44 protein-coding genes (1 of these 44 only partly in view) are annotated in these 55,947 nt (G+C 45.5%); 16 read left to right on the top strand and 28 right to left on the bottom strand.

Translation table 11 applies throughout. The features are described from left to right. The 6 genes in view from L3C95_RS14420 to L3C95_RS14445 are tightly spaced (at most 19 nt apart) and all read right to left on the bottom strand, a layout consistent with a single transcriptional unit that may run on beyond the window. Nucleotides 1-1,107 carry the 5' portion of a PKD domain-containing protein gene (locus L3C95_RS14420; RefSeq protein WP_236388653.1) on the bottom strand. The gene continues 579 nt to the left of window position 1, outside the view, so the window shows 1,107 of its 1,686 coding nt (coding positions 1-1,107); it begins with the start codon at nucleotides 1,105-1,107; its stop codon lies beyond the left edge, outside the window. 10 nt (nucleotides 1,108-1,117) lie between these two features. Further along, on the bottom strand, nucleotides 1,118-2,938 hold the full coding sequence (locus L3C95_RS35120; RefSeq protein WP_317207686.1) for a PKD domain-containing protein: 1,821 nt from the start codon (nucleotides 2,936-2,938) through the stop codon (nucleotides 1,118-1,120). Then, entirely contained in the window at nucleotides 2,841-4,709 is a 1,869-nt protein-coding gene (locus L3C95_RS14430; RefSeq protein ID WP_236388654.1) for a hypothetical protein, read from the bottom strand. Before L3C95_RS14430 ends, L3C95_RS35120 begins: the two co-directional genes overlap by 98 nt. 10 nt (nucleotides 4,710-4,719) lie before the next feature. Further along, a complete protein-coding gene (locus L3C95_RS14435) occupies nucleotides 4,720-11,247 on the bottom strand; it encodes a hypothetical protein (RefSeq protein ID WP_236388655.1) in 6,528 nt (2,175 codons plus the stop codon). Nucleotides 11,248-11,266: 19 nt separating this feature from the next. Beyond that, nucleotides 11,267-14,584 carry a hypothetical protein gene (locus L3C95_RS14440; RefSeq protein ID WP_236388656.1) on the bottom strand — a complete coding sequence of 1,106 codons (3,318 nt, stop codon included), beginning with the start codon at nucleotides 14,582-14,584 and terminating at the stop codon, nucleotides 11,267-11,269. Between the two features lie 5 nt (nucleotides 14,585-14,589). Then, nucleotides 14,590-17,991 (bottom strand): DUF6603 domain-containing protein, encoded by a 3,402-nt coding sequence (locus tag L3C95_RS14445; protein WP_236388658.1) that lies wholly within the window; start codon nucleotides 17,989-17,991, stop codon nucleotides 14,590-14,592. A gap of 923 nt (nucleotides 17,992-18,914) precedes the next feature. On the opposite strand from L3C95_RS14445, the gene L3C95_RS14450 reads away from it, so the two are divergent. Both L3C95_RS14450 and L3C95_RS14455 read left to right on the top strand, forming a co-directional pair. After that, nucleotides 18,915-19,358: a nuclear transport factor 2 family protein gene (locus L3C95_RS14450; protein WP_236388660.1), complete on the top strand. Its 444-nt coding sequence runs from the start codon at nucleotides 18,915-18,917 to the stop codon at nucleotides 19,356-19,358. A 191-nt stretch (nucleotides 19,359-19,549) separates the two neighbouring features. Continuing rightward, nucleotides 19,550-19,921 carry a hypothetical protein gene (locus L3C95_RS14455; RefSeq protein WP_236388661.1) on the top strand — a complete coding sequence of 124 codons (372 nt, stop codon included), beginning with the start codon at nucleotides 19,550-19,552 and terminating at the stop codon, nucleotides 19,919-19,921. A gap of 160 nt (nucleotides 19,922-20,081) precedes the next feature. Here the strand turns inward: L3C95_RS14455 and L3C95_RS14460 are convergent, their stop codons facing one another. Further along, nucleotides 20,082-20,990, bottom strand: a complete 909-nt coding sequence (locus L3C95_RS14460; RefSeq protein WP_236388662.1) for a helix-turn-helix domain-containing protein — start codon at nucleotides 20,988-20,990, stop codon at nucleotides 20,082-20,084. Between the two features lie 196 nt (nucleotides 20,991-21,186). Between L3C95_RS14460 and L3C95_RS14465 the strand changes: the two genes are divergently transcribed. Continuing rightward, nucleotides 21,187-22,008, top strand: coding sequence for an SDR family NAD(P)-dependent oxidoreductase (locus L3C95_RS14465; protein ID WP_236388663.1), 822 nt, complete (start codon nucleotides 21,187-21,189; stop codon nucleotides 22,006-22,008). Nucleotides 22,009-22,098: 90 nt separating this feature from the next. Here the strand turns inward: L3C95_RS14465 and L3C95_RS14470 are convergent, their stop codons facing one another. The 3 genes from L3C95_RS14470 to L3C95_RS14480 form a co-directional block, all read right to left on the bottom strand. After that, on the bottom strand, nucleotides 22,099-23,928 hold the full coding sequence (locus L3C95_RS14470) for a T9SS type A sorting domain-containing protein (protein ID WP_236388664.1): 1,830 nt from the start codon (nucleotides 23,926-23,928) through the stop codon (nucleotides 22,099-22,101). 421 nt (nucleotides 23,929-24,349) lie between these two features. Then, on the bottom strand, nucleotides 24,350-25,903 hold the full coding sequence (locus L3C95_RS14475; RefSeq protein ID WP_236388665.1) for a vanadium-dependent haloperoxidase: 1,554 nt from the start codon (nucleotides 25,901-25,903) through the stop codon (nucleotides 24,350-24,352). A gap of 1 nt (nucleotide 25,904) precedes the next feature. Beyond that, a complete protein-coding gene (locus L3C95_RS14480; RefSeq protein ID WP_236388666.1) occupies nucleotides 25,905-26,864 on the bottom strand; it encodes a transporter in 960 nt (319 codons plus the stop codon). A gap of 459 nt (nucleotides 26,865-27,323) precedes the next feature. Between L3C95_RS14480 and L3C95_RS34950 the strand changes: the two genes are divergently transcribed. After that, a complete protein-coding gene (locus L3C95_RS34950) occupies nucleotides 27,324-27,458 on the top strand; it encodes a hypothetical protein (RefSeq protein WP_262915866.1) in 135 nt (44 codons plus the stop codon). 52 nt (nucleotides 27,459-27,510) lie between these two features. Here the strand turns inward: L3C95_RS34950 and L3C95_RS14485 are convergent, their stop codons facing one another. Then, a complete protein-coding gene (locus L3C95_RS14485; protein ID WP_236388667.1) occupies nucleotides 27,511-28,221 on the bottom strand; it encodes a hypothetical protein in 711 nt (236 codons plus the stop codon). Between the two features lie 103 nt (nucleotides 28,222-28,324). On the opposite strand from L3C95_RS14485, the gene L3C95_RS14490 reads away from it, so the two are divergent. Continuing rightward, nucleotides 28,325-28,672 carry a winged helix-turn-helix transcriptional regulator gene (locus L3C95_RS14490; RefSeq protein WP_236388668.1) on the top strand — a complete coding sequence of 116 codons (348 nt, stop codon included), beginning with the start codon at nucleotides 28,325-28,327 and terminating at the stop codon, nucleotides 28,670-28,672. 38 nt (nucleotides 28,673-28,710) lie between these two features. Here L3C95_RS14490 and L3C95_RS14495 read toward each other — a convergent pair whose 3' ends face one another. Then, on the bottom strand, nucleotides 28,711-29,541 hold the full coding sequence (locus L3C95_RS14495; RefSeq protein WP_236388669.1) for a hypothetical protein: 831 nt from the start codon (nucleotides 29,539-29,541) through the stop codon (nucleotides 28,711-28,713). Nucleotides 29,542-29,768: 227 nt separating this feature from the next. On the opposite strand from L3C95_RS14495, the gene L3C95_RS14500 reads away from it, so the two are divergent. Beyond that, nucleotides 29,769-30,869, top strand: coding sequence for a class I SAM-dependent methyltransferase (locus tag L3C95_RS14500; protein ID WP_236388670.1), 1,101 nt, complete (start codon nucleotides 29,769-29,771; stop codon nucleotides 30,867-30,869). Between the two features lie 115 nt (nucleotides 30,870-30,984). Here the strand turns inward: L3C95_RS14500 and L3C95_RS14505 are convergent, their stop codons facing one another. The 6 genes from L3C95_RS14505 to L3C95_RS14530 form a co-directional block, all read right to left on the bottom strand. Next, nucleotides 30,985-34,119, bottom strand: a complete 3,135-nt coding sequence (locus tag L3C95_RS14505; RefSeq protein ID WP_236388671.1) for a PQQ-dependent sugar dehydrogenase — start codon at nucleotides 34,117-34,119, stop codon at nucleotides 30,985-30,987. A 485-nt stretch (nucleotides 34,120-34,604) separates the two neighbouring features. Next, nucleotides 34,605-34,781 (bottom strand): hypothetical protein, encoded by a 177-nt coding sequence (locus L3C95_RS14510; protein WP_236388672.1) that lies wholly within the window; start codon nucleotides 34,779-34,781, stop codon nucleotides 34,605-34,607. Between the two features lie 146 nt (nucleotides 34,782-34,927). Further along, nucleotides 34,928-35,614, bottom strand: coding sequence for a ribose 5-phosphate isomerase A (gene rpiA / locus L3C95_RS14515; RefSeq protein ID WP_236388674.1), 687 nt, complete (start codon nucleotides 35,612-35,614; stop codon nucleotides 34,928-34,930). Between the two features lie 81 nt (nucleotides 35,615-35,695). Then, nucleotides 35,696-36,286, bottom strand: coding sequence for a YdeI/OmpD-associated family protein (locus tag L3C95_RS14520; RefSeq protein WP_236388675.1), 591 nt, complete (start codon nucleotides 36,284-36,286; stop codon nucleotides 35,696-35,698). Beyond that, on the bottom strand, nucleotides 36,286-36,699 hold the full coding sequence (locus tag L3C95_RS14525; protein ID WP_236388676.1) for a DUF1761 domain-containing protein: 414 nt from the start codon (nucleotides 36,697-36,699) through the stop codon (nucleotides 36,286-36,288). Before L3C95_RS14525 ends, L3C95_RS14520 begins: the two co-directional genes overlap by 1 nt. Before the next feature lie 76 nt (nucleotides 36,700-36,775). Beyond that, nucleotides 36,776-37,468 (bottom strand): helix-turn-helix transcriptional regulator, encoded by a 693-nt coding sequence (locus L3C95_RS14530; RefSeq protein ID WP_236388677.1) that lies wholly within the window; start codon nucleotides 37,466-37,468, stop codon nucleotides 36,776-36,778. Nucleotides 37,469-37,659: 191 nt separating this feature from the next. Between L3C95_RS14530 and L3C95_RS14535 the strand changes: the two genes are divergently transcribed. The 4 genes from L3C95_RS14535 to L3C95_RS14550 are packed head-to-tail and all read left to right on the top strand — an operon-like array spanning nucleotide 37,660 to nucleotide 39,987. Then, complete coding sequence (locus L3C95_RS14535) at nucleotides 37,660-38,109, top strand: protein-disulfide reductase DsbD domain-containing protein (RefSeq protein WP_236388678.1); 450 nt, start codon at nucleotides 37,660-37,662, stop codon at nucleotides 38,107-38,109. 8 nt (nucleotides 38,110-38,117) lie between these two features. Next, nucleotides 38,118-38,285, top strand: coding sequence for a hypothetical protein (locus tag L3C95_RS14540; protein ID WP_236388679.1), 168 nt, complete (start codon nucleotides 38,118-38,120; stop codon nucleotides 38,283-38,285). A gap of 14 nt (nucleotides 38,286-38,299) precedes the next feature. Beyond that, a complete protein-coding gene (locus L3C95_RS14545) occupies nucleotides 38,300-38,713 on the top strand; it encodes a hypothetical protein (RefSeq protein WP_236388680.1) in 414 nt (137 codons plus the stop codon). 38 nt (nucleotides 38,714-38,751) lie between these two features. Continuing rightward, nucleotides 38,752-39,987, top strand: coding sequence for a peroxiredoxin family protein (locus L3C95_RS14550; RefSeq protein WP_236388683.1), 1,236 nt, complete (start codon nucleotides 38,752-38,754; stop codon nucleotides 39,985-39,987). A gap of 45 nt (nucleotides 39,988-40,032) precedes the next feature. Here L3C95_RS14550 and L3C95_RS14555 read toward each other — a convergent pair whose 3' ends face one another. Then, the gene (locus L3C95_RS14555; RefSeq protein ID WP_236388684.1) at nucleotides 40,033-40,938 is read right to left on the bottom strand and encodes an SDR family NAD(P)-dependent oxidoreductase; all 906 of its coding nucleotides are present in this window, start codon (nucleotides 40,936-40,938) and stop codon (nucleotides 40,033-40,035) included. A gap of 361 nt (nucleotides 40,939-41,299) precedes the next feature. On the opposite strand from L3C95_RS14555, the gene L3C95_RS14560 reads away from it, so the two are divergent. From L3C95_RS14560 to L3C95_RS14580, 5 genes are all read left to right on the top strand, one after another. After that, on the top strand, nucleotides 41,300-41,476 hold the full coding sequence (locus L3C95_RS14560; RefSeq protein ID WP_236388685.1) for a hypothetical protein: 177 nt from the start codon (nucleotides 41,300-41,302) through the stop codon (nucleotides 41,474-41,476). 37 nt (nucleotides 41,477-41,513) lie between these two features. Further along, the gene (locus L3C95_RS14565; protein WP_236388686.1) at nucleotides 41,514-42,521 is read left to right on the top strand and encodes a bestrophin family protein; all 1,008 of its coding nucleotides are present in this window, start codon (nucleotides 41,514-41,516) and stop codon (nucleotides 42,519-42,521) included. An 80-nt stretch (nucleotides 42,522-42,601) separates the two neighbouring features. Further along, nucleotides 42,602-43,060 carry a carboxymuconolactone decarboxylase family protein gene (locus L3C95_RS14570; protein WP_236388687.1) on the top strand — a complete coding sequence of 153 codons (459 nt, stop codon included), beginning with the start codon at nucleotides 42,602-42,604 and terminating at the stop codon, nucleotides 43,058-43,060. Nucleotides 43,061-43,092: 32 nt separating this feature from the next. Next, a complete protein-coding gene (locus L3C95_RS14575; protein WP_236388688.1) occupies nucleotides 43,093-43,434 on the top strand; it encodes a YciI family protein in 342 nt (113 codons plus the stop codon). Nucleotides 43,435-43,498: 64 nt separating this feature from the next. Next, the gene (locus L3C95_RS14580) at nucleotides 43,499-44,743 is read left to right on the top strand and encodes an RNA polymerase sigma factor (RefSeq protein WP_236388689.1); all 1,245 of its coding nucleotides are present in this window, start codon (nucleotides 43,499-43,501) and stop codon (nucleotides 44,741-44,743) included. A gap of 25 nt (nucleotides 44,744-44,768) precedes the next feature. Here L3C95_RS14580 and L3C95_RS14585 read toward each other — a convergent pair whose 3' ends face one another. The 5 genes from L3C95_RS14585 to L3C95_RS14605 all read right to left on the bottom strand — a co-directional run bounded on the left by L3C95_RS14585 (nucleotide 44,769) and on the right by L3C95_RS14605 (nucleotide 50,861). Beyond that, on the bottom strand, nucleotides 44,769-45,548 hold the full coding sequence (locus L3C95_RS14585; protein WP_236388690.1) for a succinate dehydrogenase cytochrome b subunit: 780 nt from the start codon (nucleotides 45,546-45,548) through the stop codon (nucleotides 44,769-44,771). Nucleotides 45,549-45,696: 148 nt separating this feature from the next. Beyond that, complete coding sequence (locus L3C95_RS14590) at nucleotides 45,697-46,053, bottom strand: YciI family protein (RefSeq protein WP_236388692.1); 357 nt, start codon at nucleotides 46,051-46,053, stop codon at nucleotides 45,697-45,699. Between the two features lie 79 nt (nucleotides 46,054-46,132). Further along, nucleotides 46,133-46,345 carry a hypothetical protein gene (locus tag L3C95_RS14595; RefSeq protein WP_236388693.1) on the bottom strand — a complete coding sequence of 71 codons (213 nt, stop codon included), beginning with the start codon at nucleotides 46,343-46,345 and terminating at the stop codon, nucleotides 46,133-46,135. Between the two features lie 225 nt (nucleotides 46,346-46,570). Then, nucleotides 46,571-47,326, bottom strand: coding sequence for an SDR family oxidoreductase (locus tag L3C95_RS14600; protein WP_236388694.1), 756 nt, complete (start codon nucleotides 47,324-47,326; stop codon nucleotides 46,571-46,573). A gap of 328 nt (nucleotides 47,327-47,654) precedes the next feature. Further along, nucleotides 47,655-50,861: a sigma 54-interacting transcriptional regulator gene (locus L3C95_RS14605; protein WP_236388695.1), complete on the bottom strand. Its 3,207-nt coding sequence runs from the start codon at nucleotides 50,859-50,861 to the stop codon at nucleotides 47,655-47,657. Nucleotides 50,862-51,326: 465 nt separating this feature from the next. On the opposite strand from L3C95_RS14605, the gene L3C95_RS14610 reads away from it, so the two are divergent. Beyond that, nucleotides 51,327-52,172 carry a family 16 glycosylhydrolase gene (locus L3C95_RS14610; protein ID WP_236388696.1) on the top strand — a complete coding sequence of 282 codons (846 nt, stop codon included), beginning with the start codon at nucleotides 51,327-51,329 and terminating at the stop codon, nucleotides 52,170-52,172. A 31-nt stretch (nucleotides 52,173-52,203) separates the two neighbouring features. On the opposite strand, the gene L3C95_RS14615 is transcribed toward L3C95_RS14610, so the two are convergent. The 4 genes from L3C95_RS14615 to L3C95_RS14630 form a co-directional block, all read right to left on the bottom strand. After that, nucleotides 52,204-52,650, bottom strand: a complete 447-nt coding sequence (locus tag L3C95_RS14615) for a hypothetical protein (RefSeq protein WP_236388697.1) — start codon at nucleotides 52,648-52,650, stop codon at nucleotides 52,204-52,206. 233 nt (nucleotides 52,651-52,883) lie between these two features. Next, nucleotides 52,884-53,336: a hypothetical protein gene (locus L3C95_RS14620; protein ID WP_236388698.1), complete on the bottom strand. Its 453-nt coding sequence runs from the start codon at nucleotides 53,334-53,336 to the stop codon at nucleotides 52,884-52,886. 107 nt (nucleotides 53,337-53,443) lie between these two features. Then, entirely contained in the window at nucleotides 53,444-54,154 is a 711-nt protein-coding gene (locus tag L3C95_RS14625) for a LytR/AlgR family response regulator transcription factor (protein ID WP_236388699.1), read from the bottom strand. Then, complete coding sequence (locus tag L3C95_RS14630; protein ID WP_236388701.1) at nucleotides 54,151-55,188, bottom strand: sensor histidine kinase; 1,038 nt, start codon at nucleotides 55,186-55,188, stop codon at nucleotides 54,151-54,153. The genes L3C95_RS14625 and L3C95_RS14630 overlap by 4 nt, the downstream gene beginning before the upstream one ends. Nucleotides 55,189-55,947: the final 759 nt, after the last annotated feature.

Raw genomic sequence — 55,947 nt, forward strand, 5'->3', positions numbered from 1 at the left:
ATAGCTGGCAACTGCTTCGTCATCGTCCTGCGAAAAGATATCCCATTTGTACTTTGTGATCTGCGTTGAGTTAGCCTGCGACCCGTTTCCGCTAAGCGAAGCCGTAAAAGGTGCTGCCGTGCCGCCGGAAGGTACATTCTGGGTAATATGGGCAATAGGGGATGGAAAAATGTCAATAGCCAGTTGGTCCATTACTTCATGAATATGGTTAGCATAAGTGAGGTCATATATTTCATTGACCGGGATTTTCACTCCATTTACTATTTTCTCCCCAACTTTATGTACACCTAATTCACCGCTGGACATTAATAGTCCCACGACCTGGAGCTGCTCATTCACTATAACAGATCCCGAATCTCCTTCATCCGCAAATTCAACACCGTTTTTGGCAGACTTGATCTCGATCTGATAGATATAGCTTAGTTTGTCAGCATCCTCACCATTCTTTGGAGTGGACGTTGCTTCAATACGGGTCACAATTCCTTCTGTGTAACCCGTTCTGATGCCTACTTTATATACTTTTTCATACAATGAAACGGCACTCCATATGTTATTTCCTTTTTCGGACAACACCTGTTTCTTTTGTGCTACACCAGTGATGGGAGCGTCAATTGCGTTGGGGCCAAATCCCCTGATGACATTCATCACGCCCCCGGCTTCTTTAAAGTACTCCGCCGAGATCTTTGCTATGGCCGCATCTAATTTCTTATCCACTCCTTTCTGTCCATATCGCCCGTCCCAAATTTGCCCAACAATATTATCGGAGGCGCAGCAGCAACAACAACAATTGTCTTCCTTTGGTTGATGCATTTGTTTAGTACGGGCTACATCCAGCGTTGCGTCCAGCATACCGTTGAATATTACATGGTAGTTAGATAACAACACCGGGCTGCCATCACTTTTCAGATGTGCGAAACACCCCAGTGTTCCTATTGGCGGAGCACCAATGCTGGTCTTATTTCCTGTGCTTGCAATGTAATCTCCCTTATTGGAGATCTGTATGCCGCATAATAAGGGCCTGTATCGTGCAGGGTTGCTTTTAAGCGGCGTTTTTGTATAGCCTGCGGAAATATCTCTTTCAATGTTATTTGTATCTTCTGAGCGCATTTATTCACATTTAGGAAACATTAATCTCAATCGCAGCAAAAATGTCTTCGATATGACTATGCTGATGAAATGCGTTGAAAACCTGCAAGCGGTATTTCCGTATGGCGATGGCCAATGGTACGCTGCCTTCTTCTTCCAGCACCACAGACATCTGTTGCAGCAAGGATTGCACGTCAACACCTTTTATTGTTTTAGGTATCATGTGGTCCGGGGTCTGGGCACTCTTTAAACAATGAGCCATAAAGGAAGGACCGTTCTTCCGCTGCCATGCAACAGCGACTTTCCGGTTCTTATTTACCAGTTGGAGCACCTCTTCTTTAAATTCCCGGAATAGCATCATCATTGGCTCAAACTTTGGATCAGCAGTGAACCTGCCCGCCGTTTCCACCTTTTCCACCATTTTGGTCACATTTATGGCCGGGCTTATTGATTGAATGCCATTCGCAGTCATCTGCAGCTTCGTCATTGTACGGCTGCTTTGACCATGACTATCTGTAATGGTCAGGGTAACTCCATATTCCCCTGCTCCTGGAAATGTATGTTGTGCGGTAGGACCGTTATAAAATACATCATCCGGAAACTTCCACTGGTATTTTACAATTGTACCCTGGTCGGCCGTGGAAGTACCGGCCGACAATGCCGCCGTAAAAGGAGTTCCGCTGCTCATGTTTGTGATCACTGGCTTGGGTGGGTCGTAGATATTTATTTTCAGGTAGCTCAATACATGATGAATGCAATTCATAAATGCCCGCCCATCCGCATCAGGATCGGAAGTTTCACTACTGGCCATAAGAAGCCCTACAACCTGGTTATTGTCATTCACCACGATAGCGCCTGAGTCGCCCCCTTTGGCAAATTCCGGTACCCCAGGTACTGCCTTTATAGTGATCTGCTCCCAAAAACTGATCTTCTCAGTTTTGCTACCATATTTGTATAACCAGCATGCAGGGTAAATTTCAAATACCGTCCCGATAGTGCGGCCGGTTTTAGCCCCTACTTTACGCACATACTCACCGAGTGTTACTGATGTTTCTATTGAACCTATATCAGGAGAGGAATATGGAATGACAGGGCCAATACCATTGAGTGGTGCGTCATCATCAGAATATGTACCATCCGGGAGCTTAACTCCTAAACCTTTAATGGTATTACTGAACAGGTATTCACCATCACTGTTGTCTATTGTAGCCAACGCTGCGTCGATATAACGGTTTCTGAAGCCTACATCCACTCTCCCCACTACGGATGTGACACAGCAATCGGAACAAAAGCAGGCATTAGGATTCAGGCTGACGAGATCTCCTTTGCTCCGGAGATTAGCCATCAGCACATGATGTGCAGATAAGATCACCAGCTCATCATTGTCTTTCCGGTTTGCAAAACAACCAAGCGTACCAGGACGTACGCCTGAATAGAGATCTTCGCCGGCAGTTACTATTTCCGGCTCACCAGACAATAAACGCACTGCTGGCATTTCGTTTACGTCGGTCGGTATCCCGCCGATAAATTCGGGTATTCTCTGATCGCCGCTTATCTCTCTGCTTTTCTTATCTACATACACGCGCAATGCAATAATACCTGTATCTGAATGATTCACTTCTTTAAAGCCAATACTTATGTTCTGCACATTCCGTATTGGCTTCAGCACCTCCATAGCCCGCGGCAGTATTTCAACTACCCGCTGAAAGGCCCGCTGTGTTTCTTGTCTGGAACCTATATTCATTGTAGTAATATTATTTAACTGCTGCTGTTTTATCATATTGTAAGCCACTGGCCCCCTCTCCTCTGCCTGTTTTCTTTGTAATACCGTACCAGTTGATAATCTTTCCATTATACCAGCGCGTACGCTGGTACGTACTGCACACGTGTACACCGGCGCGGGGAACCTCTTCTTCATGTATATAGTACGGTGTTTGCTGTACATTCTGCGTATCCAGTCCCTCCCGTAACAGGCGGGTACGTGGACGGACATGGGAATAATTCTGTTTGAACAACCGGGGCATGGCAGCTCTCTGGAGCTTGACCGCACGGTTTGAATCACCGGTATGTACGGGTATGAACGGTATCCAGTTGTTGGGAACAGCGTTGGCCAGCGTATACCTGTACATGGCATCGGGCAGTTGGGTAACGGCCGGTGGCTGCTCGTCGAAAGCGGCAACATATTCCTGGTAGTTCTTCGCAAAGGTATGCAGGTCCAGGCTGCTGCCGAGGTGGTCATCCATTTTTACTTCGATACCCCATACACTGTTGGTCATCTCATCCCTCACAAAATGAACTTCTTCTATGGGATCACTTTCCAGGGTTTTAATGGTGGCTGGAGGGATGAATAACCGTGTATCGGCTGGTTCTTCACTATTACCGCCGGCAACACTCAGGTTAAACATGCCCCAGCTGCGCCAATTATCTGTCTCGCCCTGAAGGGCAGGTGCTACAAAAGATTGTTCACCGAAAACATCCGTCACAACTATACCCCTGATCTCGCTGATCGTGCCACTTTTTACCTCGTAGGGAACGATCAGCCAGTCTGTATTGTACAATAAGGCATATTCTGTAAAGATCATCTTGGAAATATCGGTTGTATCTGCACTGATATTCCCCAGGTCTATCCTGCTATCTTCAAACTGCCACCAGCGCGAGTTGGGAGCGCCGGCAAACTTTGCTTCCCTTGGAATAACACTCAGCAGTTCAGTTTTGACCAGTTGTTGTTCTTCCGGGGTGGCAGCACCACTGAGCCCTTCGACAGGTGTGTTTTTCTGTACATCGAGGCTATACCATTCCAGGTCGCCCGAGCTGTATTCTGTAGCTGTAAGTACTGTATTATCTGCTTTCCCGTTTGGTAATGCACATGCAAACTGGTATTCCAGTTGCTGAGGCATCCAGGCCGTAGCATTGGCAGATGCAGAGAATTTAGTACCATGCGTCTTTTTAAACCAGTCTGCAAACATTTCCAGCGCCTGTTTTACAAATTCCTGGTGCTGGGCATTCCCATTACTTACAGCGCTTATCACGTTGTTATTACTGATAGTAAACTGCTGGTATAATGTTAGTCCGTCAAAATACAAGCGGGCAGAAGCGCCGGCCACCATCACCAGGGTTGAGTTAGTCAGCAGTTCTGCTTTAGAAAGGATCTCATCCCTTGGGTCGCCAGCCTCCACGGCGGGGATATCCCCGATAGCGTATAACTGATGAAGCCGGGCACGGTACGTTTTACGGTCATATTGTGGTACATTCAGTTTTTTGGCAGTTCTGTCCAGGCAGTTCATACAGAAGTATGCAGCTTCCAGCCTGTCCTTGTAGTTCAGTTGTACCGGCATGTCTTCTATCGTTGCTTCCAGTGGCTGGTCGTCAAAATAAGACTGAGCGGTTCCATTTACTGTTTTAAAGCGTGATAGCGAGGTTGACTGCATAAGTATCTTTGCGAAGATCGCAGAACCGGTATCATCGCCTTTTAACTCTCCAAATTGCCATTGACGGGTGAGCATCCATAGGGCATCATGTACACCACATTCGAGCACCTTATCAAATTCTGCTGTGCGGGGCCGTGGCTCCAAACGGTTCCATGATCTGAACGGCTCGCATGAAAAATTATTAACTCTGGCCATGATGAACTGTTTATTTTTTAAGCGTCTGAACGTTTGAAAAATCCATTGTTGGTTTGAGGCCATATGCAGGATCGCTTGCCTTCTCCCTGGGAGGTACCACTTCCGAGAAAATTCCCGGCAGTACATGACTCAACATCGACTTTTCAATATGATCCGGTTCCACTGCCCTGTTCTTTGCCAGTTCAACAGTGTCGATGATCGTATATACAAGATCATCCCATTTCCAGGTGCTGCCGGTGCCGGGTGTAACTGCCAGCATCATTGTTTGAGGCGCGGTAGCGTTGGGCTGGTTATAATGGTAAGCCACACCGGTTGTTTCGCTCTTGCCTGGAATTACTTCGATCCATTCGTCGATCAGCAGCCCTGTCTGGCTACCCGTATTTTCGAAAAGATGCTCATTCAGAAGCAACAGGGAAAGCTTATCACCTGCAGGTGTGAAATTGTCAGGGTACTCGCAGCCCATCCAATAATCATTGTCATTATAGGGTAGTTGTACGGGCTGCATTGAAGTTGCCGGCAGGTCGTATACATCTGCCAGTTGCAGGAAGCGGCTTGTATCATACACACGCTTTCTGACTTTACCCAGATGGTGCATCCAGTCATCCATCAACATCGCATTTCCATTACGGGTAATTTTTTTATTTTCAGGAAGATTTAACTGGGCCTTGATCTCAGTGCCACTGCAGGTATAGTGTGGAATAGCAATGAACTTCTTGCCGAATATGACCTTCGCTATCTCAGATAATTTCTCTACTTTATCTTTTACATATACATCAGCGCCATTTATAGTGCTGAGCAATGCAGCAGCTTCCTCTTCTTTTTCCCTGGTCTGCTTGTAAACCTCCAGTAAGGATTGTAATGCTGCGTTGTTTCGCAATTGTTCATGAGTACCCGGTGTAAACTGTAAGCTGAGCGCCTGTGGGATCCCGAAGGTCAGGGCTATTTTTAGATAGCCTGTAATGGTATCGAACATGGCGGCAGATACCACCACATCAGCCACTGCTGTTGTACCATTCAATATTGGCTGGATGAAGTCTTCTGCCGATAATTGGTGGTTAAGCTGGTATATTGCATTGTAAGCGTTTTCTATCCTGTTCTCAAACTCTGCATGCAGGTGGAGGCCGGGATCTTTTTCACTGACAGGGATACAGGGGTCCTGTAATTCATTGGCACCTATATACCGGGCATTACCTATCATGCTGCGTAAATGTTGTAGCAGCAAACTAAGATCAGCCAGAGACCTGTCACTATCTTGCCAGTTGCTACCACGCTGTGATGCATCAAGGGATATGTGTTTATCAAATTCCCCTATCTCCAGTTTGTATAAATTGATCAGTGTTTCGTTCAGTTCTGCGTCAGCTCCCGGAAAGCTGAACAGATCAATAGGCTGCCATCCTGATGTTTCCAGCGACCTTGTGATTTCGGTGATGCTGCCATCGGCTTCCTTTGTCCTGAGTGTGTATTTATATTGAGCTGCAGGCCCCAATATATTTCCCAGCCAGTAATTGAGTGAAGGTTCGGCCGATGCTTTGGCGGAGGAGGTGCTGTTCCAGCCAAGCGGGTGCTGACCGTTGCTTTTCGCCTCAAGGTTCAGCAACATACGATGTGTCACTACATGGCCGGTGCGCGGGGTTTCTATGATCTGCGGGTCCGGTATTCCTTTCCCTTCTGCCAGGGCTGCCATCACTGCGGAAGCTCTTACATGATTGCCCTGCACCATCTGGTATACGCTTTCTGAAACGGCGAGGTCGCCCAGTGCATCGAAAGCGTCTGCAATACGGTCAATTTCATCAATAATGGTTTCCAGGACCAGGGTTCGCTCCGCAGGAGTGACCGGTCCGAGAGTACTGTCCACCACATTAAGAATAGTTGCCGGTAGTTGGTTTACACCCAGTAATTTCATGATCTGTCCCAGCGTTTTATCGCCATATATGCCTACCGAAGGGCTATTCCAGTTCACATGGTCCTGTACCAGCTTTAACAATGCAGCGCCATCTACAACCTGGCTTACATAGGTTGCACCATCCTCGCCGGCACTTTCAGAAACTTTCTGTTGCAAGGGAAAAGCTTTACGGAACGGTTGAATGAACCGGTCCAGTTCAGCGGTCTGATAACGTTCATGTAAACCGCGTTCAAATCTGAACCCAAGCAATGCGCCTAACGATTGTCCGTTACGGATGCCGTCAGTTAATTGCAGCGCTATCCTTACGCGTGAAGATGAGATATTGACTGCCAGCCTGTTTTGTACGGCTGCAGAGGCATCATTACTCTTATATGCATTACGCAGAACAGCTGCACTGATGGCGTGCATAACTGAAGGACCATGCAACGCACCCTGGTTATCCGGGTCATGGAAAACCGGCTTTGTTGCATCCAGCTTGAATGGTGTTAATGCTGTCGGATCGTCGTGAAGCGTTTTATTACTGTCACGTTTTAAATTTTCTACATAGCCATACGCGCCTAAATAGATACCTTGAGGTTGTTGCACCCGGTGCTTTTCAAGCCGCCGGTTTACTAACCCTAATTCCCAGGCATCCAGCCTGTAAGTACAAAGGTCAGCATGTTCGGCCATCAGCATTTCAAGATCAGCGGTAGTAATATTTTTCAGCCGGTCCATTGCGTTACGAACAGCATTTACCTTTTGCATAAAAGGCTGTTGTTTGGTTGCCCATGCTGGTGGTATCCCGTTATAAATGCACTGATGAATGTATTTAGCCAGCGTAAGCTGATTGTCTTTCAGGTAGTTGAAAAATTGTGAGGCAACAGGTGCACCTGTCAGCATATGCCCGTTCAGCATGATATTGGCATCATTCAAAAGGTAGTTCCATTTTGTGAAGATGGCAGGTGTTTCATAGATGTTGTAATACAGATGTGTGCCGCCTGCTCCTCTTCTGAACTTTTCGTCCAGTATGGACTGTTCCTGTAGCATATTCATCGCTGCCTCCTGGTAGCTTTGCAGCAGTGATTGCCGGAGCATCATAAATAACATTGAATTGGCAGGGAGAGCACCGGCGCCTGTAAATTTATTGTTCCCGAATATCTCGTGTGCATTATTCCCAAGCAGCCAGGTAATGTAATCATATTCCAGGCCCGGTAACTTACTGAGCGTCTTTTCGGCTGATAACGCTACGGTATCTATCAGCGGTGCAGCCGCAAAGAACGATTTGGTGACCTGCCTTGTTATAAATATCCTGGAATCCTCCAGTTGCTGGTTAACACGCGCATATTGCATATCAGCAAGCTTATATGGTTCGTAGTTCACCAGGAATTCATCTTTGAATTCAAATGAAGGATAGTAAATGCCCTGTCTCATATGCTCTCTGAAATAGGTCGCCAGTTTTTGAGGACCAAATCCATCTGATGGTAAAAAGTTAGTTCCAAACCCATTATGGTTAGATCTGGGCCCCTTTGCGATATTGATATTATACCTGTAGAAATAATCCAGTGAAGTAGCATGTAACCCCAGCATTGTCATGAACCGTTGCTGCGGATCGCCATGCTGCAGGTTACCGGAATGGATCACTTTATTATTCCTTATTTCTGTAAACAGATCATGCAATATCTTCAGTATCCCGTGTAATCGCATTTCAAACCGCTGTTGCAACTTCGCGTCAAGATTACTGTCTGGTACTCCCCAGGGGTGAACTTTGGGGTATTCCACCTGCGGACCGAGAATGTATAGCTCCCCTCTGCTCAGTGTGGGTAAAGCGTCATATAATTTCAGTCTCGAAAATGCTGTTGTGGCAATTATACCATACGGCTGCATACCAATGCGTACCGACGGTACAGCGCCACGCGCAGTCACATGGTTTACAAAGAAATTTTCTGTACGGCGGATATTATCATAATTAAAAAGTCCATCCCACATTTCTTCCATATAATGTCCCATTGTAGCATTCCATAAACTACGGTTCATGGCGTACGCATTTCCGCGCTCAGTCTGTAAGCCGTTATTTACATACTGTATTGTGCTGTCACTTACACCTAACAGAGAAGCAAGGTATTTTCCATCGGCCTTGAGGTAACGATTAGTTTCGTAGGCATTATACCGTTGCTCTTTTATTTCTATATTGAAACGCTGATCATCTTCTTCATCCGGGGAAAAACCGGATTTACTTTGTTGTGTATTATTGGTGGGAGTGCCTGTCTTTAATATTGACATGCCATCTGCACTGTATATATGATTGGTTAATAATTCTTCCAATTGTGCTTTTGAGGCCATCGCATCTTCATTGCGGATCCCCAACACCATGAGCCTGTCAAACCCCTGGTCCCATTGAGCATCTGTAATATCCAGGCTGATACCCATTCCTACCCCTTCGGCAGTGGGATAGTCGGTCATCCATTTCAGGCCGGGGTCTACCTGCAGATTGCCCTCTGCATCCATGTGAAAAAGCTGATCATCATCAAATTTTTTTGGATCAAGGCCTAACTGCAGGTCCGGTGGTACCGGGTTTCCCACTACAATATGCGAGAAGTTATTTCCCTGCATGGCCACTACTGCAAAGCGTTCGGGCAGCACATTGGAGTGTGGTGCTTTTGTCCAGTCCTGTGTTTTTATTGTAACTACCGGGTATTCAAAAGGGACTGAAATTTCATCCAGATAGTCATCGAATGACTGTACGCCGGCTTTCTCCAGTTTGCTTTTGATATTGTTGACAACAATGGCTGCCTGATCCAGACGATATAGTTCTGACATCACTTGCTGCCGTTGTACAGGTGTGAGTGCATGTGTTTTGGATACGATCTGGTAAAAACAGGAGAACATGCTATGGAAACTGCCCCACAGCTCTGTGAACTTGTCTGGATTGGCAGTGGAAGCGTACCTGATGTGCTTTTCCACCTCGGCACCATGATATTCAAGACTCCAGAATCCTACACTGTTCATTTCCTGCAACATCATGACCGGATCTGGTAGAGAAGGGTAATCTTTTATGGCGTCCCGCAGGTGGACCAGGTGAGCAATCGCACTGTTCATTTGCTGGACCGCATTATTATCAAAAGCAACGCCATTCGCAGGTATTGAACGTGGGTCCAGCCGTCTCGCCACCCAGGAAGCGCGGTTGCCTCCCAAGGCTGTGCACAGGGTCTTCCATGCAGATTTCTCGATGTTTATATTGCCGGAGGCAGCCCAGTACATTTTCCAGAACTGTTTTCCTGCTTCTATCTCTGCTGCTGTCAGGTCTTTTTCATGCGTATTTATGAAAATATCGTCCGGGTATATCCGTACCCATAACTGCTTCACATCCTCGAAAGCAGGACCTGCCAGCTCCCAGGCTGTCTCCCTTTCCGGATTAACAAATGCGGAAACAGCCTCAAAAGCTTCTTTTTCATAAAAAGAAAGTACTGCCTGCTTGCCGAATGCCTGCGCACGGTTGGCAGCAGAGTAACGCGAAATCTTAGACATAGAAAGGGACAGTTCCTGCCGGATAGTGGCATATAAGCCGTTCACCATTTCAGTGTGTCCTGGCTTTGATTCTTCCACCTGCATATCTTTTCTGGCTGCCAGGGTTTTGATAAGCGGCTGCAGGTACTTTTTGTGTTTTTTTATAGTATCATACTTCTGGTCATTGTCTTCGTTGAATGTTCTTATTTTCATCAGCGTTTTGATCCCGTGAAAAAAGATCTCACCGGAACGCATGGATGGCAAGCCGGGTAAGCTGGCCAGTTTGGGTAAAGTATCCTGTTCAAACCTGAGGGCCAGTTCCTGCGCTTCTGCAATCATGGGCTGGACCCTGTTACTTGTAAATGCCTTCCAGTGCCGGTCAGGATGAATATTTGAGATAGATGTCAGCGCTTTGGACAACTCTTCCTTTACCTTTACATGTTGTTCCTGGATACGCTTCACCTGTTCTGGATCTATACGGGAAAGACCATTGGTCCTGATGGCTGCGGACCTGTAATACTGCCTGGCCCTGTTAATTAAGTTCTCGGTGTACTTATACAGGTCCTTCTTGTTCTTAATATTGTAGTATGGTATATGCCTCGGCCCTTTATTAATGTTCTGCAATGCGGCTAATACCTGTTGTTGTTCATCTATTATCTCTCTTGATGTGGCAGCCAGATTTGATACCCGGACGTTTAATCCGCCGATGACATCCCTCAGGGAACTCATCTGCGAATACATAGCTACTGCTATCTGCCTGTTAAGCGGTATCAGCTTATTGGCGAGCGAATCCACATTTATGCCAACATCGTTGCTCAATTGTATGAGCTGTGCTCTTTCCTGTATGGTACATTGCGTAATAGTCTGAGCTATTGCCTGTGAGGAGAGTAGTTTATCATTTACTGCTTTTATATTGGGAACAGTTGTCTGTGCAAGCGCAATATTGCATAGTGAATTCAGGTCTGCCAGGTTGTACATTAATTGTTCCACCTTCAAATCCGGAGAGGGCACTTCCCGCTTCCTTATCATGAAGCGGGTCTCAAGGCGCAACGGCATTAATAAAAAAGGTGTCACGCTTGATTTTTGTGCTACATTGTTGCGGATGTTATCCAGCGCCGGGGAAACAATATTTGCTGCAATGGGATTAGACATATTACAAGTGAAAATTTTATTAATGAGGTAACATTTCGGCAGCGTGCCTGGCAAACAGTACAGGGTCCTGGAACAGGATAGCCGCGAGGTCTGCGGCATTGCTGTTCCACTTTGGTTGATTCTCCGGTTGCTGGATTTCAACGGCCGTAGAGAAATTAATATGATAGTTTTCCAGTGCTGATTTAGAACTTACCAGGTGTTCCCAGCTCAGGTCATTCCAGGTGGCTGGTTTGACATTTGCCGGGGGCATGGTACTGCCATCATCGCTTTGCCAGTCGTCCAGGCCGAAACGGACCTGGCCGGGCCTTTCTTTGAGGATAAAAAACCACCCTGGATTTTTTCCTGCAGGACTGGTATTCACGTCGGTGATCCTTTCCCCTTTCGCTTCTTCTTCTGTCAGGCTGAACCCCAGCAGTGTAATATCTTCTCCTATCTGTGCTTTGAACAAGGGGAACCTGCTGTTCGTATCGTTTATCTGGCTTGTCAGTTGCCGGGCATGGGTAGCATTTGCAGGATTATACATGGCCTTCTGCGCATAGATCATAGTATTCGGGTACTTGCGCAGCAGCTCACCGCGGATCACCAGCACCAGCGTTGACTCCTGTCCGCGAGGTGTATGATCGCCGAGGGCGCCCTGCCATAGGTCCATTACAGTAATATCGCGTTTCAGTTCCTTATCGATTGCCGGATCATCATCAAGGGGTATAATACTGTCCTGTGTATTCCAGAACTGCCGGAAGTAAGACCCTCGCTGATCTGTGGGATATTCGCGCCATAAGAGTTCTCTTGCCATCTCATGGTTCATTCCTGCCAGGAAAGCTTCTATGAACGACTGGTTAGTGCCTATAACAGAGATTGAGTTGTCCGGCAGTTTATCCACGTTCGGTAAAATATAATTCTGGGAGAGCTCCAGCAGGTATTTATACATCGGCTCCTCAAATTCCGGATATGCCATTACCGGTTTCAGGGATTGTAATGGTACAAATTCGCCATCCTTATTAATACTGATAGTAGATGAGAGTTTCCTGGCCATTGTGCTGGCAGGGTCCAGCTGTGTGAGGATCTTTCCGGCTATTGTCTCTATTCCTGAAAAGACGGGGCTTGTCTTTACGCCCTCTGTGCCGGTAACCATATTACTGAAGCCGTTGATAGATTGTTGCAGGTCCACCACCTGCTGACCAGTGGTTAGAGGACGGATATCATCGTAATTCAGTGGTTCCGTGTTCTTCAGGATAACGTTCTCAAAGCGTTTTGCATTCACGCCTTTATCAAACAGGCTGCTGAACTGGTCAGCGTCCATCGTTACTATAATATCACCGGTTTGGTTCTTCTTCAGAGGGAAAGAAGACGCGGCCAGCTTAGGCAGGATGGATTTGGTAGTATTCTTTTCGGCAAGAGTATAGGACGGGTGATTGTCTATATGGGCTGTCAGTTGTGCCAAAGTCACATTTGTAAACGCTTTCACCGTATCGCGGATGGAGGTCACCAGTATTTCTTTGGCTGTATTAAAAATCTCTCCCTGGTAATAGGCAACAGCAGCTACTGCATATTTCGAAATATCCGTTGCTTCCAGCGAGCCACTGGGGGAAGATTTCAGGAAGGCCGACCGTAGTACTTTACTGTTTGTCTCGTCGAGGTTAAAGTTCTGCAACACTGTTTTACGGTCTATCAGTCCGCTACCTGCAGGAGCTGCAGTTTTAAGGTTCACATCGCTTTTCAATACTTTACTGAGTGTAGTTCCCGGGCGTGTTAATTTCCTGAAAGCAGCAGATTTTACCGCATTAGGAATACGGCTCTCCGTAAAAACCTGTTGTACGGTGCTGTTGTTATTTTCTTTCACCAGGTGCTGGACAGGGGTTGTGATCACTACGGCAATATCATTACCGGCGCTTACAATATGTTTCTTTACGAGCGACTGGTTAACCATACTTGCCAGCCTGGCTTCTTCGATTCTGCGGTTTGCTTCGTTTACTTTATTGATCTGCTGCCAGGCCTGTTTCATAAACTCTTCCTGGTGTTTCTGTACGATAGTTGCTCCCAGGCCCGCGGCTGCCCTGTATCTGAAGTCAAGGTTCAGTTGTTCTATCCAGACATAATTTTCGGGATCACCTATCTGTTCAATATTAGCATGCCAGATACCATAAACCGGCGGCACCAGCATGGGATCATCTCCGAGGCTGGTATTATAATAAGGGTTATTCCCTGCCTGTGCTACTCCATCTGCTTTTAACAGGTCTGCAGATAAGTTCAGGAGATCTTTCAGTTTTCCGATAGTATCCAGGTCGGCACTGTTCACTCCTTCCGGTCCGGCAGGATCAGCTGCAGGCCAGGAGTCGGGCACATGGTTCAAAGGTTTGAGCGCAACTTCAAGATTAATGGTTTGTGTGCCACCCTCTCCTGCCGAGAGATTAAAACCGGGATTGCTTATATCCAGCGGCATATGTGCAATATCCACGACGTCTTCTCCCAATACAATGGGTTTCAGGCCAACGGCGAGCGTTTCAAAATCTCCGGAGCTGCCGGTACGGAAACTCCACTGGTAGTAAACGGGAAAATGAAAAGGCCGTTGGGCAGAGTACGGGCCGGCCTTTTTCCAGGCCGGCTGCTGGGCTAATACATTTGTTGTAGAAATACCCAGTCCCGCCAGTCGTCCGGTTTCAAAAGCCGGGATCACAAACGCGGTATATGCCTTGTTCTTTTGGAGCTTCCTGGAACATAGTAACCTGCTCAGGGCTACATCGGGATCACTATCGATTTCAGCACCCACTTCCGATGCAATATTACCTGTTGTAACCGGGTTGTTTATCTGGACATGTGCAAATGCCCATACGTCCTGTGGCCGGGGAAAACCGTTCTGCACTACCTCTTCACTGACTGCAATATATGGAAGGGCATTTACCGGTGTCTGTAAAGTAAATTCATCTTCACTCAGCACAATGAGGCTGATCCATGGCCTCAGCCTTGTTTGCTCCTGTATCCCGGAAGGAGTATGTTCTTTTGCAGGGGTGTACCTCCATGGAAAGTCCTCCTCATAAAACTCTATAAATGGTAATCCGTTTGCAGCAAAGCTGGTATCTCCGGCGTAGGGCTCAATGCGTACGATAGCCTGTCTGCTGAAGCCAAGTACATCGCCCGGGCCGGTAAGTTTAATGGTTTTCTGAATGTTTTGCTGGCCGGTGGTATTGTCCAGTTTCCGGAACTCCAGTTGCAGTTCTGCGGTGAGTGAGGCACGTTCAATAACGGTGGAATTACCGCCCAAAGTATCTGTCTCTTCAATCTTCGCAGCAATTCCTTTCCGGCACCAGGGAAGAAATCCGTATGTAGCCAAATTGCTCATATATCTTAGTTTAACTGGTATTCGCTTAAATGATAGGCTGGAACAATGCTGACCCCTCCCTGTAATGTGGGCTGCTGATTAAGTGCTGCTGCCAGTGTATCTTCAGCAACGGCACGGCTGCCTCGTGAGAACCCGTTTACAGTAAGAGGCTGCATTGTTGCATTGTCTATAATAATATAATCTTCCTCTGCAACGCTGACAGCATTCTTTTTCAGTTTAGTCTGCCGGTAAAGTGCTGACAAAGGCGATTGTCCGATGGCTCCGCCTTTTGCCATTTTTTTGAAGGATTGCAGGTCCACTTCGAATGTTTGTTCAGAAGGGTTAGCGTCAAAATCAGAAATGCGGATATCGAATTTTGCCGGGCGGTTAAAGGCATAATTAACATGTAGTGCATTGTCTGTTTCCTGTATCCTTATACCACCGGCTTCCTGTGTAAATGAGGCGGCCTTTAATTTATCGGCATCATTCATTTTCCTGAATGCTGATGGCGCAAATACTTCTTTCACCACCTGGATACCCACGTTATTTCCAGCCAGTTTAAAAGACTTTATGTTAACGGACTTAATGTCGCCTGGCGCGGCATTTCCAAACCTGCTGATCTCAAGGTTCAGTGGCATGATGGTCTGAGTTACTTTCAGGAAGCCACTGGGCTGTAATAACACTTCGTTATCCGCAGCGTTCATCTTTCCCAGTGTGATCAGCGCAGGGCGGTCAACCGGAGCTTCTACTGTCCAGTTGGCCGGCAATGAAAACGCTTCTATTATTTTCGGCAATACAGGAATGCTTTCTTCTATCAGTTTTTTAGCTTCTCCCCAGGTAACGTTCAGTCTTACTTTCACTGAGATAAATAAGATGGAGAACGAAGCGGTACCGCGTGCGTGCCATGGCGTTGGACCGGTAAGTGTGAAATCGAGGGCGATAGATAATATGGTGGAGTTCCCCCATTTCACTGCTAACCCTGCTGCTATACGGGCTTCAAAACGGAATGGAGAGAACTGGAACAATACATCGAACAAAAGGAACCCTACGACGCTGAACTTGGAGATTTTGTACCTAAAATCAATACGGGCACCGAATTGCACTGTATTTGACGTTACAGCAAAATAGGCTGTCAATACCAGACGTGGATTGCCTGCCAGGATCGTAAGCGTGATCCTTTTCATAGACGGAACGCGCAATTCCGCAGGTGGTGAGAAAGACGGGTGGAAACCGCCGGCAGACATCAGGAAAGCTTTATTCTGCCCCCAGCTTAAACGCACGGCCATCTGCCCCTCCAAAGTGAAAGTGAGAATGCGGGAGTCATATAACGCCGCATCAAAAGCCAGGTATTTGTTATCAAAATCTATTACACCTGCAAAATTCACCTGCAGTTTTAAAATAGCTTTATCTTCAGAAGGTAATGCGATCTTGAGTACACCAAGTATGGCTAGTCTGACGGGGCTGGGAAACTCCAGTGCAATACCAAAATCAATTTTTACCAGTGTAGGTACGCCCCAGGTAATACGGGCCATCAGGCCTATAAAGAACTGGTCCTTTTGTATGGGGAACAGTGTTTTGATCTGTGGCAGCAATGTTGGCATACTTGCCACAATGTTCTGCGGGAATAATATATTCGATATTGAATTATTGCGCGCTCCCTCCAGCAGGGCAGGTACGTTGATGGTACGGTGAATGCCAAGCATACCACCCAGTCCTCCGAGGAAGAAACCCATGCCCAATGCAATGCCCGGAGAAAACGTAGCACTGATAATGATCAGTAGAGAAAATCCCTTTGAACCATCAGGCAGTTTTGTATTGATAATACCAACAGCTGCAACCTGGATACTATTGTTTATTGAAAGCTCTAAGGCCCCAACGTATTCGCCTTTGTCGGGATCGAATTGCAGAAAGCCGCCACCTTTTACAACCTTTGCATCAATGGATATGCCTACTCCTTTGGGAGGTTTAAAGCCGATATCCATATGGGCGAATCCCATATTTCCGTTCGGTATAAAAGACAGTGTGGCAGAAGCTCCTACATCCTGTACCGCCAGCGTGATCGGCCCCAGGGTACCTTTCAGGTTAGCGCCTATAGCCAGCGGGAAAGCGCCTGCTTTCGGCTTGAAGCCGATAGACAGCCCATTAACACTTACAGGGCCAACCTGTTTGTTGACCGGCAGATTTATTTCCAGTGCACTGCTTCCTTCTATGTAAAATCCTCCTTCGCTCGACCAGCCCAACCTGAGGTCAAAATCCACTTCCAGGTTTAACGGTGGAAGAAGGGACTGGAGAAAGCTGTCTGCACCGTCAGCTTTCAGGACGATCTTGCATTGTTTCAGGGATGCTTCAAAGGAGATCTTGCCGGACGACTTGTTTTCTGTAGCATTCCATTCAAGACGTGATTTTACCTGTACTATCACTTCGCTCAACTGTATGCGCGTACCTCCCGGAATACCCAGCAGGATAAAGGGAGCGCCACCGGATTTCTTACCAGTAATTGTGTATTCTATGTTACCCTGCAGGGATGTGGCGGTTACAGGAGGCGCAATATATATGCGGCCGCCGGGTTGTAAAAGTAATGATGCTGAAAGCGGAATGTCAGCATCCAGCTTAACCTTTGATGTCCAGTCTCCCTGCTTTATTTCCTGCGTTGTCTGCGCTATGGGTAAATTCAACTGAAACTGCAGGCCATTGGGTTGTACATTTTTGTTGATCGTAGCCTCAGCAACGAAAAGTTCCATCGTGGGGTCTGTCGGGGAGGAATTGAATATAACTGGCATTCCCAGTTCCACCAGTATGTTCTCGAGACGTCCGAACAACAGTGTGGCATTGATATCAGAGGTTCCCCATCCATACATATCGCGCATTTGTTTGGCGCTGTTGCCTAACCAGCCACCTATCTTGCCGAAATCAAAATCATATTTATTGTAGGGAACAGCATTGGGATCAGGGGAATTCACATTTTGGGGAATGACCTCGAGTACGCCAAGGAATTGCAGCATCGATACCAGCCCAGGTACCTGTTCAAGATATTGTACGATCAACCGGTACAATACTCTCTTCAATAATTCATCAGCGCTGGGAATCTCATCAAAAATGCCGTCACCGGACGATTTAAGGCTTTTAACGGCTGTCATTACACTTTTAATTGCAGTGACAGCCTCCTTTCCCTTTGCTATTATTTCTTCGATATTTCCTTCATTTACTGCCGCTGTCAGGGAATTTATAATGATCAGCAGATCATCCATGGCATCTGTAATTGTACCCAGTGCCGTGGATATGTTCAGTACCTGTGCTTCACTTATATTGATGCCTATTTCCTGCAGGAAATCACCAGCTCTGTGGGGCTTCAATTCATAAACCAGGGGTTCAAGCATTTGTGAAACGCGTATGGCAAATGCTTCGATAGTTCCGGTTGAATTGCTCATTGCAAAACGGAATTAAGGGATTAGCAAAAAACAAATTTCAAAATGGGATCAAAAGATTGCCTGAACCGCTTTTAAGGTCGCCCCCTAGTTATTCATATTTATCAGCAAACAACAATACAACGACATATATGATTTGGAAATCAGGTACAATAGCGAAAGCAGAATAGGGAAGTTAACAATGTTATTTGGGGTAATTGTTACTTAATCCTGCCGTCAGCAGATCCGGAAGATGAATTTACAGCATTATTGATTTTAAACAAATATTTTTGAACTTATTTTAAAAAAATACGGGATACTACGTATTTATGTTTGTTTTTATATATCGCGGTCCTCTTAAATAAATATCAATTCACTACCTTTTCCTGCTTGATCTCTTTTCTCTGAGTCCATTACAATGATATTTTTTTTCGCCGGATCAATAAGGAAGTGGTTATCGAAGTGTATTTCTGAAGGCGCCGTTAATATGGCTTCTATGCATCACTCGGTACATATGTTTCCTATTTTATAAACGTTGCTATAACTGAACTCATGCGTGATAAACAGGAAAATCATGAGACAGCAGACGATGCTGCTGAATTGCCTGCCTTCCTGGTGTCTTAACAGTCATAGCCGGCGGATTTTATTCGTTTAAGTGCTTCCATTTTCCTACCTTACAAGAGCAGCGGTTTTTAACGGCCGGGAAGCGCAAGTCGGACCGTGTTGTCTTATGATAACGCAAGTGTAATTCCAAAAGACTGGTTGTGTGGACCTATTGTTTTTCTTTATACCAATTGACAATTTGCTATTTGCCATGCGATCTCAACATACTTGAGAAAAGAACGAAGTAGTTAACAACAAAATTTACCTGCAGCTTATAAAATATGCTTTGTAAACATGTGAACGGAACAGCAGCAGCAGATTAGTCCGTTTCAAAACAAACTTATATGAAAACAGGACTTTTGACATTTCTTCTACTATTTCCAATTCTACTTATGGCGCAATCAAATAACAAAGTAACAGAAGATTTTCTCCAGTCTTTTGCTGATGCATTTAATGCTCATGATGTGAAGACGATAATGTCACACATGGTTGATGACTGTGTGTTTGAGGCTTCGGCGGGACCAAATTTTGATGGAGAAAAATTTACGGGGCAGGAACAGGTTAAGAAAGCATTCGAAAACGTATTTGCAACATTCCCAGATGCTCATTGGGCCAATGCCAAACACTTCATTTCAGGGAACAGAGGCTTCTCCGAGTGGATTTTTACAGGAACCAAATCAGATGGCACCAAGGTTGAGGTTATGGGATGCGATCTATTTACTTTTAAGGATGGCAAAATAGCTATTAAGAATTCCTATAGAAAGAATCGGGCAAATAGAAGCTTATAAAGGAGATAAGACCCGCCTCCGGCAGGTAATAGCTTCAGTATTGGAATAGTACTCAAAGAGAACATCAGACTCACCAACATGAATAAACTACTGATCTTCGATTGGTTTAAGTAAATCCGTCTGCTGAAAGATCATTTAGCGTTGGTCGACTTTACAAAAGTGATCAGCAGACCAAAATTAATGTAACACTCATGATTGAAGTAATTCGAAATAGGATAAAAAAGATAGTAAGCGAGTGGAACATTGACTTACAACGTTTGGCTGATAATAAAGAAATTATAGCTATAAATTTCGGAGCCCAAAAGGTATATAATGGATTTGAGCTTTATCTTTCCGGACACACCTGGTATGATGGCTACGACTTATGGTTATTGGACGCAGATTGGTCCCCCAATAACAATTATATTTCATTAGGCATAGAATCATTGAAGTTTGATAGACTTAAAATTCTGGAAGAATATGAGAACATTTTAAAAAACGAAATCAGTAACTCAAAAGACTTGTATCAAAATTTTATTGTAGTCGTTGGGCTCGTGGACAGTGATTTTAAACAACTAAAGTAAAAAACCGGAGTACATAGGCCCTGCCAGTGCACTGAACAAGACACTAGCAATATCTTCATCAATCCGTGACTGAAAAAGTAAATTAGTTGGACTACGCATTCTGCTTATAGCGTTTTGACGCCGCAAATGTTTACCAGGAAAAACTTTACCGCCAGCAATATCAGGCACTGCCCTGCTCCTTATACTGCACAGGCGTTATCCCTGTCACTTTCTTGAAAAGGCGGGTAAAATAAGAAGGATTTTCAAACCCCAACTCATAGGCAACACCTGCAATGCTCTCATCTGAACTTAGTAATCTGTTTTTCGCTTCTTTAATCAGGTGGATATGAATATGATCGAGGGCTGTCTTACCGGTTTCCTGTTTAAGCAGGTCGGTCAGATAACGGCTGGAAAGAAAAAGCTCTCCCGCCATGTAATTAACGGTCGGTAATCCTTGCTGGCGGGATGCACCGGTCTCGAAATAATGCTGCAGCACCTGTTCAAACTTCTTTATTGTTTTTCCTGATACGTGCTTGCTCCTGTCAACGAACTGCCTGTTATAAAAGCGATCTGAATACTTGAGGATGGAATCTATATGGGAAAGAATGATGTCCCGGCTGAATTCATCTGTACTGTTCTCGTATTCGGCGCGAATACTGTCGTAGAGATCCCACATGATCTGCTCTTCAGCAGGCGACAAGTGAAGCGCTTCATTGATTTCATATTCGAAGTAACCGTAGTTCTTAATACCCTCATGCAACGGGTGACCAGACAAATAATCTTCATGAACGAAAATCACAAATCCTTTCTCTGCAAATTGCACATTACTCACCTCAATGATCTGCCGGGGTTTCATAAAAACCATGGACCCATTATTGTGATCATACCTGGTTTTGCCGTATAGTACATACCCTGACTTAATCTTCTTCAGGGCGATCATATAAAAATCGCCGGTGAATCTTGACTCGCCAAGTGAATAACTCATAAGTTCCTTGCAGGTCATCAGGCTGAGTAAAGGATGTTGTGGCTGCGGATAGCCGCTTTTCTCATGCAACTCTGCTATGCTCCTGTAATGACTGATCTTGTCCATCTACGTTAATTGGTTTACAGTTTTCCTTCTTCGTTTACAATGCTCCGTTCCGCCTATTTCATTGTTACAGCGACCTGAAAGTCGGATAAAAATCACTTTTCGTAATTCTGTGCTATTCTTCAGCTCAAATGGGTTATTTGCCCGCCTCAATTGCTGGTAGCTTTGTCATATCAAAGTTAACAATAAACATAAGAAAATGGCAAAGACAATATTCATTACAGGAGCATCTAAAGGATTTGGTAAACTCTGGGCAGAAGCGCTGCTGCAACGTGGCGACAATGTAGCGGCGACATCTCGTGACATTAATGGACTGAAAGACCTTGCTGACCGTTATGGCGACCGTTTTCTGCCGATCCGCCTCGATATTACCGACAGGAATGACGCTATCAGGGCCATCAATCAGACAAAAGAACGATTTGGCAAATTGGATGTAGTGATCAATAATGCCGGCTATGGCGTGTTTGGTGCGATTGAAGAGGTGAAGGAACAGGACGTGAAGGACGTATTTGAGGCAAATGTGTATGGAACGCTATGGGTAACGCAGGCCGCACTGCCTGTATTACGTGAACAGGGCCATGGGCATATCATCCAGCTGTCAAGTGTCTTAGGCATATGGTCCCTACCAACACTGGGTATCTATAACGCTACAAAGTTCGCTGTGGAAGGTCTCAGTGAAGCACTGGCAAGTGAAGTGAGTAGCCTGGGCATCCATGTCACACTCGTAGAACCCAATGGATATATGACAGAATTTGGCGGCAAATCTGCCGTGCTCAGTGAAACCATTGAAGCCTATGATGCTGCAAGGACAGAACTTTTCCAAACGGAAGGGATGTTACCTGGCGATTATGGCAAGCCGGAAGCAACCGTACCTGCTATCCTGAAGCTGATAGACAGTCAAAATCCTCCGTTGAGATTGTTCCTCGGTAACCTCGGCTACCGGAAAACCCAGCGTGTCTACGCCGACAAGCTTCAGACCTGGAAAGAATGGGACGAAGTAGCTGTTGCAGCACACGGCTGATGATGGCCCGTAAATACGGGACAGGCTCATAATTAAGCTAAATGTAAAGAGGGTGCCTTTGACACCCTCTTTGACGTAAACAGGTCGTTCTTACCTTTTTATAATCTTAAAGACTTCGTTCTTACTATTATCGCCCACCTGTATGAAATACAAGCCTGACGGGAGACCGTCGAGTGACAACGTTTTCCTGCTGTTGTCATTGATTTCAATAGTTTTTAGCAAGTTCATACCAGCACCAAACACTTTCACCTGGACTTTCGAGGTGATAGGTTTTCCGTATTCGACAAAGACATAGTTACTGGCTGGGTTAGGATAAACGCTCACAGTTTCCGGTTTAGTTACCGGCGCCATTTTGTTCAATGTCAAAGTTTGCGCGGCTAAGCGTTGTTCTATCACGCCACTATTGAGCGCATCGTATGCATTGACCTTGAACTGGCCGCAGAGCAGTTTCGGATATACTTTCTCGAACAGGATATATTTCTCTGCATAAGGTTTGAAAGAAAGAGCTATCCGCGATACCGTGAGTTGTTTGGGACTGAAGTTCATAGCGCTTACCGGCGGCTGGTGTAACTTGATACACTGTTGGCTGGTGGAGCTAAGATCGCGCAGAAGCACGTTGCTAAATGTACTGGTGTTGCTGCTCGTGGTGTTGATGATGTAATTGGCGTTGGCCAGTATCGCGAACTTGTCTTTTCCGGCGGCTTTTATTTCCAGGCCATACCTTTCGGTGTAAGGCGCCGTCTGAGGGAAGGTGCTGAACTCCACGAGCCCAAGGGTACCAGGCACGTAGCGCATTTGCAGGTAGAACGCTTCTTTGCTCACGGCGGTATAGTAGCTGGTGGTAAAGCCGGTGAGGAAAAGGTGGTAGTTTTCGTTGCCCAGGTTGCGGATAACGAGGTCGTTGGATTCTTCAGTACCGGCATCGCCGACATGGAAAGCGCCTATGATAGCACCGTTTTCTCTTACATCCATTATCAGCACCTGTCTGTTAGGTGCGCCGGTGGCGGCTGTAACATCGGTGAAACCGGAGATGAAGAAAGCATCGTTGCCGGCAATGTTGGTACGTTTCACAATCTTGGTACCGGCCGATTCAGTGGTGGCGCCGAGATAAGCGAAACCAGTAACGGGGACACCGGTTGGCTGGAGACGGAGGAAGAGTACCTGGCGTGGGCCGCTAAAGCCGCTGGTACACAGCTCTACATAACCAGTCAGGATGATGTTGTTGTCGGTCGCCTCTGTCAGCGCCAGGGCGTTTGCGTTACAGGTGAAGCTGGTGGTGTAGTGGTAGTTCCATACGATGGCGCCTGCGTTGGTGAGGCGGGTTACCAGTACGTTGATCTGCTGACCTGCTGGCGCGGGGCTGTAGCGGCCTGCAATGATCACGTCGCCGTTAACAGCTTCAATAAGATCATTGTATTCAATGAGCGTATTGGCGTTAACAGTGCTAACAGCGGAAAAGTGTAGCTTCTGTACCCAGACAGGGTTCAGCTGCTGATCCAGTCGAATGAGTACTGGTGTGGAGTACACAGGGATACCATTGATGAGGTTAGTGGACTGGATCACGTAGCCTAAGAGATAGTAACCTTTACCACTTTTCATACGGAGGATCTTCTTTGGCAGCAGGGAAGGCAACAGCTTGCCGGGTTGCGGTACCACGTGCTCGGAGATGAAGTTGCCGTTGGCATCAAACTGATCGAGCGATAAAGAACTTTTCGTGGAATCCTGGTACACGTTGGCGCTCCATAACAGGAAGGCCTGTGGGGCTGTAGATACCAATGGCGTGTCTACGACGAAACTTGCTGCTTTGTAGTGAAATTGCAATGCGAAGTTGTTGTAGTACAGCTGATCCGCATTTTGCGCCTGGGTAGTGCTCAAACCAATAAGCCAGGCAAAAATAACCAGGTAGAAATGTTTGTTCATCTAGGGGTGTTTTAAGTTAACAAAAGGGTTATCGTAAAAAAGGTGACAGATTATCAGCGAAAAGATAAGCAGACAGGGCTGTAACTGACATGCAGTCGCACGTGGATAATGATGTCTGAGCAGATATCCAACAAAGGCAAAAACGCTCCAGGTCAATGACCTGGAGCGTTTTTGCCTTGAGAGGGAGATAAAAAATCCTTTACTTACAATCCCGGCGCAGTTATTCCCCTTCATTTAGTGGGTCGGGCTGCTATCACTTAGCGCCACATGAATGTGTTGGCTGGTTATCATGGTAAGTTTTACTGACATTGCTTTTCGGGTCTTTATCGCTTTTCATCTCCCTGTGCTTAAAATGTTACAATCTGAATTAGTCAATAACGTTAGGTAACGACTAATACTTTGTAAATGAAGTTAACATATTTTATTCTGCACCATCCGTCTTTGCTCTTTGTATTGCATAGTCGCCCACACGCTTCCCTACAACCAGCCCTACTGCACAGTCACTTTTGCGATAGTGAATCCCGGCCAAAAACCTGGACCTGGAAGCTTCCTCAGCCATCGCATCATATGCGGCTGCTCTTTCCGGAATAAGATATCCCAGTATCCTTGAAGCCGCACCACTAAAGGTTGAATGCCCGGATATATAGGACGGAAAATTCGGAACGCCTGTAAGTGACTTTATATTTGGATTCATCTGGCATGGACGGGGATTGAAATAGTAATACTTGGTATCCCAGCAAACGATAGCCGCGTCCATTTCAGCCATAGCAAGAAGCGCCATATTGCGCGCCCAGCGCACCTCACTAAAGTTTTTCCTAATAAAGTCTTCAGCAGCAATCGACATCCAGTGGCCGGGCGGCGTGTAAGTGCCTGCGCCGTCAGCCCAGAAATGTATAATACGAATGTCTTCACGGCTTGCGTTGGACGTCTGGTTGTACACTTCTTCAACCTCTGCTTTCATCTCAGCGCTTGAAGTTGAAGGTGGCGGGCCAGGACGTAATGCGATAACTGTCAGCGAATCGAAAAGGAAGGGCTTTACTTTTCCGAACAACGGCAGCATAGGAGGACGTTTGGGCGTCTCAAGGCTATTCCAGGGAGTCTCTCCCTTTGCCATACAATCATCCTCCAGTTGCTTCCATAATGCAGCATTGCCGCCAGCTGCGCCGGCCCTGTCACCTCTTGCCCTTGCCACAAATTTTTGCGCTACTGCTTTACCTAAAGCATCTCCCGCTTCTATATCGCTGCGAACGTTGGCGCCGGCAATAATACGCGCCCTTTTTTGTTCTTCAGCTTTTTTTTGAATATAATCCTGATCGCCTGGAAACAGCAGTTTCAACATTTCTGCTGCTACACCTGCTAACACCGCATCTTCTGAAGGGTAAGAAGGGAGATCAGATCTTGGAATAAGTACATTCAAAGTACTGTCCACTTCGTAAGGTGCGGCACGATTGTACAAAGTTTTGTAGTACCAGGCTGCAATAAGTGCATCATACTGCGCAGCTGATACATAAGCATACGCTCTTGCTGCATAGGGAGGATTGGCAAATGGGAACTGAGGGTATGCCAAAGGATTACTGGCACTCGGCACCGGATAAGTTCCGTCCTCATTTTGATAAGGCGGTAAGTTATGTTTGGCGACCAGTTCGCGCATTATCTCATTCCACCGTAGTACAGCGCCGGCACTCCAGTATTTTACTATTCTTTTTTCTTCATTGGTCAGGTTTGCCTGCCAGGACTTTATTTCATTGATCTGTGCAATATAGTCAGGGGACGTAGTAGCTCCCGGAGCAGCCACCGAAAATTCCGATGGCGATGTAAGCAGTACCGGCTTCCATGTTCCGGCATTCACGTCGATGCTGGAAGGAGAAAGAGCAGGAATATTATCTGTTCTCCCTTCGATATCCTTGTTGCAGGCAATGATGGTTATTGTTGCTGTTACCAAAACGATGACAGGGTAAAAAATTATCTTCTTCATATCAGTTAGCGTTTGAAGTTGGGTCAGTAACCTTGGATTTCCGTGAAAAGTCCAGAATGTAAAAAACGGAGCCATAAACAGTTGTTGCCTGTCCCATATTTCTACCGGCAACGGTAGTGCTGCCACCTGCCACTATTGATAATTGCGGCAAAGGTGGAAGGACATATTTAAAATTTGAACCGACCGTAGTTGCGTTCATTTTGTTGCTGGGAAAAGGCATATTATTCCGGGTAATATCAAAACCTCCCAGTGTATTCCAGATATTTACTACGGCTTCCGCTATCCACCGTTTATTTCTAAAGCCTGCGCGAAAATTATAATTGGCGGCATCCGGCATTTTTACCTCATGGGTATTGTGCATTTCGGTAGTATAATAGGACTCCCGGTCAATTTTAATATTATCCCTTAGCAGGTAGGTGGCAGAAGCAGTGGCAAAAAAGTCCCTCCACTTGTAATCCACCATTAGTCGTCCTAAAGCTGTTTTGCTATGCAAGCCAATCGAGAGCGGCAGGTAATCTGGCGTATAATCGCTCAAAGGAAGAGACACGCCGGCAATACCCAGCACAGATAATTTTCCGTTGCCCAATTTTGTTTGAAATGGCCGCCATTTCAGAAAAAGGCTAAGATCCTGTATCCCATCCAGGCCTTGCAATGTCCCTGCAGATGCATTTGTTTTTACATAGGGTACATTAAAAAGTACAGCTAACTTCTTTGAGATCCCATAGTTCCCCATTACAGCAAGCATCTTTGTGGATACGGTCCCCAGATTTTGATTGTCCCTTTTCCGTGTTCCTTCCCAATAATTTTTCCACCTGCTGTAGCTATACATAGGTCCTACACAAAATTCATTCTTTGCCATCATCAGCGCGTCGATATCGGTTTGTGCAGACGACGAATGAGGTAATAGCGTGGCAAGCAATAACATTGCTGCCACCACCGTTTGGGCGGTTAATTTTTTCATTGTTCAAGATTTTGGTCATAAATCCCATAGGTAAGTCAATCCATAACGTACACTATCGTTCTACAAAATATAAGAAACTGGTTGAAAGACATTAAACTTGCCCCGGTACGGAGCAGCATGACGATTCATCGTAAACTGTTTTAAATAAATTAATAAAAGTATAAGGAAATCTTATAAGTTAATACTTATAACAATGTGTTCACTGAATGGTATATGCCTCGAACTTTTACCACATAAAAATAACTTTATTTTGGAATAGTAGTATGCTGTTCTGCTAAATTTTCAGGGCTTCAGATTTAAGCGCCCGGGAGCGTTTCTTTTTAAAACGCTCACATATCACACTCATTATCAACAAACAACCCAGGGATAACTGATAGCCTCCATTCACTTCGCGGTCAAATATGTCCACTTCAGTTAAAGCGGCTTCTCTTTCGATCTTCTCCGCTGTAATTTGCGGCTATGGAAAACATTAAACAATACGGAAAAAGCGCCATCGTAATCTTATTGCTGCTTGCACTCTTCGCGGCGGTATTATTTGAATTTACAGCTGCAGGTCGAAAAGCTGCTCCTACCTGCATAGTAGGAGCGCCGTGAGATGAGTGCCGGAGATTTTACTGATCGACAGATCAAAGAGGCGCCTTCCGGCTCAACTTGTCTTATGCCGTTCTTTGATATGCGATAAATCTTCCTCATTCAAACCCAACTGCTGCAAGACACTCCGACATTCAGCAGCCCGCTTCTCATCCCCAATTGCCTCCGCCAACTCCATACGCATTAACAGCACTTCGGCTACTTCAAGCGGAGATGCTCCATCCCGGTGTTTCAATGCCACATCAAGGGTTTGGGCAGCCATAACATCATCGTTTTTATAATCCCGGAAACGCCTGGCAACTGCCCAAGCCTTCATCATTCTACTCTGATCCTGGTCATCGGCTTCTTCCCATACCTCCTGATCCTGCTCGCTGTTGCTTACAAAAATCACTGAATTACCAGAGACATCCGTTAGCGTAAAACGCGTTGCACCAGGCTTCATCCTCGATATTCTTGGAATACCTGTATGAGGTACTTTACCGGTATGCTGCCTGAAGCGATCAGCGAATTCCTTGTACACCGCAGCTGCATCCTTCACAATTACCAGACATCCGGTATAAGAATTAGTATGCTTATCCATCCCCTTGATATAACCAAAATGCAAGGCGTATCCTCCCCGTTCTACCACACCATATTGATAAGGCCGGGTCTGTTTATAGGTAATAGTATATCCTAACATAGCCCAAAAATCAAGTGTTTCCACAATAGATACACTGGGCAATATCGGAATCGTGCGCCATTGTGTAGTAGTACTGTTTTCTGACATATCAAACATTTGCCGCAAGTTAAATTATCGTCCAATAAGCCTGCCTTTACATACTTATTTGTATGTAAAGCAACGTAGTACCTGTAAATTGTATTTTTGTGCTATGACGAACTTCACCTACCAGGGCAGATTATACTATAACCCAATTGAACTCACAATGGCATTCATTGGCGGCACCTGGAAAATGCCAATACTGCTGGCATTGCGCAAAGGACCGGTAAGGTATGGCGACTTAAGAAAGCGCATTCCACATATCAACGACAAGATGCTGTATAGCCAGCTGCGCGACCTGGAGCAGAAAGGTATGATCGAAAGAAAGGTTTACCAAACAAAGCCGCCAAGGGTTGATTACATGCTAACTGATCTTGGCAGGAAATCTATTAAGCTTATTGATAAAATAAACGATTTTGGAGAGTATTTAATTGAGGTAGAAGGTATTGAACTGAAATAGACGTAGGTCGGGAGACAACCAGTTTAACTGCTTTGAAACTAGCGGGTCTTTCTCCCGCTTCGTCCACGATATATTGTAAGTAGCTTATCCAACGCCGCTTTGTCTGTATCAAAGTGATCTATCTGCAAATGTTCTGACCCTCCCGGATGGTCGTACTTCAGGTAGCATCGTGCATGTTCGCCGTACCCCTCAATAACTATCTCCTCATGCTTTATATCTTTCCACTCATAAAACATTGTTGAGACAGTTTGAATACCCTTGTTGCTGATTATAATCTGTGGCGTTTTTTTTATAACGCCTTTATATTCCCTGTATCCCCAATATGCACCACCTACAACAGTGAAGATGGCAACAATGATATACTGGTCTGCTTTTAGCATCAGGAAAATAGCTAATGGCAGGCATATCAGCACTGTTATTGTCTCAAGATATTTTTTCCCCTTTGAATAGTAAATTATTGTTTGTGTCGGAATAGTCAAATCATCATGAAAAACATCTTCCCGCTCAAATTTACTTTGTAATGCCTGCCACTTTTCCTTATGTACTGCCTTGCGGATCTCCGTTTTTTCAAATATGCTGTTGTCCTGCCAGATCAGGTTTTCCATAATTGCTCTTCTTTTCAATTCGTGTACATTACGTACATTCTCAAAGGCCCAGATCCTCCACTTCGTTATCATAAAACTCCAGTAAAGCCAGGCAAACGTAAAGGAAAGTACAAGGCCTACCGGTATTATCCAGACTGGCATCCCACCCCAGCACCCTAAATAAAGGCTTAGGATCACCATCCCGAGCATAATTGTCATCACCGGATAATTTACCATTCGGTGCCCTTTTGATATCGCTTCATCTACTGAAACAGTTTCATGCATAGGTTACTTTTTGATAGGCTATTTTAACATGATAATGACGCATAGCCCTCATTCAGAGATGCAAGTATACGGATTTGCCGGTTACAATGATTTGAAAGATTTGGCCCTTATCTCCGGCACCCCGTCGTCAAAACCTTCCTTGCATAGTTTTTGTGTCTCTTTAAGTTATAGATCAGTCATTTAGAGCCCCAAATCAAACAGTTGAGCTGATAACTAAAAAAACGACCATGCAGCTTTCCGAAATCATAACAGAAAAGATCAGCAGTAAGGGGCCTATCTCCTTCCGGGATTTCATGGAAATGGCATTGTATTACCCCCAGCTGGGATACTACACCTCCGACCGCAATAAAATTGGCGCGAAGGGTGATTATTACACCAGTTCCAACCTGAGTACCGTATTTGGCGCCATGATTGGCCGTCAGCTGGAAGAAATGTGGGATCTGATGGGGCGCGAAGCTTTTACCATAGTTGAATACGGTGCGGGAACAGGTGCGCTTTGTCATGATCTGCTGGAATACCTGAAAACCAACAAACCGCTGTATAATCAGCTCAGATACTGTATCATTGAAAAAAGCCCATTCATGCGGCAACTGGAAAAAGCCCACCTATCCGAAAAGGTGGAATGGTATGATGCTATTGCTGATATTGGTGAGTTTAACGGCTGCGTACTGTCTAACGAACTGCTGGACAATTTCTCAGTGCACGAGGTTGTTATGGCTGATGAGCTAATGGAAGTATTTGTGGACTATGACAACGGCTTCTGTGAAGTATTACTGCCTGCACAACAGTTACTTAAAGACTATCTGCAGCAACTACATATAATCCTGCCAAAAGGATTTCGTACAGAGATCAATTTACAGGCAATAGACTGGCTCAAAGAAATCGCCCGGTCATTGAAGAAAGGTTTCGTGTTAACGATTGATTATGGCTACCCTTCTATAGAGTTATATCGTGAATATAGATGCAGTGGGACGCTCGTATGTTATCACGGCCATCAGATAAATGCGGATCCCTATCACTATATCGGAGAACAAGATATCACAGCTCACGTGAACTTTTCCGCCTTGCATCACTGGGGTTTAAAAAATGGATTGGAATGTTGTGGTTTTACTGAACAAGGTTATTTTCTGCGCGCGCTCGGGCTAATGGATTATTTACGTACAGGCGGTCAGAATGTTGAAAGTGAACATCTCTCTCACCCCGAAAAAGCGATGTCTATTTTTCGTCTGCTGAATGATATCGGAACGAAGTTGAAAGTGCTCATTCAGCAAAAAGGATTGATAGCAGCTGAACTCACTGGTTTTGCAATGGGTAGGATACTTGTATAATTATTAATCATCGGCACCTTAAAACAGAAAACCCGCTCCAAACCGGCAGCGGGTTTTCTGTTCAACTTCAATAGCACGGCCTTCCATGTGATTGAAGAACCTCAAGAAAATGTCCTTATTCCTTAATAATCTTTACACTGCTTACTTTACCATTATGAACCAGTTTCACCAGGTACATACCTGCCGGCAATGAAGCTGCAGATACTGTTTTTGTATATGTTCCCGCTGTAAACCGTCCATTCACAGGCACTAACAATTGCTTACCACTCATGTCATATACGGCCAATGTAGTGTAGCCATTTGATGGCAGATTGAATTTCACCGTAAAGGTCGCTCCGGCAGGATTAGGATATACTGTGAATGCCGACAGATTTGCTGTCTTGCCGGCAGTAAAGCCCGTGGTTGTTTTAATTTTCACCTCCGCATAGCTGTTCCACTCATTTACACTATTGCCATGTCCGAGAATCCGTACATACTTCGCAGTTCTGGCGGCGAAAGTGAAGCTCTCAAAATTGAGTGAAGTACCACTGCTTTGCAATCCGGTAGCCGCATTAGTCCAGTTGGCGCCATCCGGGCTGACCAGCACATCAAACAGCGCACGACGCGTATCTCCTTTGTAAAACGCAATATCTACACCGGTGACACTTGCCGTGTTACCCAGACAGAACTGTATCCACTGCCCATTTCCGCTTGCCGACCACCGGGTATTCAGATCGTTGTCAATTGCATTCGCAGCCACATTTCCATCATCGGTGCTCGCTACAACAGGGACGCAATTTGGATCGCCTATAGAATCAGCAATTACAGCAAGCTGCGGACGATTAGCTCCCGCTTCTTTCGAATTCAGGAGTACGCGCGCATCGTGCGCCTGCTGACTTTTCAGTGCCAGTGTTATTTTTTTCCGTCCTGCTGCCAGCTCTCGCTGTATATAACTGGTCACGTCCCATGTGTAATATCTTGCAGCCTCGTTTGTAAGTATGGCAGACGATAACAGCGTAGTATCGGCTGCCGGCTTATTATTCCAGGTGATCGTTTTTTCAGACCAGGTAGTATTACTTACCGGGTAAGCCCCAACCGGTACATTGGTAACTCCACCGCCAGCATCTACATAACCAAATACTTTTAGTACCACAGATGATACGCGTGCCGTATTGGTCAGATCGAAGGTAAGATAGGACTCACGGCCATTATTCACCTGTCCTGCGGGAGCTACTTTAGTGATAAGGAGTGTGGAATCGCTGACACCAAAAGTAGTGGCTGCATTTGTTCCATCCCTTACATATGCATCCTGTACCGGTGACAGGTTGATAGCGGCAGGCGCTATTTTAAATATTGCCACAAAGGTGGTATCATCATCAGTGATCCTGATGTTCTGTGCCCTGGCGCCTCCATGTGCCCAACGATCGAAAATATAAGTTACTCCGTTAAGCGTTTGTGGAGAAGGAGCATCCATTGCTCTTACCATGCCGGATAAAGTCGCAGAGGAATACGGTGTGGTAAAAGGGATATTATTGAGACGGAGCTGCAGGCCTGCAGGTTCAGTTCTCAACGTTATATTGGACGTTACAGGGAGCATTTCCACATAAGTGGTATCGGCCCCTCCCCTGCTATCTTTTACAGAAAGATAAATACGATACCAGATATCTGTTTCCGTATGACCTTCATCTGAAATAACAAACGTTCCTGCGCTCACACTGTCCCGCAATTGCGGTCCCGGATGTACATGATTCGCATGATGAAAATCAACCCACCAATGAAATACAGTAGCCGGAAGAGTACCGTCTTCAGTGTCAGTACCGGCACCCGCAAAGGAAACGGTATCTCCCGCGCGGAATCTGGCATTGTTTGGAGGCGTGGTAATAGCAGCAACAGGCAAAACGTTAGGTTTAGCAACACTCAGTCTTGCATTACTACTGGTAACACTACCTGCACTGTTAGTCACCACTACGCTGTAAAGACCGGAATCTGCCGGTTGTACATTAGTGATCGAATAACTGGCTGCCGTTGCATTAGTGATATTGCCCCCATTCTTTCGCCACTGATAAGTAGGTGAAGGATTACCGGTAGCTACTACGCTGAAGGTCGCAGTTTGCCCCTGTGGCACCGTAAGGGATTGTGGCTGTGTCGTGATTGCGGGCGCCTGTGTACCGGTATAGATAAGTTTGTAAAGTACACCGTTATCCCTGCTGAGGAAATAAAGATTACCATCAATACCCTGTTTTATATAAACAAGTCCGCCGCCCAAACCGGTTGCAAAAGCAGTCCTTGTGGGAGATGCAGGATTTAAATAGTTGATCCATCCGCCGCAATAGTCCAGGAAAAAATATTTACCATTATAGACAGCAGGATAGTTGCTGATTGCACCATTGAAGAATGTGCCACCATTGATAGCACAACCTTGTCCATCGGGAGGAGTGCCGGCCCTGTTGGTACTATACCTGTAAAGCGGATTGGTTAAACCAGTACAGTTGGACGAACAGGTACCTTCCTGATCCGGCCATCCAAAATGGCGGCCACCAACAGAAGCATCGTTAATCTCTTCCCAGGTGGATTCACCAACATCATTGATAAAGATCTTGCCACTTACCGGATCAACGGCATTTGTAAACGGGTTTCGCAAACCATATGCCCAGACGCGGCTACGGGCCGCGCCGCCACTAAAGGGATTCCCCGTAGGAACAGAGCCATCGGGATTGATACGCAACAATTTTCCCATATAGCTATCCAGGTTCCTGGCATTGTCGCCGACTTTATTATCTCCCACAGAAACATATAGCTTGCCATCGTTGCCAAAAGATAAGCCGCCGCCATTATGATAAATGGCGCTTAATGTAGGAAGATCCAGCAATACTGTTTCAGCGCCGGCTACATCGCCATTCATGGTAAAACGGCTTACACGGTTATGTGGGCCGGATGTATGGGTGTAATACAGATAAATGTAGCGATTGGTGGCAAAGTTGGGATCCACAGCAATCCCAATCAGGCCTCGTTCTCCGCTGGCATTAACAGAAAGTGTGATAGCTGGTGTGGATAATAAACTACCGTTCTTGATAACACGTAACTGGCCAGTTTCCTGGCATACAAGGATGCGGCCGTCAGGAAGAAAAGCCAGTGCAGCAGCGCTGCTGATACCACTTGCAACCTGTACCCGTTGAAAATTGGCAGGTAATGATTGCGCCATGGGCGAGCGTGATAAAAACAATAAGAATAGCGGTAGCAATAAGCTTGCAATAGCGTACTTTTTTTTCATAATAGTTTTTTGAGGGAATAAAATATCAGGTAATTAAGGTATGCTTCTTCTGTTCGCGTATGGGCTTGTAAGCTATACGTAGCACTATGGTTGCATACAGACATGCACATCCTGTTTGCGGATGTATTAAGTTATTGGATTCTCATAACGTAAGTTTTAAGGATGAACAATAGGGTGATTATATACACAGAATATAGGAACAGGGCATGCTACAATACTTTGCTACATGGCGTTTCCGAATAATATAGGTTACAATTTCCTCTACCGGGATTTATAGGTTCATATGCTACACTACTGAAGTTATGCAAACGTTTGCTATAAAAGAGATACTATTTTCACATTTCCCAATACTATATTTTATTCGTTTATTTGTGTCAGGCGGGAACTAGTTAATACAACGCTACATACTGACACCAGACATCACAATAAAGCCTTCAGACCGGAAGATCTGAAGGCTTTATTTAGCAAGTCCCGTTGTTTACTGTTTATTTACTTCCTGGTTTTTGAATACCGGATGCTGTAACATGTACATGCAACGGACGATTCGTTTCGGCTGCAGTTGTTTCTGCAGATATCGTGTCCTGCACACTGCTAAGCGTACACTTTATTGCCAGCACGACCGTTAATATCGCACCACCGAGGAGTTCTGCTATCTTTTTCATTTGATCAATTTTTAATGTTCTTAAATAACTCCTCAAATGTATTCCCACGGATAATGCCGGTCAATCAACAATCTGCTATGTGGACAAAACACATCGTAAGATGGCCATATCATCACTTCAACAGGCAGGCAATATTCCGAAGACCGCTATTCCGGATAAATATGCCGCACGCCATCGTCGCCAGATATCACCGCCTGATGTGCCATTCCGTAGAACAAAGAATGCTCTACAAGCCCCGGGATCATTTTCACATCGACGTTCAACTGCTTCGGGTCAGGAAATGAGTCGAAATACACGTCAGCCAGCATATTACCATTGTCAGATATCAATGCGCCGATCTTTTCGGTACTCATACGCTGCACAAATCGCGTACCCGGGAACAGCTCACCTATCCTCCTCTTCACTATCTCTAAGGCTTGCGGCAAGAACTCTATAGCTATAGGATATTTCGGATTCAATGCCGCCTGAAACTTACCAGCATCTCCTAACAGTATAAACCTGTCTGCCGCTGAAGCCAGCAGCTTTTCCATGGCATGAATACCACCGCCGCTCTTCAATGCATTCAGCTGCCTGTCAAACACATCACAACCGTCAAAATAGATATCAAGCTTGCTGACAAGCGAGGGCGCTACAAGCCTGAATCCTTTCGCGTGTAATAACACATTGGTATCGAATGATGAAGTAGTAACAGTCAGCGACTGCATCAACGGTGGGTCTTCAGCTAGCAACTCCGCCAGATAAGCTATTGTTTTGCCCCCACCTAGTCCGATGTTCTGCCCTGCGCTGATGAGCGATACAGCAGCTTTTGCCGCCTCCTGTTTATGGTCTTTCATCCCTGGTATTGTTTTGATAATATTAATCAATTTTTTCCAGGAGAACGAATACACCTGCACTACACAAGCCTCCTCTCTTTATCAAAACTGCTTAGGCTTCTGCTGCTGACCGGCAAGCGTTGCTATTTCAGTAATCCGCTTCTGCCTGGTTTCCGGCCGCTTCGCCAGCGTAACCCACTGCAACATACTCTTCCTGACAGACTTGCTTAAACTCATAAAATACGCCTTTGACCCCCGTTGAGACCTGAACGCCTTCTCAAGGTCTTTGGGGATCTTTAGTTCTTCCACATCGTCTAAAATGGACCAGGAACCGTTTTGTTTCGCCACCTCAATACTTTCGTAACCCGCTGGTGCCATAAGCCCTTCATCTATTAACCGCTGCACCTTTCCTTTGTTAATCTTTGACCATACGCTATTCGCTTTCCTCCGGGTGAAGAACTGCATGAACTTTTCATCGTCAATTGACTTTGCCGTACTGTCTATCCAGCCAAAGCAAAGTGCTTCCTCTACCGCTTCGCTCCAGCTTATAGTAGGCTTATCTGCCTTTTTTTTGTACTGGATTAGCCAGATGGATTGTTTTGTGTGGTGATGCTTTTGCAACCACTTCCTCCATTGCAGCCGGTTTTCCGGGTAAAAAGTTTCTATAGCCTTATCCTGCATGATTTTCATCATTATTTCATTGTAACCAGAATAATACTCACAAAGAAAATGCCTACTAAATGATAGGTTCCACTAATAATTCCGTATAGAATTGGCCGGGGGATATTCGGGTTGATGGCAATATTCACTGTATTCGCAAACAGGTATCCAATACCTACCAGCAGAGAAAACTTCAAAGCATCAGCAAAAGACTCTACATGCAAAGCATAGATCAATACGGCGCTTGCAACTGTAATGACAAGAGAACAAAGTGCAGGTCCGACGATGAAAATAGGTTTATTCTGCAGGGTCTCATTTTCACGCCCTAAAGAAATTCTGTACTGTTTGCTGAAAAACAAAGTAAACCATAAAGCGCCGAGCAGAAAATAACCCAGAAATGCTACTAATACACTGATCCAGTTCAGGTTTGCTAATTGACTAATCATAAAAAACTACTTTTTTGTTTATGACGCAAAGCTAAACGGGACCTGCGACAGCCCTATGTCAGGGGTCAAAAAGAAATTAATAATAACGGTCAAAATATTCCTGTAAGGTCATATTATGAGGGGTAAACTTCTCATCAAGGATCTGCAGTTTTTTAATCCTGTCGAGCCGGAAATACCGGAACTCATTACGCAAACGGCACCAGGCCACCATCAACCAATTCCCCTGGGTACTTAATAATGCAAATGGCTCAATTAACCTGCTTGTTGTTTGCTCTCCTTCATTGGTATACTCAATCCTGGTCAGGTTGAAATTGGTAAGCGCAAACTGCAGTTCCGATAAATTATTGCTATTTCTTTCGCCGTTAATATTCTGATCAAAGCGGGTCCTTTCTGCCAGCAGATTAGCTTTATCCCTTACGGTATAGCCCAATACCGCCTTTATTTTGTCGACCGCTTCCAGGTAATCCTTGACAAAGGAAGCGTCTTTATTCTTCAGCACCAACTGTTCTGCGAGGATCAGGGCGTTAGCCTGACTTTCCGTAAACATTACAGGAGGAACCCTGTATCCCTGCATCAGGGTATACCCCTTACCTTCTTCTGTCAGAATTGGTACGCCTGCCTGTTCCAATGCCTTTATATCCCTGTAAATAGTCCTTATACTGACAGCAAACCGATCGGCCAGCTCAGGGGCCGTCAAAAGACGCTTCGTCTGCAATTGCGTCAGGATTGCTGTCAGTCGGGAAAGTCGTTTTGTGTCGGTGTCATTCATTATACGCTCAAAAATATCTTATTTTCTAAAATACCAGTTTCAAAATTCAGATTCCCCCTCCCGCCTGTCCACTTCACATATCAATTTGCCTGTCTGCCTGTTTTCCGCTAAGCCTTCCGGGCTAATTGCCTTCAATTTGTATAAAACTTAACATGCTTAAAATAATGTTTCACACTATAAATAATGCAACAATGAAACCATTCATCGTGCTCAGCATATTATGCGCACTATTCTGGACGCCGATACATGCACAGATATTAAAACCTGTAAAATGGAGTTATGCAGCGAAAAAGACATCCGCTACTGAAGCCACCATCTATATAAAAGCAACGATGGAGCAGGGATGGCATATCTACGCATTAGATACACCTGAAGAAGGTCCTGTCAGAACATCCATCGCCTTTACGCCAGACGAGTCATATCAGTTGAAGGGTACCCTGCTGCAACCACAACCAGTCACCAAAATGGAACAACAGTTTGGTAAAGAAGTGAAATACTTTGAGAAAACAGTGGTCTTTCAACAGAAGATCAAATTACAGGCAGGCAGCACTACTGTTAAAGGAGACATCACCTTCATGGTATGCAGCGATCAGCAATGCCTCCCTCCGGGAACTATTCCGTTTAGCGTAGACATAAAATAAAAGGAGCCATGAAAACGATACTATACAGTCTGCTGCTTGTATTATTCCTGTCCGGTCTAAACAGTCAGCTATATGCGCAGACTACAAGTACAGATACCGGAGAACTGATCTTCTCAGACATACAAGACCTATCGGAAGTTGACGCCTTGCAGCCACAGATACAGCTGCAGTATTAAGTACCTTGCAGCAAATGGATACACAGACAGCTTCCCTGTCGCATCCACATCTGTTAACTATCTTTCTGGGTGGCCTGCTGGGTGGTTTTGCAGCTGTGCTCTTACCCTGTATCTTTCCGATGTTGCCCTTAACTGTCGGCTTCTTTACCAAACGGCATCAAAACAGACGTAAGGGGATAATAGACGCGCTCATATATGGCCTTTCGATCATCGTGATCTATGTGGGATTAGGTATCCTGATCACGATCTTATTTGGCGCCGACGACAGTGACATACAGGCCAGGCAGTTCAATGCGAACGCGCAACCCTTCTATGTGCTGCTGGACCCGTCCACGCAACAACCACTCGCAGCGCCTAAAGGGGCGGATTATGATCCTGCCGGTTATGCCGCTTATCTGAAAGCTGGTATTACATCATTTGGCAAATAAAACAACAACAGGTAACTTTAGCAACCACAGCTATCTTTATGATAAAGAGACAATTAGTAACAGCATGCTGTCTGATCTGCACATTGGCCACCACAGCACAGCAAAAGCAAATGCCCCTGCAACGGGGACAATGGAAGGCTTCGCTGGTGCGGAATGATGGGAAACAGATCCCTTTCGGCCTCGAGATACAATATGACCGGCAGCAGCTCGTCGCCTACATTGTCAATGGAGAGGAAAAGATCAGAACAGAAAACGTCTCTTTCACCGGAGACTCGGCCATTATGAGCATGCCCGTGTTTGAGTCTTATTTCAGGATCAGGAAAGTCGGCACCGATAGCCTGAATGGCGTATGGGTAAAAGGTACAGAAGGCGGAGAAGTGATCCTTCCTTTCTTTGCTCACCTGGCCAACCGTCCTGCAACACCCGCTAAGGCGAAAGGAAACATACAAGGGAGATGGGCGATGGAAATCACACGGCCCAACCAGACTAAACGTCCGGCTGTTGGCGATTTCACACAAAAAGGCAATAAGGTCTCCGGATCCATTATCACGCCGTCAGCAGATTATCGTTACCTGGAAGGTTCCATCTACGGAGACTCCATATTATTTTCCACCTTCGACGGTAGCCATGCCATGCTCTTCCTGGCAAGGATCGAGGGAGATAACATGACCGGCACTTTTTACAATGGTGCACGTGGCAAAGAAGACTGGGTAGCGGCACGCGATGAACACGCAACCTTACCACAGCCTGCAAGCCCTGTGACAGCTGTAAAGAATACAGCGGGAGAAAAACTCAACTTCAGCTTCAGGAACATTGACGGTGAAACGGTCTCCATTAACGATGAGCGATATAAAGGCAAAGTCGTGATACTGCAGATCATGGGATCATGGTGCCCGAACTGTATGGATGAAACAGCTTTTCTGAGCGACTATTACCGGAAGAATAAAGACAGGGGAATAGAAATAATTGCACTGGCCTACGAATTGAGCACCGATGAAAACCGGTCTGCCAATAGTCTCAGGAAATTCCGGCAACAGTTCAATGTACCCTACCAGATGCTGATCACAGGCGTCAGGGCATCTGATCCTGAAAAAGCAGAAAAGACCCTGCCGCAGCTCACATCACTTAAAAACTTCCCGACAACGATCTTCGTAGACAGAGAAGGAAAGGTCAGCGCTATTGAAACAAATTTTTATGGTCCTGCGTCCAAAGAATATCATGAGAAATTTAAACGGGAGTTTGATGAAACGGTGAACAAGCTCCTTGCTAACTAATACGACTTCATTACATGGCATATTTAACGGCAGATGATTTAGCGGCTAATCCCCTGCTTTGGCATAGAGAGAAGTGACTGTTCTTCTGGGTAGTCCGCGTAAAAGTGTAGAAACAACTTTGGCAAGGGTGCCTGGCACGATGATCAGTCGCCCTTTCAATGTTTTCTTTACGGCTATTTCGCCTACCCTTTTCGGACTGACTGCCATCTTTTTCCCGAACCAGCCAAATCTTTTCTCCGTTTCCCGTCTGACTTCCGGTTTGGTGAACACAGGACCAGGACAAAGGCAACTCACACTGATATGTTTTTTCTTTAACTGATAGCGTAACGAATAACTAAAAAATACAACGGCCGATTTTGTAGCAGAGTACAGATTCTTTATGGGAATAGGTGCAAAGCCAGCCATACTGGCAACATTCAGGATATAGGACGGCGCGTTCCTCTCTAACAGGGGCAGTAATGTAAGGGTAAGCGCCATCATGGATTCAACATTCAACCTGACCATATACCGCAACGTATCAAGCGATGTAAGTAAATAATCCCTCGGTCCGCCATGCCCTGCTACATTGCAAAGCACCTTCAGCCGAATATTCCGCTCGATACACCATTCCGCAATTTCAGTGGCCGATTCTTCCTTACTTAAATCATGTGTCAATATTTCAACATGAATGGCATATGCTGATTCAAGCTTCTGTTTTGCAGCTTGCAAACTATCAAGATGTCTGGCGATCAGGATCAGATTGTACTTTCGTTTAGCTAAAGCTTCAGCAAGCGCATACCCGATGCCCTTACTGCCTCCGGCAACTAATGCATATGGCCGGGAGCTGTCTGGACGCACTACTGAAGTATCTATATCATCCGGCAAAAGAGCGGTTCCGGCAAAATCACATGACTGTGTATATCCATCCAGCACACTTAAAAAAATAAACATCAGAATGACCATTTTTTTCATAGCGTAATATTTTCCTGGTGATATATTATAGATGGTACAATGAGCAAAAGGAAACGTTTTTGAAGGGGTGCTGCATTCAGTGTCTAAATAATAAATACGGGGTATCTTTATAGTAAATTAAGATCTGGTACTACGCACGCTCAGCTCCAATACAGGTGTATCTAAAGGCAATTTAATCTAATGTCCGGATATAGTTATTGATACCTCCAAAACTTCACTATATACCGTGGAAAATCCGTTCATTCACGATATAAAGTGAGCCTACCCTATCCAAACCCTGCACAATCGAATAATAATCAACAACTTGACCGCATGGCACATCGATTGTATTCTCCTTGTCAAATCACCTAAACTACAAGTTATGACAGCACTTAACCAAATCATCCACAAGCTTTTTCCAGATAAGACAACACCGGTGACACAGGTACAAACAGCCCTGGAAGAAATACATGAAAACAATTCCTGTGAGGGATGTGAATTTCTGGACGAACCTTCCATGCAGGATGAGCCATCAGACAATGAAGGAAAAACGGAATAGCCAGGCTCACCAGATTTTTAAACATTAGTCATACTATATGCACATTGGCAAATCTTATAAATTATCCGATTTCCTTCTCTGGACAAGGCGAAAAGCATACACACTGATCATCCTGGGCACCCTGCCGGTGCTACTGTATCATGTACTTGCAATAAAATGGCTGGTAGTTCCGTGGACGGTAGTATCACTTTTAGGTACCGCCACCGCCTTTATCGTGGGTTTTAAAAATACCCAGACATATAATCGTACCTGGCAGGCACAGGAGATCTGGAGTAATATTGGTACCAGCAGCAGGGCCTGGGCCATTGTGTGCCGGGATTACCTGCAGGATCCAGCGCAGATCCGGACACTGTTCTACCGGCATTTTGCCTGGCTGACAGCCCTGCGCTATCATTTGCGCGAGGAGCGCGTATGGGAAGTGGCCGACAGCGGTGCTAATGCTGAATACCAAAAGTATTACACCATTCCCGAGCGGCAAACTACCCTGGATGAGGAACTGGCAAAATATCTGTCTGCGGAGGAACAGCGCTACATATCCGGTGCCCGGAACAAAACGACACAGCTGCTGAACTTACAAAATAAGACCGTTAAAGAAGCTGCTGACAGTCTGCCACTGGCGCCACTCCAGCACCTCGAAATGCAACGGACCCTGAACACTCTCTACTCCCTGCAGGGACAGTGTGAAACGATCAAGAACACACCTTATCCCAGGCAGTATTCTGTCATCCATACCCTCTTTGTGCGCATATTCTGTTTCCTGCTCCCTTTCGGGATGTTACAGGAATTCGATAAACTGAACAATATCGTGACAGGTGTTATGAAGGGACATATGATCTGGCTGGTAATTCCTTTCAGTGTCCTTATTTCCTGGATGTACACCTCATTGGAGCAGGTAGGAGAAAGTACCGAGAATCCTTTTGAAGGCAGCGCCAACGACGTTCCTATTTCACAGCTCTGCCGGAACATTGAGATAGATCTGCGCGAAATGCTGGGCGAGAAGGAATTACCTCCGCCAGTAAAACCTCAGAACGACGTTCTTATCTAGCAGGTCAAAAAAAATTCTCCGGAATTTGTCCAATAAACAAAAACCGGTTGTCATTAATACAGAAACAAAAACCTAGTACAATGAAACAGAGGGTTAATTTTTATCAAAAGGGGCAGAACGCCTTGAAAACGCTATTTAATGTTGGTGCCTATCTGAAGAAGTCCTCCCTGGATCCAAAGCTGGTGGAACTGGTAGACTTCCGGGTATCCCAGATTAATAGCTGCGCCTATTGCCTGGACATGCACTCAAAAGATGCCCGTGCGCACGGCGAAACGGAGCAACGCTTGTACGGCCTGAGCGCATGGAGGGAAACGCCTTATTTTACAGAAAAAGAAAGGGCTGCGCTGGCCTGGGCAGAAGCGGTAACTGCCTGCAAAGTGCCTGATGAGGTGTATGCAGAGGTGAAAGATCACTTCACCGAAGAAGAGCTTGTGGACCTGACACTGGCCATTTCCAATATTAATACGTGGAATCGCTTTAATATTGCATTCCCGATGCCTGATGCCGTAGGTACCTACAAGGTTGGGCAATTTGGTTGAGCATAATTACTGACGTACTAAATCCACATTTTATGAATGAATTCTTATTAGTGTTCCGCCGGGATTATAAAACGAAAGAAATCCAGCCTTCGCCCGAGGAATTGCAGGCGCACCTGAGCCGCTGGCGCGATTGGCTACGCAGCCTGGAGTCAGAAGATAAGCTTGCCAGGCCCCCGCAGCCCTGGGAAGCCACCGGGCGGGTGCTGAAGCACGATAAGAGTGTGACAGATGGTCCCTATGCTGAAATAAAGGAGTCCATCGGCGGTTTTATCGTTATAAAAGCCGCCGACTATGAGGAAGCACTGGCAATAGCTGAAGGTTCACCTATCCTTGAACTGGGAGGAACTGTGGAGGTACGTATGGCAGTGAAATAAAACTGTTTGCACAACAAATAAAAATGCCTTCTTATTTTTGCAGGAAGGCATTTTTATTTGTTGCATGGAAGAGAGAGAGCTGTTACCTCATTTATTCAGAACTGAATACCAGAAAATAGTTTCGGTGTTGTGTTACCTGTTTGGCATCGAACATATAGCAGTAGCAGAAGATATTGTAAGTGATACATTTCTTGCCGCCACTGAGTCGTGGAGCGCACGCGGCATACCGGATAACCCTACTGCGTGGTTATATACGGTTGCTAAAAACAAGACAAAGAACTGGCTGAAAAGGAACACATTCTTTCAGCAAAAGCTGATGGTCGATCTACAGCATAACATGCAGGAGGGAGAAGAGATCGAAATTGATCTTTCCGAACAGAATATCACCGACAGCCAGCTGGCGATGATATTCGCCGTATGCCATCCTTCTATTCCCACAGAATCACAGATAGCACTGGCGCTCAACCTGCTCTGTGGATTTGGGGTGCAGGAAATCGCGGATGCCTATCTGACCAATAAAGAGGTCATCTACAAAAGGATCAGCAGGGCGAAAGAGAAACTAAAAGAGGCAGATATCAAAATACAACAGCCCACCCTCACAGAAATTAATGACCGGCTGGAAACCGTACTCAAAACATTGTACCTGCTTTTTTCCGAAGGCTACTACTCTACCTCCAGTAACACCGTACTGCGAAAAGACCTTTGTGTAGAAGCCATGCGGCTGAATTACATGCTGGTGGAATACCCGCATACCAATAAACCCATCGTAAAAGCACTGCTGGCATTAATGTGCTTTCATGCCTCCCGCTTTGACGCGAGATTAAACGATACAGGAGGAGTGATTCTGTACGACGATCAGGATGCAACACGCTGGAACCGGGAACTGATCGAGCGGGGCCAGTACTTCCTCAACGAAGCTGCCGCCACCCCCACCGTTACTAAATATCACCTGGAGGCTGCCATTGCCTACTGGCATACACACAAGGCCGACTCCGGAGAAAAATGGGAGAACATCCTCGACCTCTATAATCACCTGCTGGTATTGGAGTACTCGCCCATTGCTGCATTAAACCGCACCTTCGCACTCGCCAAAGTCAAAGGCAAGCAACAGGCAATAACCGAAGCAGAAAAACTCCGCTTAACCGACAATTATTTTTACCACTCGCTGTTAGGCAACTTATATACTGATATCGATGACGATCAAGCGCTGCAACACTATCAAACGGCTTTGCAGCTGGCCCATTCGCCAACCGACAAAGCCCTGATGGAAAAAAATATTGATCAGTTAAACCAGCAGCGGAACAACTAACAAGTCTTCGTATATCCGCCCGGCATCAAAGCAGACTTTTTATATAAAACACAACAGGCATTGATGCAAACGCCAGTGGAATAATGACGGCAAAGAGCCATATGCCCGTAAACTGAATGATAGGCGTATATCTTTTGTGTACCATGCCCACCGTTCTGAAAGCGCTCTGAAAACCGTGATACAGGTGATAGGATACCGCTACCATGGCTGCCAGGTACAACAACGAATACCACCACAGGCTAAAACTATGCGCCACAATCGCATACAGGTCTTTTACCCGCACGATCTCGACATTGTTTTCGGTAGTCACTGCATACTCAAAATCCGGAGAAACCGGCTCGTACACGGCAGATGTTAGTTTTCCCGTTAGCAGTTCCTTCCGGTATTCGCGGTAAGTACCATCCAGGAACTTGTACCTGGCCCAGAAGTTACTCATATGTATGATCAGGAACAGGAAAATAATACTGCCAAGCAATCCCATATTGAGAGAAGCCCACTTAACAGGCGTTTTGGGAGCTACGGCATATTTCACAGGACGCGCCTGGTTATTTTTCACGGTCAGCGCAAGTGCATAAAAGGCGTGGATCAGTATAGATATATACAGCCCATAGCTGATGATTTCAACAGGCAGGAAATGGGTCATAAAATGGGCATAGATATTAAAGGCATAACCTTCATCACCGGCAAACAAGGTTAGATTGCCGCCCAGATGTACAATAAGGAAAAGGCATAAGAACAATCCTGTCATCGACATGACCAGTTTTTTGCCGATAGAAGAGTGGAAGAATTGTGAAAACTTTATCATAGCAAATAAATTTAACAGAGCCTGTATCTTATTTTGATACAGGCTCCTTTGATCTGAGTACCTGATGGATCGGGTAGTCTTGTATGTACTTCTAAGGACGGTTCGTCTGTTTTTCTACATCCTGTCCTGTGCTTGTTCAATAGCGTTTTCAGGCAGCAGTGATTGCCATACGCACTTCAACGATAGCGCCGTATTTAATGATCGGACAGCCTTTTGCAATCTCTACTGCCTCGTCATAATCTTTAGCCTTTATCAGGAACAGGCCTCCGATGGATTCTTTACCTTCAGCATAGGGCCCGTTGAATACATGGTCTTTCTTTTTATCGTGCTTAATTACACGGCCGTCAACATCCCAACGTTTAGGAGGCGCTACCAGTTTGTCCTGAGCTGCAATACCAGCTACCCAATCCTGATAAGGTTTAAGGGCTTCTTTCATCTGCTCCGGGGAAGGTGCCGGATTAGCGCTGGTCAGATCTCTGTGGATGACTAAGAGGAATTCTTGCATTTTTTGCTGTTTTAATGTGTTAATAATAATGATGATGCTATTGTTCTTGACGTCAATACTGATGATGAGATTCCCATATTCACAGCAATGTTGTGTGCTGTAAATATGCTTGTTGCATACCTTTGATAATAAGGGCTACATCTTGTTCAGACTTACCGGTTTTACGCTCCAGCCTGATATACAGCTCTCTTTCCTTACCTGTTTCAAACACCAGGTCTTCGTCAGAAAGTTCACTGAAACGTTGCTTGAGCAGTTTCTTCAGTACCGACCACTGGTATCCCCGGATGTTCATAGTAGCTTATTTATGTTATGGAGGAATGGTTCAGACCCGCCAGGCGCTGATGTGTCGTTACGTTGTTGACCGGATGTCGCGGCATACCGCGCCGGCGTTAGGGAAGAATTATGCGCGAACGGGTGGAAAGCGCATACCTGTTACAACAGCCGCAACGAGCTGACACCCGTCATCTTCGTTACAGACAGCACATGGCAGGTCGTGAAAGCAGGTTAGATTTTCCGGTTATACTTTAACTGGCTGGTTGGCAAACCAGGTTTCGAAATCAATTTTACCAATACGTGGATTAGCGCCAGGTACCAGCGACTGCTCATTCAGTTCTGCACCGAAATACAAGGCATGCGGATCAGCCACCACGGTACGGGGATCGCCCATTTTATCCAGATAACGGCCCACCAATGTAGCCAGACCAATTTTTTCCGGACCGGCTATTTCTATCATACCATTGAGCGGCGCGCCTATAGCAACATCCGTCATGGCAGCGGCTACATCGTCTGATGCAATAGGCTGCACGGGGGCTGGCGATAAATGAATGGCTTCTCCTTTTGCGCCGGAAGCAGCAATACCGCCCAGGAACTCAAAGAACTGGGTAGAGTGTACAATAGTGAAAGGGATACCCGATTGCCTGATCAGATTTTCCTGCACCTGCTTTGCGCGCATATAACCGCTATCCTGCAATCTTTCCGTGCCTACTACCGACAAAGCAATATGATGTTTAACGCCCGCTTTCTTCTCTGCTGCCAGCAGGTTACGGCCGGAAGTTTCGAAGAACTCCATTACAGCCTTGTCTTCAAAGGAAGGAGAGTTAGCAAGGTCTAACACAACAGACGTTCCTTCCATTACTTCCGCCAGACCTTCGCCTGTAATAGTGTTCACACCCGATGCAGGAGATGCTGCAATTACTTCATGGCCAAGGGCGCGAAGCCTGTTCACTGTTTTTGAGCCGATAAGTCCGGTGCCGCCAATTACTACGATTTTCATGATCTTAATTTTTAATGATGCCTGTATCCAGGCTGGAGTTAAAAAATATTGTTTAGTCTTGTCCGTTATCCCCGGTTTCCATTTTTTGCCGGTTTGGCGGGGAATACATTAAAGCGTTCATTTGATTTCACTTACTAGTTTGCAAGCAGGATGCCACCCACACAATCAACTATAAATCAATACACTACATTAAAAACAGGGCTTTTACTTTCACTTTATTAAGGGAATTGTTACCGGCTTTCACTAAATACCGTGAACGGATCTTCCGTATGAAACAAAAAAGGCCGGAACAGCGTATGTTCCAGCCTTTCATTGCCTGCATAATGGCCTATTTTATAAAATAATCTGCTTTTGAGATGCCCAGTTTCTTCATCTTGGAATGCAGCGTAGTACCCGGCACTTCCAGGATTTCTGCTGCTCCGCCGGCACCGGAGATCTTGCCACTACACCTCTTCAGCACTCCAATAATATGCGCACGTTCGATCTGTTCCAGTGTAACGTTATAGAACCCTGTGATCTCTTTCTGCTTTTCCTCATGCCGGGGCAGATGGATTTCTGTTAACGTATTTCCCTCACACAAAAGGATACTTCTTTCTATAAGGTGCTCCAGCTCTCTGACATTGCCCGGCCAATCATAACTTTTTAACTCCTGCAACACCTGGGGAGCTATGCGACTTACTTTCTTGCCTGCATTCTTGCTGAATTTGGAGATAAAGAAATTGGCCAGGGGCTCAATATCTTCCGGCCTTTCCCTCAAAGGCGGCAGGTTGATAGGAAACACGTTCAGCCTGTAATACAGGTCAGATCGGAAACGCCCCGCCTGCACTTCGGCCTCGAGATCACGATTGGTAGCTGCAATCACCCGCACATCCACCTTAATGGTAGACTTGCCGCCTATTCTTTCCAGTTCCCGTTCCTGCAGCACACGCAACAATTTAACCTGCAGTTCCAGTGGCATCTCGCCTATTTCATCCAGGAACAAGGTACTGTTGTTCGCCAGCTCGAACTTACCAATCCTTCTGTCTATAGCGCCGGTAAATGCGCCTTTCTCATGACCGAAAAGTTCGCTTTCTATCAGATGAGCAGGTAAAGCAGCGCAGTTCACTTTTACCATTAATTTGCTCTTACGGGGAGATGCGTTGTGAATAGCCCGTGCAATGAGCTCCTTACCAGTTCCTGTTTCACCCAGTAAAAGTACGGTTGAGCCGGTTTCTGCCACCTGCGATATCAGGCGGTATACCTTCTGCATCCGGGCGCCACTACCCACGATCTCCGCAAAGTTGTAGATCGTACCGATCTGTTCTCTCAGGTAATCGTTCTCCATTTCCAGCTTCTGCTTATAAGCAAGGACCTTTTCATTAGCACGGATATTTGAGATGGCGATAGACACCTGTGCACAGATGCCCCTGAGAATAGTGAGATTGATCTCATCTATCAGCAACCAGAATGTGCCCACCGCTACATTACCTACACGCAAGGCTGCGCCGAAGGCATTCTTTGCCCCCACCTCTTTCCAGAGCTTAATGTATTGGCCCGGATTGCCCGACCGCAACTCTTCCTCCACATTGAAGATTACCGCTTCCTCACTCCCCAGCACCCTTGCAGTAAGCGGTTCATTTACATCAATGTTTTTGGACGCCATCATTTTAAAGGTATCATTCACCTTTTCAAACATACTTTCGTCATAGATATATGGACTGAGCGTAACACCATCATCCTCTATGATTCGGATCATCGCCAGTTTTACTTTCAACACTTTTCGCAGCACTTCGGAAATGCTTTCCTTCAGCTCTTCTTTTGTCCGTACGGCGGCAATGTTACGACTGAAATCCACCAGGAACGATTGTTCGCGTTCTTTACGCAGTAATTCCTCATTGGCCATAATATTCGACATGGCAACGGAAGTCTGTGCACATATGCCCTGCAGCAGGGGAATATTAATCTCTTCGATACCCAGCCATAAAATACCAAGTTTGGTATCTCCTGTACGCAGAGCCGTGCCCACCATTGTTCTAAGCCCCATTCTTTTCCAGAATTGCAGATACCGGGAAGGATTGCCCTTGTTGATCTCCACGTTTACACTGAAGAAAAGGGGAATCTCGCTATTGAGCACCCTGTTCTGCAACCCGTCTTCAATAGGAAACCTTGTAGTAATTATCTCCTGCAGTTCATCATCATCATCGGGAATATTAAGCGCATCAAAAATATATGCACTCATCGTAGACCGGTCCTCATTGATCGTCCGGATAACGTATCCCAGCTGTGGCTTCAGCTTCCTGAGACATTTACGTACAACCTCCGCAAGGTCTTCCTTACTTCTTACACCAGCAATATCGCTGCTGAAATCGAGGAGGAAAGACTTCTCATTCTCTCTTTCAAGTATCTCCTCGTTGGCCGATATGTTGCTGATGGCAGTAAAAACCTGTCCAGATATACGCTGAATGATATTTACCGCCTCTTTCCCAAAGGCGCCCACCTTGTCGGCAAACAACATCAGACTATACTTGGCCGAACCGTTGTCGCCCAGTATCTTCACGATCATTTCCCGGGCGCCTGTTTCGTAATGCATCTTAAACCATAAAGGCGCTTTGTCTATATCGAAAGACGCCATATTAAAGACCAGCGGCTTGTAATAAAGGGAAGCGATATCGTAAATACCATCTTCAACAGGCGTAGGCATGTCAAGTGCATCCCCAACATCCGTCATCTCGCGGATCCCGGCCTCCGCATCGGCCAGATAAGCTTTGTAGTACTCTTCCGCTTCGTCCATCACCGTCATCATACTGTGGGAAAAGCCAATGACCTCCCGCAGGCCGGAGTTAAGCACATTCAGCATGTCCTGACGGGTCCTGACCTTTACCATTTCATTACTTAAGGACAACAGTACTTCATTGAGCCTTTCTTCACGGCTTATTTCCTCGTTCCTGATGATATTGATCACCGCACCCGAAATCTGCGGGGCAATACCCTTTATGATGCTTTTGAATTCATCCGTAAAGCCATGGACATTCACCACATACATGTGCAGAAAACCGATCACCTGGTCTTTGCTCTTAAGGGGCGTCATTAAGATCTCCCTCACTCCCCCTTCATAGTTTACCCTTAAGAAAGGAGGGCTTCCCGGAGCATCCATGATATCTTCCAGTATAAAGGCACTGGGCGCGTCATTTTTCAACACCTGCTGGATAAACGGCTCATCCAGCGGAAAGTGTCCGGCAACAAGCGAAGGGTAAACGGGGTGATGTTTAATGGGGGAAGACTTTGGATCAAGCAAAAAGGGGCAATACACCCTCGCTTCGTGGTCAATCAGGCTCACAATGGCGTGGGAAAAAGGGAATATTGCTTTAAGTCTGGATGAAAATAAAACGATCAGATCATTCTTCTCCCTCACCTTCGTGATGTCGTCCCCCAGCTCAAGGAGTATCCTACGCTCATTTTCCAATAGCTTTATCCGCTCGTCCAACAACGTGGTACTATCCTCACCGCCCGTTACCTGCGGACTTCCGTTGGCCATTACATTGTTCATTTTTTTCATGCTATAAATTGACAGATTGATACGCTGATTCGGCTGCTTTATATACATGACAATTGAAAACTCATATCTGGACAAATTGGCCGGACATTTACCTTTCCTTAAAATTTACTCATTTTAAGTTGGAAATCAAAATGTTGGGACAACAATAGCCCCGGCCTTTTCCTGAGGTCTGTCAAAACACCGCCAAATGTCTACCCTGGTTGTTACAAGTGACGGGCCACCCTCCAACAATATTAATTATCAATCGTTTACAAAGACAAATATTCGTCTCTCACGTTTTATTTCGCGAATTAGCGAAGGGTTGTTATTCATTTTTCGATATTTCGGTCGTGTCAACAGGACACTAAATGTTTCTTCATACCTTTACAGGCAGAAGTACCTTATCCTTCTATTACGCAACTATAACCACAGGTTTATCTCCCAATATTAACCCGCATGATTTCTCACATTTTTAAACTTCACATTATGAAAACTCTGATTGCACTTGTATTTGTCATAACGGCCCCGACATTGTTTGCCTGCCGGAAACAAGCTGCGCCCGAACAATCACCCCGCCTTTCGCTGGCAGAAAAACAACAAGCCGCCGTAGCTGCAGCCACCTGGGAAACAGTGATCGACAACTCCACTTTTGCCAGCTACTCCGCATTTGAAGCGGCCTGGAACTATCTGTATCCATGGGGCTCTGATCATAATGGTACAGCCCGTATGTATGGAAGCCCTACAGATCATAATCATATTTATTTAAACAACGGCGTACTCACTATTAAAGCAACCCGTATCACCTGGAATGAAGGCAACAGCAGCAGTGATCCATATCTGCCTATCAGGTATCATTCCGGTGCTGTGAATACGAAGCTGCATGTATTAGTCAATGACCAGTTCCCGAACTGGGAAGTAAAATGCGATTTCCAGGTACCGACCGTCAAAGGCTCCTGGCCGGCCTTCTGGCTGACAGGCGTCAACAGCTGGCCGCCTGAGAGTGATATTATGGAATTCAAAGGCAATGCTACCAACTGGCAGAATACGTTCAGAACATCATCCGATGTATCCAGCACGCTTACAACCGTATCCTCTCCTGGCAGCTGGCACACTTACCGGGCCTGGATCACGAAAGTGAGCGCCACTAATGTTGATATTCACTATTACATTGATGGGGTATGGAAAGCGGTGCATAATGCGAACTTCGTAGGAAAGCCGCTGTATGTCATTATCAACATGCAGATGGAGGGTTCCAGTGGTAGTCCTGGTCCTACCGCAGATACGTATCTGAATGCCAGGAATATTTATATAGGAAGGACAAGGGAATATTAAGGAGGGATAAGCCTGTGGTGTTTATTGATCCCTATCTGAATTCAAAAGTCAGCACCTCGCCAGGTATCCAGCTGCTATTAAATCTGAATGCCAAAGTATCCTCTTCCAGGATCAATATATCCGCATAAACCGTATCGTTGGATGCCAATAGTAATTTACCATCACTACCAACCTTCCAGGCGTTCCCTGACTTTGAACAGTCTTTCCAGTCTTCCGATGCTTTTGTGCCAGCGTAAAGCCCTGTATTTGAGATAAAATAAGGTTCATTTTTGAATATAATGTGGTAGCAATCGGAAAGATTATTCATCACTAGTGTAGGTTGGCCTGGGTGCTCAACTGTTATCGTTTTGGTAGACCAGTACCCTACCAGTTTACGTTCCGTTTCATTCAATTCGGCAGTTGGTCTCTTGTCTTTGGTACAGTTGGCATACAGCATCAATACCAGCAAAGCATTAATAAAAAAAGAGCTGATTTTCATAAAAGCGGTGTTTAATGAAAAAGCAATTTTGTAGTGTCCCCAGAGTATGTCGATGTTGGTTGGTATTAGGAGAAGTTAGTAATATAAGATACGAAAAATATCTGATAGTGAAATCAATGGATATTCTGGCTGCATACTAATATGTGAGACAATCTCACATATCACAAAACGACTAAAGGGCATAGCATTTGAATCAGATGCTATGCCCTTATAGCTTTAATTTTATTTTTTCTCTACTCAAACCTTACCGACGCCAGCATCATATCCCCCTCATGCAATTCCTGCGCTACATAATGTAAACTAAGCACCCTATCCGTATTTTTCTTTTCCACCTGCAGCAGTTCCTTTACAGGTATTTCCATGCCCTTTTCACCATCCTTGAATGCCCATTTCTTCAACACATTCCCCTTTTCATCTTCTACAGAAATACTGCGCCCCGTACCAACGCCATCATTTGTACAATGTATGTAGAAAATGCGGAGACGGTCATTACTGTTCGCATCACTCAGCTGCAGCTTCCTTAAGTTAAGCGGTGAATTCACTGCCTGTTTCAGGATGAGTTTGTTATTGAGATAGATCTCATATGTGTCTAATCCACGTTCTGTAGCAAAACCGAACATGGCAATACAAAGTACCACAAACGCCAATAATGTGATTAACGGTTGTTTGAATGTTGTATGTTTCATGGCAAAATCTTTTAGTTAACAATGAATATTATCCAATACAATACTAGTCGAAAAATAAAGAGATAGAAAAACTAGTATACCAACTACCGGAATAATATACCAACACCTTAATGCCCTGCGATGAGCCTGTCCATGGCCGCTTTGTAATTTCTGCCTATAGGGATCTGATGATCTGCAATGATGATCCGGTTCTTCTCCACCCGCCTGATCTTATCTTTTGCGACAATAAATGACTTGTGTACCCTTATAAACAGCGCCTCGGGAAAAAGCTCCTGCATCGTTTTGATAGAACCTTTTGTAACGATCCTGCCGGTGGATGCGTGGATAATGGCATAGTCCTTCAACCCCTGAATATGCGTAACATCACTAAAGAATAGCTTTATTTTCTGCACCCCGCTTTTAACAAAGATAAAGTTCGGTACATCTTCACTTGTTTCAAGACCGGTATCTTCTCTTTCCAGCGACAGGAATTCCCTGACCTTATCCACTGCCTTACAGAAACGATCGTAAGAGATCGGTTTTAGTAAGAAATCTATCACCCCCAATTCAAACCCTTCAAAGGCATAATCCCGGAAAGCGGTTGTAAACACCGTGATCGGCGCCTGTGGTATTGCCCTGAGGAAATCAATGCCGCTTATTTCAGGCATTTCAATATCGAGGAACAATACATCTACCGGATGATGTTTTAAAAACTCATGTCCTTCCAATGCATTACTGAAACTGCCGGCCAGCTCCATCCCCTCATGCCGTGCTATATAACCTGCAAGTATTTCCCTGGCTAAAGGCTCATCATCTATCACTACACATTTCAGCATCATAGATTGATTTTTAGCGCTACCTGGTATTTGTCCGGGCCATCAGTGATATCCAAAACATGTTTACCAGGGAATAATAACTCCAGCCGTTTCTTCAGGTTCAACAGGCCGATCCCCCCACTCTGCGCCGGCTGCTGTATATTGCCTTTATTGTTTTCAATGCATATTTCAAGTATTGCTGATACATTGATCCGGATATGCAGGTAGGCGTTGCGCACGGTCCTGCTTACGCCATGTTTGAAAGCGTTCTCTACCAGCGGAAGGATCAGGAAAGGAGGTATCCAGCATTGCTCAATATTGCCTGTTACCGTCAGGCGTATATCTGCATTATTGCCCTGTCTGATCTTTTCAAGTTCCAGGTAATTGTTCAGGTAGTTGATCTCCTTTTCCAGCGGCACCTTCGTCTCATCACTTTCATACAACATATACTCCATCAATCCTGCCAACTTCAACACCACTTCCGGCGCCTCGTCCGACTTTTTCAGCGTCAGTGCATATAAGTTGTTCAACGCATTGAACAGGAAGTGTGGGTTCACCTGCGAACGGAGATAATTCACTTCCGCCTGTAGTTTCTCCACCTGTATTTCTTGTAATAGCTTCTTTTGTTCATACCAATCCATGCTGAATTTCAGGGCAACGGTGAGCAACAGGTAGAGAGAAGTATGCGTAAAATTATAGATCAGGGAGGTGGAAAGCGTAGCGTATCTGCTCGGTCCCAGCACATATCCGAACAGATAATAATCGTAAAAACTCTGCACCAGTAAATAAGCGATCAGCAGCAGGAATACCAACGCAAAATATCCACTGTACCTGCCTCGCAAAAGATAATGGGGAATAAGCCAGTGGATATTTGCCCATGCCAGTGCTATGAGCAGAGAAACCCTTACCACCACGCAGATAAAAAAGTTAGGTAGTCCTGCCTTCTGGATCAGGTAAGTACGGTCATATAGAAAAATGAGGGTGACCATCACCCAATAGGCGGCATAGAAATAACGCCGTCGTGCTATCAGGCTATTGTCGATCGTGGAACTCATCATAACGGACTTTTTACTATTTACGGTATTGATGAGGAAAATGAGAAATCTGGTAGAGCAACTACAGAAAAAATAGACGAACCGGGCTAGCCCACTGTTTCATGAACGCCATTGGTCATTGGACTAGTAATATAACAAAAAAAAGGGCGCTTCATACCTTGAAGGACTAGCTCATCAGTAAATAGCATCTATGTTACCTATTTTCAGGATGTAAGTTGCATATGACTTGCATATGACCAGGATTAACTTCCGATTATCTTCCGATTGAATCGGAGGATAATCGGAGGTTAATCCTGGTCATATGCTGGTTATATCCTGGTCGTGTGCTGGACACATACGGGAAACATGTAATAATGGTAAGCGAGATATTGCCTTTAAGGAGCCGTTAAGGTTCCGCTTTGATACCGCTTTGATACCGCTAATCCTACGTTAATCCTACGTTCATGAACGTAGGATTAACGTAGGATTAGCGGTATCAAAGCGGTATCAAAGCGGGCTAAAACCGGGAAAAAAGTAAACTTTTTCAGGACTATGTCTTAGTACAGAAAAACTTTACAGTTTTGCAAGAAGTTTCAGGATTGACTTTACAGGTTATTGAAATAATTCATTATTTGCTTTACAGATGCGCAAATTAAGCTTTACAGATGTGCAAATTAAGCTTTACACTGCTATTTCTGTTGTTTTTACCTTCTTTTTAGCGATCCATCTTCGCTTTAATGCTCCACTGGCTAAATGAGCCTGATTAGGCGTCAGATTATTGCA

The sequence above is a fragment of the Chitinophaga filiformis genome (assembly GCF_021646545.1).
GTDB lineage: Bacteria > Bacteroidota > Bacteroidia > Chitinophagales > Chitinophagaceae > Chitinophaga > Chitinophaga filiformis_A.

Excerpts from the sequence above, each read along its gene's own strand:
- L3C95_RS35120 (WP_317207686.1), bottom strand. The coding sequence starts at position 2,938 with ATGGAAAGATTATCAACTGGTACGGTATTACAAAGAAAACAGGCAGAG.
- L3C95_RS14430 (WP_236388654.1), bottom strand. The coding sequence starts at position 4,709 with ATGGCCAGAGTTAATAATTTTTCATGCGAGCCGTTCAGATCATGGAAC.
- L3C95_RS14435 (WP_236388655.1), bottom strand. The coding sequence starts at position 11,247 with ATGTCTAATCCCATTGCAGCAAATATTGTTTCCCCGGCGCTGGATAAC.
- L3C95_RS14440 (WP_236388656.1), bottom strand. The coding sequence starts at position 14,584 with ATGAGCAATTTGGCTACATACGGATTTCTTCCCTGGTGCCGGAAAGGA.
- L3C95_RS14445 (WP_236388658.1), bottom strand. The coding sequence starts at position 17,991 with ATGAGCAATTCAACCGGAACTATCGAAGCATTTGCCATACGCGTTTCA.
- L3C95_RS14450 (WP_236388660.1), top strand. The coding sequence starts at position 18,915 with ATGAAAACAGGACTTTTGACATTTCTTCTACTATTTCCAATTCTACTT.
- L3C95_RS14455 (WP_236388661.1), top strand. The coding sequence starts at position 19,550 with ATGATTGAAGTAATTCGAAATAGGATAAAAAAGATAGTAAGCGAGTGG.
- L3C95_RS14460 (WP_236388662.1), bottom strand. The coding sequence starts at position 20,990 with ATGGACAAGATCAGTCATTACAGGAGCATAGCAGAGTTGCATGAGAAA.
- L3C95_RS14465 (WP_236388663.1), top strand. The coding sequence starts at position 21,187 with ATGGCAAAGACAATATTCATTACAGGAGCATCTAAAGGATTTGGTAAA.
- L3C95_RS14470 (WP_236388664.1), bottom strand. The coding sequence starts at position 23,928 with ATGAACAAACATTTCTACCTGGTTATTTTTGCCTGGCTTATTGGTTTG.
- L3C95_RS14475 (WP_236388665.1), bottom strand. The coding sequence starts at position 25,903 with ATGAAGAAGATAATTTTTTACCCTGTCATCGTTTTGGTAACAGCAACA.
- L3C95_RS14480 (WP_236388666.1), bottom strand. The coding sequence starts at position 26,864 with ATGAAAAAATTAACCGCCCAAACGGTGGTGGCAGCAATGTTATTGCTT.
- L3C95_RS34950 (WP_262915866.1), top strand. The coding sequence starts at position 27,324 with ATGGAAAACATTAAACAATACGGAAAAAGCGCCATCGTAATCTTATTG.
- L3C95_RS14485 (WP_236388667.1), bottom strand. The coding sequence starts at position 28,221 with ATGTCAGAAAACAGTACTACTACACAATGGCGCACGATTCCGATATTG.
- L3C95_RS14490 (WP_236388668.1), top strand. The coding sequence starts at position 28,325 with ATGACGAACTTCACCTACCAGGGCAGATTATACTATAACCCAATTGAA.
- L3C95_RS14495 (WP_236388669.1), bottom strand. The coding sequence starts at position 29,541 with ATGCATGAAACTGTTTCAGTAGATGAAGCGATATCAAAAGGGCACCGA.
- L3C95_RS14500 (WP_236388670.1), top strand. The coding sequence starts at position 29,769 with ATGCAGCTTTCCGAAATCATAACAGAAAAGATCAGCAGTAAGGGGCCT.
- L3C95_RS14505 (WP_236388671.1), bottom strand. The coding sequence starts at position 34,119 with ATGAAAAAAAAGTACGCTATTGCAAGCTTATTGCTACCGCTATTCTTA.
- L3C95_RS14510 (WP_236388672.1), bottom strand. The coding sequence starts at position 34,781 with ATGAAAAAGATAGCAGAACTCCTCGGTGGTGCGATATTAACGGTCGTG.
- rpiA (WP_236388674.1), bottom strand. The coding sequence starts at position 35,614 with ATGAAAGACCATAAACAGGAGGCGGCAAAAGCTGCTGTATCGCTCATC.
- L3C95_RS14520 (WP_236388675.1), bottom strand. The coding sequence starts at position 36,286 with ATGATGAAAATCATGCAGGATAAGGCTATAGAAACTTTTTACCCGGAA.
- L3C95_RS14525 (WP_236388676.1), bottom strand. The coding sequence starts at position 36,699 with ATGATTAGTCAATTAGCAAACCTGAACTGGATCAGTGTATTAGTAGCA.
- L3C95_RS14530 (WP_236388677.1), bottom strand. The coding sequence starts at position 37,468 with ATGAATGACACCGACACAAAACGACTTTCCCGACTGACAGCAATCCTG.
- L3C95_RS14535 (WP_236388678.1), top strand. The coding sequence starts at position 37,660 with ATGAAACCATTCATCGTGCTCAGCATATTATGCGCACTATTCTGGACG.
- L3C95_RS14540 (WP_236388679.1), top strand. The coding sequence starts at position 38,118 with ATGAAAACGATACTATACAGTCTGCTGCTTGTATTATTCCTGTCCGGT.
- L3C95_RS14545 (WP_236388680.1), top strand. The coding sequence starts at position 38,300 with ATGGATACACAGACAGCTTCCCTGTCGCATCCACATCTGTTAACTATC.
- L3C95_RS14550 (WP_236388683.1), top strand. The coding sequence starts at position 38,752 with ATGATAAAGAGACAATTAGTAACAGCATGCTGTCTGATCTGCACATTG.
- L3C95_RS14555 (WP_236388684.1), bottom strand. The coding sequence starts at position 40,938 with ATGAAAAAAATGGTCATTCTGATGTTTATTTTTTTAAGTGTGCTGGAT.
- L3C95_RS14560 (WP_236388685.1), top strand. The coding sequence starts at position 41,300 with ATGACAGCACTTAACCAAATCATCCACAAGCTTTTTCCAGATAAGACA.
- L3C95_RS14565 (WP_236388686.1), top strand. The coding sequence starts at position 41,514 with ATGCACATTGGCAAATCTTATAAATTATCCGATTTCCTTCTCTGGACA.
- L3C95_RS14570 (WP_236388687.1), top strand. The coding sequence starts at position 42,602 with ATGAAACAGAGGGTTAATTTTTATCAAAAGGGGCAGAACGCCTTGAAA.
- L3C95_RS14575 (WP_236388688.1), top strand. The coding sequence starts at position 43,093 with ATGAATGAATTCTTATTAGTGTTCCGCCGGGATTATAAAACGAAAGAA.
- L3C95_RS14580 (WP_236388689.1), top strand. The coding sequence starts at position 43,499 with ATGGAAGAGAGAGAGCTGTTACCTCATTTATTCAGAACTGAATACCAG.
- L3C95_RS14585 (WP_236388690.1), bottom strand. The coding sequence starts at position 45,548 with ATGATAAAGTTTTCACAATTCTTCCACTCTTCTATCGGCAAAAAACTG.
- L3C95_RS14590 (WP_236388692.1), bottom strand. The coding sequence starts at position 46,053 with ATGCAAGAATTCCTCTTAGTCATCCACAGAGATCTGACCAGCGCTAAT.
- L3C95_RS14595 (WP_236388693.1), bottom strand. The coding sequence starts at position 46,345 with ATGAACATCCGGGGATACCAGTGGTCGGTACTGAAGAAACTGCTCAAG.
- L3C95_RS14600 (WP_236388694.1), bottom strand. The coding sequence starts at position 47,326 with ATGAAAATCGTAGTAATTGGCGGCACCGGACTTATCGGCTCAAAAACA.
- L3C95_RS14605 (WP_236388695.1), bottom strand. The coding sequence starts at position 50,861 with ATGAAAAAAATGAACAATGTAATGGCCAACGGAAGTCCGCAGGTAACG.
- L3C95_RS14610 (WP_236388696.1), top strand. The coding sequence starts at position 51,327 with ATGAAAACTCTGATTGCACTTGTATTTGTCATAACGGCCCCGACATTG.
- L3C95_RS14615 (WP_236388697.1), bottom strand. The coding sequence starts at position 52,650 with ATGAAAATCAGCTCTTTTTTTATTAATGCTTTGCTGGTATTGATGCTG.
- L3C95_RS14620 (WP_236388698.1), bottom strand. The coding sequence starts at position 53,336 with ATGAAACATACAACATTCAAACAACCGTTAATCACATTATTGGCGTTT.
- L3C95_RS14625 (WP_236388699.1), bottom strand. The coding sequence starts at position 54,154 with ATGATGCTGAAATGTGTAGTGATAGATGATGAGCCTTTAGCCAGGGAA.
- L3C95_RS14630 (WP_236388701.1), bottom strand. The coding sequence starts at position 55,188 with ATGATGAGTTCCACGATCGACAATAGCCTGATAGCACGACGGCGTTAT.